Source organism: Flavobacterium acetivorans (genome assembly GCF_020911885.1).
GTDB lineage: Bacteria > Bacteroidota > Bacteroidia > Flavobacteriales > Flavobacteriaceae > Flavobacterium > Flavobacterium acetivorans.
The window spans coordinates 3,287,277-3,344,947 of sequence record NZ_CP087132.1 but is presented as its reverse complement, the minus strand read 5'-3'; the positions used below and the strand labels follow the sequence as shown (position 1 = coordinate 3,344,947).

Sequence of the window (57,671 nt, the reverse complement as noted above, 5' to 3'; positions counted from 1 at the left end):
AAGCCCAAGTAAAAATTCAATAAACAAAAAATTAGCAACCTATGCGGCTCATTTATTTGAAAATGAGCAAGTTGAGGTCTTGGATTTAAATGATTTTCAAATGCCTTTGTTTAGCGTAGATATCGAAAAGGAAATTGGGCATCATCCTTTAGCACAAGCTTTTTTGGATAAAATGGCCAGCGCCGATTTTTTGGTGGTTTCTTTGGCCGAAAACAACAGCAATTATTCAGCGGCTTTCAAGAATGTTTTTGACTGGTGTTCCAGAATTACGGTAAAGGTTTTTCAGCAAAAACCAATGCTGCTTATGGCAACTTCTGATGGGAAAAGAGGAGGAGCCAATGTTCTTGAAATTGCCAAAAATGCCTTTCCGCGCTATGGTGCAGACGTAAAAGCTACTTTCTCTCTTCCGAGTTTTTATGATAATTTTGATAGTGAAAAAGGAGCAATTTCTAATCCTGAATTCGATAATCAGTTAAGAGATATAGTAAAAAATATTGGGCTGTAAATATGGGGATGTTATCCTAAATTCGTGGTTTTTAATCTCAAATGGGGTTGTCAATATCATTTTTGATAACTTTGAAGGCTTCTCCTTTTAAAATAAATCGAGATATCCTATATTAGCACAAAATCCACAAAATTTAAAATGTCAGATCAAAATAAATATACCGAGGATAATATTCGGTCGCTCGATTGGAAAGAACACATTCGTATGCGTCCCGGTATGTACATTGGGAAACTAGGTGATGGTTCTTCACCTGATGATGGTATTTATATTCTTCTAAAAGAGGTATTAGACAACTGTATCGATGAATTCGTTATGGGTGCAGGTAAAACAATCGAGGTAACGATTAAGGACAAAACGGTGGCTGTAAGGGATTACGGCCGTGGAATTCCGCTTGGAAAAGTGGTCGATGTTGTTTCGAAAATGAATACAGGAGGAAAGTATGATTCTAAAGCTTTCCAGAAATCGGTAGGTTTGAATGGTGTGGGAACCAAGGCGGTGAATGCACTTTCGAATTATTTTCGTGTAGAATCGGTTCGTGACGAAAAACAAAAAGCAGCTGAGTTCTCGGCAGGAAATTTAGTTCTGGAAGAAGATATAGTTGATACCACAAAGAGAAAAGGAACCAAGGTAACTTTTATTCCGGACGAAGCGATTTTTAAAAATTACAAGTTCCGCTACGAGTATGTCATAAAAATGGTTAAAAATTATTGTTACCTAAACAATGGTTTGACAATTATTTTCAATGGCGAAAAATACATTTCTGAGAATGGTCTTAGGGATTTATTGGAAGAAACCATCAGTGCTGAAGATTTAGAATATCCAATTATTCATTTGAAGGAAAAGGATATCGAGATTGCTTTAACGCACAGTAAAACACAATACAGCGAGGAATATCACTCTTTTGTCAATGGTCAAAATACGACCCAAGGAGGAACGCACTTAGCGGCTTATAGAGAAGCGATCGTAAAAACCATTCGTGAGTTTTACAATAAAAGTTTTGAAGCCTCTGATGTGCGTAAATCGATTGTGAGTGCCATTAGTATCAAAGTGATGGAACCCGTATTTGAGTCGCAAACCAAAACTAAATTGGGCTCAACAGATATGGGCTCTGATGATGGAACGCCGCCAATTTCGGTTCGTACTTTTGTAAACGACTTTATTAAAACCAAATTAGATAATTATTTACATAAAAACCCTCCCACTGCAGAAGCCTTATTGCGTAAAATTTTGCAGGCTGAAAGAGAACGTAAAGAATTGTCCGGAATTCGAAAATTAGCTACAGATCGTGCTAAAAAAGCCAATCTTCACAATAAAAAATTGAGAGATTGTCGGGCGCACCTTCCAGATACCAAAAATCCTAGAAACTTAGAAAGTACGCTTTTTATTACCGAGGGAGATTCGGCTTCTGGGTCGATTACTAAATCGCGCGATGTAAATACACAAGCTGTTTTTAGTTTGCGTGGTAAGCCTTTAAATTCATACGGAATGAGCAAGAAAATTGTGTATGAAAACGAAGAGTTCAATTTGCTTCAAGCGGCTTTGGATATCGAAGATGGCTTAGAGAAATTGCGTTACAATAACATTGTGATCGCTACCGATGCCGATGTCGATGGAATGCACATCCGATTGTTATTGATTACTTTTTTTCTGCAATTTTTCCCCGAGCTGATCAAAGAAGGACATTTGTATATTTTGCAAACGCCACTTTTCAGGGTGAGAAACAAGAAAGAAACGATTTATTGCTATTCTGACGAAGAAAGAAAAGAGGCGATTGAAAAATTAAAACCAAAACCGGAAATCACCCGATTTAAAGGTTTAGGAGAAATTTCGCCTGATGAGTTCAAGAATTTTATTGGCGATACCATTCGTCTGGATCCTATTATGATGGACAAAAACACTTCGATTGAGCAATTGTTGTCTTTTTATATGGGGAAAAACACACCCGATCGACAGGAATTTATCATCAAGAATCTGAAGGTAGAATTGGATGTAGTTGAAGAAGAAGTATAATAACATAAGTTGATAATCATAGTTCTTATAGAATTCAAAGAAAATAAATGGACGAAGAAGAAAATATAAATCCCGAAGCGCAACAAGAAGTACAAAAGCACGAAGGAGAGCATTTTTACGATCATCAGGAAGACGGAAATGATACCATTACCAAAGTTACAGGAATGTACAAGGACTGGTTTCTAGATTATGCTTCTTATGTAATTCTGGAACGTGCGGTTCCTGCTATTGAAGACGGTTTTAAACCAGTACAGCGCAGAATCATGCATTCCCTGAAAGAGTTGGATGACGGACGTTACAATAAAGTGGCTAATGTTGTAGGACATACCATGCAGTACCACCCACATGGTGATGCAAGCATTGGTGATGCGATGGTACAAATTGGACAAAAGGAATTGTTGATTGACTGTCAGGGAAACTGGGGAAATATCCTAACTGGTGATGGTGCGGCAGCTTCCCGTTACATCGAGGCACGTTTGTCTAAATTTGCTTTAGAAGTTTTGTATTCGCCAAAGATTACTGATTGGGGCGTTTCTTATGACGGAAGAAGGGCTGAACCTAATAATCTTCCGGTTAAGTTTCCATTGCTTTTGGCTCAAGGAGCTGAAGGTATTGCCGTGGGACTTTCTACTAAAGTATTGCCTCATAATTTTAATGAGTTAATTGATGCATCGATAAAGATCCTGAAAGGGAAGCCTTTTACGCTATATCCTGATTTTATGACTCAAGGTATTGCCGATGTGACTAATTATAATGACGGTCTGCGTGGTGGGCGTGTACGTGTACGTGCTAAAATTGCCCAGCTGGATAAAAACACCTTGGTAATTACCCAAATTCCGTTTTCGACTAATACTACGTCTCTTATTGATAGTATTTTGAAAGCCAATGATAAAGGGAAAATCAAAATCAAGAAAATTGAAGACAATACCGCTGCCGAAGTGGAGATTTTGATTCACTTATTTCCGGGTGTTTCTCCAGACAAAACCATCGATGCCTTGTTTGCCTTTACAGCTTGCGAAACATCTGTGGCTCCGCTGGGTTGTGTAATTGAAGATAACAAACCTTTGTTTATAGGCGTTTCTGAGATGTTGAAAATTTCGACAGAAAGAACGGTTGATTTGCTTCGACAAGAACTGGAAATTCAGTTAGAAGAATTAAAAAACAAATGGCATTTTTCTACTTTGGAGAAAATATTCATTCGGGAAGAAATGTACATTGATTTCAAATTGTATTCTGATAAAGAGTCATTGTACAAATACATGTACGACCAATTTGAACCTTTCAAGAAAGCATTTGTCAGAGAAATTAATGATGACGATTTGCATCGTTTAACGCAAATCCCAATGATTCGTATTACTCGTTTTGACTCTGATAAAGCGGATGATTTTATCGCTAAGTTAGAGGATGAAATGAAAGAAGTAGAGCACCATTTAGCACATATCGTCGATTTTGCTATTGCCTATTTTACAAAACTAAAAGAGAAATACGGAAAAGGAAGAGAACGCCAAACCGAACTGCGTATTTTTGACGATATCGAGGCTACGAAGGTAGTTTTACGAAACACCAAATTATATGTCAATCGTGAAGAAGGATTTGTAGGAACGAGCTTGAAAAAAGACGAGTATGTGACAGATTGTTCTGATATTGATGATGTGATTGTTTTTCTTCGTGATGGAAGCATGATGGTCACTAAGGTCGATGCTAAGACTTTTGCAGGGAAAGATATTATTCATGTGGCTATTTTTGACAAAAGTGACAAACGTACTATTTATAATGTGATTTATCGCGATGGAAAATCGGGGCCTTCTTATATCAAAAGATTTAATGTTTCAGGGGTTACCAGAGATAAATTGTATGATTTGACTAATGGTACCAAAGGCTCACAGATTCTCTATTTTACTTGTAATCCAAACGGAGAAGCCGAAGTGGTGACAATAATTTTACGCCAAATAGGAAGTATTAAAAAACTTAAATTTGACATTGATTTTGCCAGTTTAGCGATTAAAGGTCGAGCTTCTAAAGGGAATTTGGTCTCCAAATACCCAATCAAGAAAATTGAAATTAAGGAAAAAGGAATCTCAACTTTATTGCCAAGGAAAGTTTGGTATGATGAGACGGTTCAAAGATTAAATGTAGATGCAAGAGGAGAATTATTGGGCGAATTCAGGCCAAGTGATAAAATTTTGATTATCCATCAATCGGGTAAATTAAAAGTTATTACACCAGAATTGTCCACGCATTTTGATCCTGACATGGTAGTTTTGGAAAAATGGATTCCTAAAAAACCAATCTCGGCTATTTATTACGATGGTGAAAAAGAACGTTACTATGTAAAACGATTCTTGGTCGAAACCGAAAACAAAGAAGAAAGCTTTATAACCGAACATCCAAATTCACAATTGGAAATTGTATCTACGGATTATCGTCCAGTGGTTGAATTAGTTTTTCCAAAAGTAAAAGGTGTTCAAAAAGAAAGTGTAACTGTTGATATAGAGGATTTTATTGCCGTAAAAGGATTTAAAGCACTTGGGAATCAGTTGACAACGGAAAAATTGAAGCAAATAAATATGTTAGAACCTTTGGCTTATGAAATTCCAGAAGAAGTTATTCCGGAAGAAGCAAAAGGAGAAACCAATACTGATGAAGGAGATGTACATCTCGATGAGGATGGACAAGTAATCTTGTTTTAAAAATAAAAAAGCTCCTAAATTTTAGGAGCTTTTTTTATAGAAAAACTATTTCTTTTTTCTCATTTTCATGTTCAGAAATTCTACTGCCAGTGAAAATGCAATGGCAAAGTACAGATAAGCTTTAGGAACAGCACCTACATGTTCTCCTACCAAAGCGGCATTGGATAAATGCATACTTTCAGTGATTAACATAAATCCGATAAGGATTAAGAAGGCCAAACCTAAAATTTGAATCGAAGGGTTTGCATTTACAAAATTCCCAACAGGAACAGCAAAAAGCATCATGACTCCCACAGAAATTACAACGGCAGTTATCATAATGTATAAAGCGCCTTCTACACCATTGGTCATACCAACAGCAGTTAAGATACTGTCAACAGAGAAAATAAGGTCAATCAGTAAAATTTGGAATATAACATTCCCAAAAGACTTTGTAGCCGCTGTTTTTAAATCAAGCTCTTCTTCCCCTTTGTGATCTACTTTTTCGTGAATTTCTTTCGTACTCTTATAAATCAAGAAGATTCCTCCCAATAGTAAAATGATTGCTTGACCGGTAAAATCAGCACTAAACCAGCGCCAGTTAACACTAAAGAAAGGTTCTTTCATGGCAATTAATAACGTGATTCCAAAAAGTAAAGCGATACGCATAAACATCGCTAGAAACAAACCGATTTTAGTAGCTTTTTTTCGTTTCTCTTCGGGTAGTTTTCCCGTTACGATTGAAATAAAAATTATGTTGTCTATTCCCAGAATAATTTCCAGAAAGGTCAACGTTAACAAGGCAATCCAAGCATCAGGATTTAAAAATACTTCCATTTTTTTTAGTTATTAAGTTTTAATTTAGTCTTTTTTGAATGATTAGTCTTTAGTCTTCAAGTTTTGTTACGGTCCCTTTTTGCTTTTGTCCCGTACCAACCATTCCGAATTCAAAGGTATAAGTATTTCCTGATGTTGTCAAAATTTTCATTGCAATTGATTGTGCTTCATTTTTATTTTTAGGGTGCAATTTTGTCAAAACATACTCACAGTCGTTAATCCATCGAATTGAAGCGGTATCTGTCTTTCCTTCAAAAGTCTCTATTTCGATGCTGTCATTTCGCTCAAAAAGAGTTGTTTTCTTTACACCGTCTACTTCGTAATCAAAACGGAATTTGCCGGTTTTAAAATCTTTGCAATTGCGTTCCACATTGTAACAAGAACACATCAAAAGTAGTACAGGAATTAGTAATAATTTGTTCATTTCTAAGTTTTTATTTTTTATTTAGTTTTTTTAATTCGGCATCAGTAAAGTGTTTGATTTCTTTTTCTTGGGCAAATTTATCGTTATTGTAACTATTGGATTTATTTTTGGGAATGGAAAGGCTTTCCCAGGCGTTATTTTTTAATTGTTTGGCATAAAATACAATTTGTCCTATGTGATAAGGATAATGCGCCAATTGTCTGTTTATGGCGTCCAATGCAGTTTGTCCTTCGTTTCGGATATAGATAATTTGCAAAAGATCTTCCGGTTTTAGCGATTCAATTGCTTGAAAAAAACAGTCCCAACCTTTATTCCATGTTGCCAACAATTCTTCTTTGGATGTGATATTGGTTTCAAATTCAGCATCGCGTTCTCTCCACTCTTTTTCCCCGTCAGAGGTCAAAAAATCAGTCCAGCGAGACAGCATGTTCCCTGACAGATGTTTTACAATTGCCGAAATGCTGTTAGAATCATCGTTTGTGACAATAAAAAGCTGTTCCGGTTCCAATTGATCTATCGCTTTTTCGCCAATTGTTTTGTAATAGCGCATTTGCTTTTTTACGCTTGCGAGATAGTGGTTATTGCAATCCATTTCTATTGAATTTTGATATCATATTTATCTAAAAGTCCAGGAATTCCCTGAACGGAGAACTTGGCTTTTTTCATCGGATTGAATTCTGGATCAATTTTATAGTTGTACGCTGTCAAGAAATTGACTTCCTTCAATTGGGTGTCATTAAAAATGGCGTTATCTAAATTGCAATTATCAAAAACCGAAACAGAAAGGTCGCAATTTGTAAAATTAGCCTCTTTTAGCGAACATGAATTAAATTTTGTCTTGGGCATTTTCTTATTAGCAAAAGAAGAATAATCCAAAATACAGTCCTGAAAATGAACCGAAAACATAAAATCAGCGCAAGTACTAAACTGGATTCCCAACAGCTTACAATTTCTAAAACTGACCGTTTTTAGACTAGTTCCAAGTAGTTCAGTCATAGAAAGGTTGCAATCTATAAATTCACAGTCCATGAAAGTGTTATTCGAGAAATTGCTGTTTGAGAAATCGCAATTCTTGAAAACACAATCTTCAAATTCTCTATTGCTGACTTTTTTATCAATAAAGATAACTTTCTCAAATGTTTTTTGGATGTGAATAAGCTCTTCCATTAGTCGTTAAATATTGCTTTTGTAATTGTTTTTAATCCCATAAAAAGTAAATACACGCCGCCAAGACATGTAACAATGCCAACTCCTAAAACCAGATAGTGCCATACGTTTTGTTTGTTTATAAACGCATTGTGAATCACAGACGGACCAACAAATAGTAAAGGCAATGCCCAGGCTAAATATTTAATTCCTTTGGATAATAATTCTTTATTCATTGCTGTTTTATGAGTTTAAAAATAATAGTATTACTTTCGATTATAGTAGTCAATTGCTTTTCTGACACTGCCGTGTTTTTTTAGCAATTCAGAGGCTTCTTCATAGCTTACAGCAATTTCTCCTACGATCATTTTTATACCACGATCGACCAGTTTGTTGTTGCTGAGTTGCATGTCGACCATTTTATTTCCTTTTACCTTTCCCAGCTGAATCATGGTTGCGGTTGTAATCATGTTCAGTACTAATTTTTGTGCAGTTCCAGCTTTCATTCTTGAGCTTCCGGTAACAAATTCCGGTCCTACAACCACTTCGATAGGGAATTGGGCCGTTTGCGAAAGCGGACTTTCGGCATTGCAAGAAATGCTTCCAGTTATAATGTTATTTTCATTGCATTTTTCTAAACCTCCAATAACATAGGGAGTAGTTCCCGAAGCGGCAATCCCAATCACGACATCATTCGTATTTATATTAAATTCCTGTAAATCTTTCCAAGCCTGTGTGGTATTATCTTCTGCATTTTCTACTGCTTTGCGAATTGCGGTGTCGCCCCCAGCAATGATTCCAACTACTAAGTCAAAAGGAACTCCAAAGGTTGGCGGGCATTCTGAAGCATCCAAAATCCCTAAGCGTCCCGAGGTTCCGGCACCGATATAAAAAAGTCTCCCGCCGAGTTTCATTTTAGGGACAATTTGCGCTATCAAAGCTTCAATTTGTGGAAGGGCTTTTTCTACGGCATCGGGTACTGTTTTGTCTTCCTGATTGATGTTGACAAGCAATTCCTGTACGGACATCGTTTCTAAGTGCTCGTATTTTGAGGATTGTTCGGTTGTTTTTGTGAAGGTCATTTTTTTAATATTCAAATTTTTTACGGATAACTATAGATAGAATTCGTATGTTGTGCATCAAAGAGGATTAAACAAAATAAGCCAATATAATTCCGAAAACAATCATCGAAACTTTGGCAATATTAAACTTATGTCCTTCGCTACTTTCAAAAATAATAGTTGAGGAAATATGGAATAATATCCCTATTACTACGGCTGTAATTTGGGTATGATAATCATTTAAAACAGGCAAATAATCAGACGCTAGTGTTCCTAGCGGAGTCATCAATGCAAAGGTAAACATAAAGGCAAAAATTGCTTTTTTATTTAGGTGGGAATTGATGAAAAAAGTAGTTAATATGATGGCAATAGGCAAATGATGAATGGCGATTCCTACAGCTAAATGATTGTGGTGTCCCACGGGGAATCCTTCCAGAAAAGCATGGATACAGAGGCTGATAAACAATAACCAAGGAATATGAGTCATGTTTGGATGTCCGTGTACGTGCCCGTGTTCAGCGCCTTTGGAGAAAAATTCGAGTAGGATTTGGAACAAAATTCCCAGCATGATGAAGATACCAATGCTATGGTTATGGCTTTCGTAAACTTCCGGTAATAAATGCATAACGGTCAGGGAAAGTAAAAAAGAACCACTAAAAGCCAATAATAACTTCAAATTGGTTTTGTTTTTTGGCTTTATAAGCAAGGCAGCAATATAACCAACTAGAACTGAGAGTAAGGGTAAAAGATAATTCATGTTTTTTGTTTAACTGTTTATTTATTTAACTGTTAATCTATCTGTTTAATGGTGTATTCATTTTTTCGATTAACCACATAAGCAATTAACCGAATCAACTATTTGAAAATAAGGATGAGTCTTTCGCTTTCGGTTTTATGAAACTTTTTTAGTTTATAATCCCCAAAGATATCCAGAAGATAAATGCCAGCTTCTTCCATCAGGCTTTCAAAATCTTCTAGTGTCAAGGCTTTCACTTTTTCGGTATAATGAAACTTTTGTCCTTTGTCTTCAAAGTCAATTTCTTTATAGATGTGCCCGTCTTTTAAATAGCGTTTTAGGTGAAAATCGATTCCATCCACAGTTTTTATTTCCTCTGGAACAAGGGTATCGAGCACTTGGTGGACATTCATAAAGTCAATCACGGCAAAACCATATTCCGAAAGGCTTTCTTTGATTGCTTTTAGTGTTTTAAGGTTGTCTTCGTCATTTTCGAAATAACCAAAACTGGTAAACAAATTGAAAATGGCATCATACTTTTCTTCAAAAGCTTCTCGCATGTCATGGACTTTAAAATGCAAGGCTTCGTTGGCATTCTTACTGGCTTCGGTAATGCTGTTTTCTGACAAATCAGCACCAATAACATCAAAGCCCAATTGGTTCAAATAGATTGCATGACGCCCTTTGCCACAGGCTAAATCTAATACTTTGGCCTTCTCAGGCAAATTGAGATAATGCGTTAAATTATCCATGAAAACCTGAGCTTCCCTGTAATTTCGGTCTTTATAAAGGATGTGATAATATGGAGTATCGAACCAAGAACTAAACCAAGTTTCGCTTGGTTGTTGTTGATTTATAGGTGTTGGTTTTTGTTCTTCAGACATTTATTCTTTTTCAATTAATTCAAGTCCCGCAAATTTAGTGTATTTTTGCTGAAAAATAACGAATCGGGGGAGATACAGGGTGATTCTCGGCGAGAATTGTCTAATTTTTCTCCCCGACAGAATATTAAACAGAAAAAGGTCTGTTTTAATTGATACACACAAATGGAAAATAATTTTAAGATGGTTGCCAAAACCTTTTTTGGTTTTGAAGAAATATTAGCAAAGGAATTACAAATGTTAGGCGCACAAGACGTTGAGCAAGGAGTAAGAATGGTAAGTTTTAAGGGAGATAAAGGATTTATGTACAAAGCCAATTTGTCGCTGCGTACGGCTTTGAAAATTTTGAAACCTATTTATTCTTTTAGAGCTAATAATGAACAAGCTTTATACAAAGGAATTTCAGGGGTAAACTGGTCCAGATACATCAATGCCAATCAAACTTTTGTAATTGACGCCACCGTACACTCTACTAATTTTAATCACTCTGAATTTGTTTCTCAAAAATGTAAAGATGCCATTGTGGATCAATTTAGAGAAAGAACCGGACAACGCCCGAGCATCGATAAAGTGCATCCGGATTTAAGAATCAACATTCATATTGATAAGGACCAAGTTTCGGTTGCGCTGGATACTTCCGGGAATTCATTGCACCAACGTGGCTATAGAACCGCAACTAATATTGCGCCTATTAATGAAGTTTTGGCTGCGGGCGTTTTATTGCTTTCGGGCTGGGACGGACAAGGAGATTTCTTGGACCCAATGTGTGGTTCCGGGACTTTCTTAGCAGAGGCAGCAATGATTGCCTGTAATATTCCGGCAAACATCAACCGTAAAGAATTTGCTTTCGAAAAATGGCACGATTGGGACAACAATTTGTTTGATCAAATTGTGGATAGTTTATTAAAAAAAGTAAGAGAATTTCATTACACGATAAAAGGGTATGATAAAGCGCCATCGGCGGTGAGTAAAGCCAAAGACAATATCAGAAATGCTAATTTGGATGAATACATTACAATTGAAGAAAGAAATTTCTTTGATACCGAAAAAACTACCCAAGGGAAATTGCACATGGTATTTAATCCGCCTTATGATGAGCGATTAGACATTCACATGGAAGAATTTTACAAAAATATTGGTGATACCTTGAAGAAGAATTATCCCGCAACAAATGCTTGGTTTATAACAGCAAATCTAGAAGCATTGAAATTTGTAGGTTTGAAACCTTCCAGAAAAATCAAACTTTTCAACGCCAGTTTGGAAGCTCGCTTGGTGAAATATGAAATGTATGAAGGAAGCAAGAGAACGAAATTTCAGGTTTCTGATAATCAGTAATCAGTTTGCAGAATGCAGTTTGGAGAGAGGATTAACACATAACTTATTAAGATGACAAGATTACAAGTACGCGCATTTTTATACCAATTAGGTTGTTTTGCAATATTATTTATTTCAGTTCGTTTTTTGGCGGAGAAGTATACTAATTTAACAGGAATATGGATTCCGGGAACAGCATTTGTTGTAGGAACACTTTTGTCTCCAAAGTTTCAAGCGGTAAAGACTAAAGACGGCGAGAAATTATTTATGAGATGGATTTTATTAAAAGGATTTAGAGAAATAAACTAAGTTTAGTTTAAAACGGTAATTAAAAACCGCAAATTCACTGATTATACAATCGATGAATTTGCGTTTTTTTATGTTTTCGAAAAAAAACTAAAAAGAATAATTTAGCAAGTTTATTTTTTGTTCCCAGTTGTTGCTTCTTCTGGTTTTAGTTTCTTTTTGTAGATAGGAATGAAATAGCTCACAGTGTAGTTGAATCCTACTCCAAAACTACCATTATAAGTACGGTTGAAACCCGGAATGTATAAGTTGTCAAAATTATCCGGTTTTTTATTGGAAATCAAGGTATTCAAGCGGAGGCTGAATCCCATGAATACATTATTGAATACTTTTGCTTTTACACCAGCGACTACTTCCAGCCAATGTGCCGATAAGCCGTTGAATTTTTCTCCGGAAACAATCGCAGCAGTTTCACCAAAATAAGGATTGGAATTGTAAATTTTATAGTTATTTAATTCCTGACTAAAAGTACTAAAGCCATATCGCAATCCTATAGAGATGATATTCTCCATATCTAGCCAGTTTTCATAAGCATTATAATCAAAACCTGCTTTTAGATAAGAACCTTTGGTAGTAAAATTCAATCGTTCATCATCGGTGGTTTTATTTTCATTTCCCAGTTCAGCGGCCAAATAATATTTTTTGGTCAAACGATAATCTCCTGTAAATTCGATCCCTTTATAATCTTTGTCATATAAAGCTCGGGTCAATTTGAATAAATCCACACCCACACGCAATCCGTATCGATTTGTTTTTACTGGGACAATAACACTGTCGGTCATTTTTGCTGCGGTTAATTTTACCATTTTTGAATTCCCGTTGTCAGGAATTACGCCTGCCGTTTTGGAGACATCAGATTCCTTTTTTGGGGTAGTCTCTTGGGCATTGGCAAAAAACAACGATAAAATTAGACAAATGCTAAAAATAGATTTCAAGGTGTGTTTCATTTTCGGTTTCTATGTTACTTTTTTTAACGGCTACATATTGCATCCATTTTCCATCTGCAACGGCAGCATCAGTATGGGTAAAAGGAGTAAGGGGATCTAAAGTAAAAAGTGTTTTAAATCCGCACGCTCTTGATACAAAAAAATCTTCTCTGGTATAGTCAAATTTGATAATGTCTTCATTGACTGCGGCAGGATTTGGGTTTCCAAAATTGGATATAAAACGAAATGTACTTGTGTTTGCATCTGTTTTTAGCGGAATAGAAACGGTAGTACCACTGATTAAGTCGCTCCCTTTAAAGATAATTCCATCGGTCATTCCTTCTCCAATTATTTTTAGATTTGTAACCGTTTTTGGAATAGAGGAATTATTGATATCATAAAATGAAATCACTAATCGTGGTGTAGTTGGCGTATTGGCATCGCAAATATCATCTTTCTCACAGCTGGAGAAAGCGAAAGCAAGTGCAAATAGAAATAAAAATGTTTTTTTCATATACTAATATTCAGTGTTCAGTGTTCAGTGTTCAGTTTGGCATTAGTGCTAACTGATACTGGCCACTGATTACTATTTTCTTCTTTCGAGAAGAACTACGTTTTCTACGTGATGTGTTTGCGGAAACATATCCACAGGACGTACACGAGTCACTTTGTATTTCTCGTCCATCAGGGCTAAGTCACGCGCTTGTGTAGCCGAATTACAGCTTACGTAAACCACTTTCTCAGGAGCGATTTTCATGATTTGTTCAATTACGTCTTTGTGCATTCCGTCTCTTGGCGGATCGGTGATAATCACATCAGGATGGCCGTGTTGTGCAATGAATTCATCGTTAAAAACCACTTTCATGTCTCCTACAAAGAATTCACAATTGCTAATTTCATTGCGTACCGCATTTGCTTTAGCATCTTTAATCGCATCAGGAACACTTTCTACTCCTATTACTTTTTTTGCTTTTTTAGAAACAAACTGAGCAATAGTTCCTGTTCCAGTGTATAAATCATAAACGATTTCGTTTCCGGTCAGGCCAGCGAAATCTCTTGTTATTTTGTATAATTCGTAGGCTTGATCTGAATTGGTTTGGTAGAAAGATTTTGCATTGATGCTAAACTTTAAACCTTCCATTTCTTCCAGAATGTAATCTCTACCTTTGTATAATTTAATATCGGTATCGTATAAAGTATCGTTGGCTTTATTGTTCACCACATATTGTAAGGAAGTGATTTGAGGAAATTTCGCATAAAGATGGTCTAGGATCAATTCTCTGTTGGCTTTGTCGTTTTCGAAAAATTGAATCAAAACCATGATTTCCCCGGTTGAAGCCGTTCTTAACATTAAAGTTCTTAATAAACCTTCGTGCGCTCTGGGGTTAAAGAAAGTCAAGCCATGCTCGTTAGCAAAAGCTCTTACTTCATTTCTAATCGCATTTGATGGATCTTCTTGTAAGTGACATTTATTAATGTCCAGGATTTTGTCCCACATTTTAGGAATATGGAAACCTAGTGCATTTCTGTTGCCTAAATCTTCGGTACTTCCTATTTCAGCTTCAGTCAACCAACGGCTGTTAGAAAAAGAAAATTCCATTTTATTTCTATAAAAGAACTTTTTCTCTGATCCTAATATAGGTTCAAATTCCGGAAGTTCGATTTTTCCGATGCGTTGTAAATGATTCAAGACTTCATTTTGCTTGTAATACAGCTGTTGACTGTACTTCATATTTTGCCATTTACAACCGCCACAAACACCAAAGTGCTCGCAAACAGGTTCTACACGATGCTCTGAGAATTCATGAAAATGAACAGCTTTCCCTTCGTAATAGGCCTTACGCTTCTTAAAAGTTTGCACGTCAACCACATCACCCGGAACGACATTCGGAATAAACACTACTTTACCATCGGGAGCCTTTGCTACCGAAACGCCTTTTGCACCTGCATCAAGGACTTTTATTTGATGAAAGACAACTTTGTCTGTATTTTTCTTTGCCATGGCGCAAAAATAAGCGTTTGTAAACTTTTATAAATTCAAATTAGCAAATATTTTTGAAAAGAGGGTGTTTTATTCGGGTTTAAACTTGAAAACACGCTTGTTATTTGAAATAATAACAGTTTTATATGAAGTTTGGGATTGTAATGAAATGATTTAATTTTATTTCTTTCAAAACTAAATTTTAAAATAGTCATTATTCTGAATACATTTACGATTCTATAATTAGCAATTATCTATATGAAAAAACTATTATTTATTGCGTTTTTGGTAATCACCACTGGCGTATTGGCACAAAACAGTCCAAGTAATGTTGGCGATACTTATACGAAGAAAGAGGTGCAAATAAAAATGCGCGACGGTGCCACCTTGTTTACCGCTATTTATGCGCCCAAAGACCAATCTAAAAAATATCCTATTATTATGCAGCGCACACCTTACAGCTGTGCGCCTTATGGAGCAACCGAATTTAAGAAGAGTATCGGCCCAAGCGAAACCATGATGAAAGAAGGTTATATTGTGGTTTACCAAGACGTACGCGGCCGCTGGATGAGCGATGGACTTTATGACAACATGCGTGCTTTTATTCCCAATAAAAAAGGAAAAACCCAAGTAGATGAAGCTTCGGATACTTATGACACGATTGATTGGCTGGTTAAAAACGTGGCCAACAACAATGGGAATGTGGGTGTTTGGGGAATTTCATATCCCGGATTTTATTCTACCTATTCTTTATTAAGTAATCATCCTGCTTTGAAGGCAGTTTCGCCACAGGCTTGCATCAGTGATTTCTTTTTTGATGATTTTCACCACAATGGAGCTTATTTACTGAGTTATTGGAAAGCAACCCCTTTATTTGGTATTCAAAAATCGGAAAAAACAACCAAGGCTTGGTATCAGTTTCCGGATTTAGGGACTAAGGATGATTATCAGTTTTTTCTGGATGCGGGACCCTTGTCTAATTTGGATAAATATTATGGTAAGGACAATGAATTTTGGCAACAGCTAAAAGACCACAGCAGCTATGATGATTTCTGGCAAAAACGCGGCATTCTCCAACATTTAAAAGATATTAAACCTGCTGTAATGACAGTAGGAGGATGGTTTGATGCCGAGGATTTATATGGTCCTTTGAATACCTATCAAGCCATTGAAAAAAGCAGCAAAAATTACAATACCCTAGTTATGGGACCTTGGAGTCACGGCGATTGGGCTAGGAATAGTGCAACAGCTACCATTGGAAACATAAAATTTGGCGATAGTATTTCTGCTTTTTATCAAAAAAATATTGAAGCTAATTTTTTCCGTCATTTCTTAAAAGACAATGCAAAAGGGGAGAATAAATTGCCGGAAGCTTATGTTTTTGATACGGGTGCTAAAGACTGGAAAACCTATGATGCCTGGCCACCAAAAAATGTGGTAAAAGAGCATTTTTATTTGGCAGAAGCCAAATTAACGACAGGGCTACAAAAGGAAGCTGAATTTCAGGAATTCGTCAGTGATCCTAAAAAGCCCGTTCCTTTTACCGAAGATATCAATCAAAAAGGGATTACACCAAGAAAATACATGACCGATGACCAGCGTTTTGCGGCGAGACGTCCTGATGTTTTGGTTTTTGAAACGGAACGATTATCGGATGATGTGACTTTGGCGGGAGATATTTTGGCACAATTACAGGTTTCCACCTCCGGAACGGATGCGGATTGGATTGTAAAAGTGGTTGATGTATTTCCAAATGACGAACCAGAAACAGCTGAAATTGCCCCTTATTTAAAAATGAGCAATTACCATATGATGGTGCGTAGTGAAGTGATACGAGGTCGTTTCAGAAATAGTTTTGTTCATCCGGAACCTTTTGTGGCCAATGAGAAAACGGCTGTAAATATCAAATTGCAGGATGTGATGCATACTTTTAAGAAGGGACATAAAATCCAAATCCAAATTCAGAGTACCTGGTTTCCTTTGATCGATTTGAATCCGCAAACATTTGTAGACAATATTTTTTATGCAAAACCAGAAGATTTTAAAAAGCAAACGCATCGCGTGTATGCTGATTCTAAAATAGTGTTTTCTGTTTTAAAATAATAGCAGTTAATTTTTATGCAAAACCCAATCCTAGAGATAGAGATTGGGTTTTTGTTTTGTGGAATTATGTTTTACTAAGGCTGAGTTCAATTGTTTTTTCAATTAAAGGAGCCATGATTTCGTATCCTTTTTGGTTTGGATGTACACCATCATCTGTATAGCCTACTTTTAGTCCTTTATCTTCATTTACCATTTGCGAGTAATAGTCGACAAATAAGATACTATTTGTCTCAGCATAATGGCGTAGAGTTTTGTTTAGAGCAATAATCGTGTCGGCTGGTTTTTCCTTTGGTTTCCAATAGAAATGATTGGCAGGTAAAACTGAACAAAGAATAGGCTTGATGTGGTGTAGTTGAGCCAGTTCAATCATTGAAAAGATATTGTTTTGAATCATTTCCAACGTTGAAGGGCCGGTATTTCCGGCAATATCATTACCTCCTGCCAGAAGTACGACTAGTTTCGGTTTTAAAATTATGACATCGGCTCTAAATCGCAATAGCATTTGCGGGGTGGTTTGTCCGCTAATTCCACGATTGATGTAGTTTTTTCCTAGAAAGAAATCCGGTTGAACACTGCTCCAAAATTCAGTTATGGAATCTCCCATAAATACAATTCTGTTTTCATCGGGTTTAGGAAGCGGGAGTTGGGTGTTTTCTTGTCGGTATTTGTTCAAGTAAGGCCAGTCTTCATTCATAGCAGATGCTCTTGATAATTGAAATTTTTAAAACTTTTCTATTGTTTTTGCTTTAGAAACAAAACTAGCAAAATAATTAATAAGTCACAGTTGGTAGCAATCTTGATTTGAGAGAGCGCTTCTTTTTTTTAGAGGAACTTTTTTTTTTATTGTTATTCAAGTTATTATAATTATATTCGTAAGTAAAAAGAGACTAATTTAATAACAATAATAAATTATGAATATAGATTTGTATCGAAGGTTGTCTAAGGTTGGATTTCTTAAAAAGAGCTATGTTTTTAAATTTCTTTTTGTTGCATTTATTGGCATTCATATTCCTTTAATCGGGTTGTTGTTCTTTATTCTTTTTGGAAATATTACATTTTCAACTACGACTATTCTTGTTTTTACACTCGTTATGACTTTAATGGCAACCGCTTTTACTTTGTTGGTTTTACGGAAACTGGTTGTTCCAATTGAATTGGCTTCAAAAACCTTGCATAATTATAAAACTGACAGAACCTTGTCTCAATTGCCGACAAATTTTAATGACGAAGCGGGTTTGCTGATGCAGGATATTCATGAGTTGATATTAGACAGTGAAAATTTTATTAATGAAAAGAAAGATTTGATTTACCTGCTTTCGCATGATTTGAAAAATTTTGCCGGAAATCCACAAGCTTTAGCTAAGCTTATTTTAGAAGCTGATCCCCCAGAAGAGATTAGAGAATTTGCAGAAATGATTCATCATTCGACCAGCCAGCAATTTAAATATTTGGAAAAATTTTTAATGCTTTTAAAAGAACAGGACGAAGCCATAAAAAGCAATTTACTGCCAAAGAGGATAGAGTTTCAATCTGTTTTTTTAGCTGTTGAAGATCAGGTCAGGCAGCTGATGACGATCAAGAATATCTTATTGCTGACGTCGATTGAGGTTAAAGAAGCGGATCTAAGAATTGACAAGGAATTATTAATTAGGGTAATGGTTAATTTAATAGATAATGCAATTAAGTTTTCGTTTCCTGACAGTGAAATCCAACTGCGAATTTATTCAAAAAATAAAGAACTGTATATTACGGTTTCTGATAACGGAATGGGGTTTGATCCAGCCTATAGTGAACAGTTATTTGATAAATTTACCAAGATGAGTAAGCTTGGAACTTCAAAAGAAGCTTCTACAGGAATAGGATTGTATTTATGCAAGAAGATTGTCGAAAAAAATCAAGGAAAACTCACCGCCTTTAGCGAAGGAGATAATAAAGGAGCTACTTTTTCTATTGTTTTTGCATGATTTTTTTCAAGAAACAAGTTTGGCTGTTATAATTGATAAAAATGAAAGAAACTTAAAATCAGATTAACCATTATTTTTTAATGAGGAAGGACAAGCTAGTTGAAAAAGAACTAAATTAGAGGGAACTAAAAAAATATAAAATTATGAAAAGAAAAGCCACTGCAATTTGGAAAGGTTCTCTTAAAGAAGGAGGAGGAACGCTTACTACACAAAGCAAGGTTCTTGACACTACTCAGTATTCATTTCATTCCCGTTTTGAAGAAGGAATTGGTACAAATCCGGAGGAACTAATAGCTGCAGCTCATTCCGGCTGTTTTACAATGCAACTTTCGGCTTATATAACTGAAGCTGGTTTTGAGATTGAAAGTATCGAAACTCAAGCTGTCATTAATTTGGTCGAAGGAACCATTATAGGTTCTCATCTAACGGTAAAGGCTACAATAAAAGGAATTTCGGATGCCGTTTTTCAAGAATTAGTAACGAAGGCCGAAAAAAATTGTCCTGTTTCTAAAGTACTAAATGCGGAAATTACTTCGGTAGCAAGCTTAGAACAATAATTGCCATAGTATTATTTATCAAAAGAAAGGCTCATTTTTAAAAATAAGCCTTTCTTTTTATGTTATAAATGACTCTAATCAAATAAATCCGAAGACAAGTAACGATCTCCGCGATCACAAATGATAGCTACAATTACGCCAGATTCTATTTCTTCGGCAATTTTCAAGGCGGCTGCTACAGAACCACCGGAACTCATTCCTGCAAATACGCCTTCTTCGAGCGCTAATCGCTTTGTCATGGCTCGAGCTTCCTTTTCACTCACTTCTATTATTCGATCTACTTTTGAGGCATCAAAAATTTTAGGCAAATATTCCTCAGGCCATTTTCTGATTCCCGGAATTTGGGATCCGTCGCTAGGTTGTGCGCCAATGATTTGAATATTGGCGTTTTTCTCCTTCAAATAAGTAGAGGTTCCCATGATAGTTCCTGTCGTTCCCATTGCTGAGACAAAATGGGTTACGCTACCATTAGTGTCATTCCAAATTTCGGGTCCCGTAGTTTTATAATGTGCTTTCCAATTATCCTCATTGGCAAACTGATTTAACATGATGTAACCGCCTTCGGCTACTTTTTTATCGGCATAATCTCTGGAACCAAGAATTCCTTCTTTGGCAGGGGTCAAAGTTACTGTGGCTCCATAAGCACGCATGGTTTGGGTACGCTCTTTGGTAGAATCTTCAGGTAGGACTAATTCTATTTCGATATTGAATAATTGAGCAATCATGGCCAAGGCAATTCCGGTGTTGCCGCTAGTGGCTTCAATAAGTTTGTCCCCTTTCTGGATAACTCCTCTTTCTAATGCTGCTGCAATCATATTGTAGGCGGCGCGGTCTTTTACGCTACCTCCAGGATTATTTCCTTCAAGCTTCAATAAAAGTTTTACGTTTTTATTTTTAATCAAATTCACCGTTTCCATCAGCGGAGTGTTTCCAATCAGGTTTAATAATTTTTGTGGCTCCATATTATTTTAGCTCTTTTATTTTCACTTCTGTAGTTGTGGTATTAGTTACCATTGATTTGGCTGGAATTGATTTGGTTACCCATGTGTTTCCTCCAATGATGCTGTTTTTTCCTATAATGGTTTCTCCTCCTAAAATAGTAGCATTAGCATAAATGCAAGTGTTTTTCTCGACTGTTGGATGTCTTTTGGTGTTTTTCATGTCTTTGCTAACGCTTAAAGCTCCTAAAGTAACCCCTTGGTAAATTTTTACATTTTTTTCAATGACGGCGGTTTCTCCTATCACAATTCCAGTTGCGTGGTCGATAAAGAATGGCGAAGCTATGGTTGCTCCAGCGTGAATGTCTGTTCCGGTGATTCGATGGGCGTATTCGCTCATTAATCTGGAAAATAATAACAAGTCTAAAAGATATAATTCATGGCTCAATCTGTAGATGGCAATGGCGTAAAATCCGGGATAGGCAAGATATACTTCTTCGATGCTGTTTGAAGCGGGATCATTTTCTAAGATGTATAAAGCATCTTGATTTAGATTTTCAAGTACGGCGGGTAACTTTTCCAGATATTGCTCCCAAATGGAATCGCATGTTCCTTTGGGTTTTTTACAAGCGATTACAGAAATCTCTTTGAATAGCTGTTTTAGCTCTTCTATGCTTTCGTTTAAGGGCGCATTAGAGTCAAACAAGGTGTAGAACAGTTTTTCGGTAAAAGCTTCTGTTTTTGTCTTGATTCCGTAATTGATAGTCGTGTGACTCTTTAAAGAATCGATATTTTCGATAATCAGATCTTTTGTCATGATTATAAGGTTGAATTGTTAGTAGAAAATGCGAGATGTAAGGAATGCTTAATGACAGCAACAACAGCTGTAAATTTTAGTAAAAGCAGGCAGTTTTGAAAAAAATAGATTGCTGTAAGGGTGTTTAAGCATGATTATTTGTTTTCTGATGAAAAAACGAAACAAATATATTGAACAATTTTGGATTATTCGGTAACAACGGCAATTGTCTCACTGGGAATCAAGCGATTTTGGATGTATGCCGATTTTGAATTAAATAATTAATAAATCCGTAAATTAGCATAGAAAAATAAAATGAAATGAAAAAAAAATCAACTTTTATAAGTGATCTTTCTCGGAAGCAATTTCCATTAATAGATAAGGTTTCGGCCAAAATAATTCGAACACCTATTCTGACTTTGATAAAAGAGGACTTTCCGGATTTTACTTCAGAAAAGTTTTTGTCTGTAACGGAGTTGAATTTATATCGGGACAAATACATTTCGAATTATCTGTCTCAGGAAGTAGATGTTCTTTCGGAAATTGAAACCCAAGTTGCAGCAGAACTCAAAGATTATGATTCTACGGTAATCAAAATTGAGGAAGAAGTCGAAACCAGAACCTTTGGGCAATATGTCGCGGATAAGGTGGCTGATTTTGGAGGGAGTTGGCGGTTTATAATCCTGTTTGGTGTTTTTATTCTTTTATGGATTCTGGCTAATATTTATATTTTGCTCAATAAGGGATTCGATCCCTATCCATTTATTTTATTGAATTTAATCCTGTCCTGTTTAGCAGCCCTTCAGGCTCCGGTTATTATGATGAGTCAAAATCGTCAAGAGGAGAAAGACCGGGAACGAGCAAGAAAGGATTATATTATCAATCTGAAATCAGAACTGGAAATCCGAATGCTTCATGAAAAACTGGATAATTTAATCAAGCACCAACAGGAAGAATTAATAGAAATTCAAAAGATACAAATCGAGATGATGAATGATATTTTGAAGAGAGTCGAAAAGTGAGGTATTTTTTAAAAAAGGCAATTAATAGTGTTTGTAAATGTAACCCGCAATCATAAAAATTACATTTAACATGCCTATGAAGAAAATTGTTTTTTGAGAAAAAACACCTTTGTAAATAAAATGAAAACCTATAAAAGCCAAGAATAATAACGAAGTGAAAATGGCTGGATACATTTGAAAAGAGGCAGCAAATTCTCCTTTCAAAAGTAACAATAATGCTCTCTGAAAACCGCAACCTAAACACTCTATTCCGAAGAGGGTTTTACTCAAACAAGGGAGCATGTATTTTTCTAAATTCAATGGATTTATTTTTTGACAATTTACAAAAAAAAGAATAAACCTTTTTTATAAAAAAGCAGGGCTATTTTTAATTTGTTACTTTTGGAACCTGATAAAAAATGAAATGAAAAAAATAGTAATTCTGATAATGCTTTTGGCAATTCTTATCGCTTTTTTTGAGCAGGTGAGTGCCGAGAAAAATGTGTATGTAACGGTGGTAGCGATAGTCGTTTTTATGTTTGGGATGATGCGACTGAGTGCTAAAACGCCAAGTAAAAATCAAGAAAAAGAAGAGAAAGATGTTTAGTAAAGGAGATAGGGTTTCAGTACTTGATGAAGCGATCAATGGAGTGGTCTTGTCAGTAAAAGATAAAGAGGTAACAATAGAAACGGAGGAAGGATTTGTGATGACATTTTTTGTCAATGAATTAATTAAAGTAAACGTTTCCAGTAACTTAATGGACTCCATTAAAAGAATTAATATAGATAAGGTTTCGAAGGAAAAAGAGATCCCAAAACCTCGGAGTTTTGTGAAAGAACGCAAAGATAAAAATGAAATATCAGCTCCGGAGTTTGATTTACACATCGAAAAATTGGTTCCCAATAAACGTGGAATGTCTAATTATGATATTCTGACTTTACAATCGGAAACAGCCAAAAGACATATCGAATTTGCCATTCGCAACCGCATCCCTAAGATCGTTTTTATACACGGAGTTGGTGAAGGAATCTTAAAAGCAGAGCTTGATTTTTTGTTAGGGCGTTATGATAATATTGCTTTTCAGGATGCCAATTATCAAAAATATGGTCTAGGTGCAACCGAAGTTTTTATCAAACAAAACAGCAAATAAAAGGTTGGTTACTGAGCAAAAAAAGTCCCGTTTTACAATTGTAAAACGGGACTTTTTTTGGCTTCTTTTAAAAGAAAATTAACGCTTTAATTCGTTGTTAAAAGATCGCCATAAAGATAATTATCACCCAATAAAAAATCGCTGTTACCTTTCTTTAAGGTCACTTTTTTGAGTACAATAGTATGCTTAAAAGTGTTAGGTCCATCAGTGGTTGTGGTGACTTCTATGATTCCGTTTATACCGCTTATTCCGGCTACGGCATCCCATTGTTGACTTATTGTTGGGGTAGCAGGTGTCGTGGTTGCACAAAAATAATCTGAGGTCAGGAGGCCTGAAAATAAGCGATATTTCAGGATGTTTTTGCTAGTGCCAATGACTCCTGTACGAGGTGTATTTACTGCGGTCACTTCGTTAACAATTAGATTTGGGTCTATATCCAGAGTCAAAGCTTCGCTGGTGGTATAATTATAAATCAGGTTAGACGAGCTGCATTTTTCAATCGTTTTGTCAAAAAGGAAAGGCAAAGGAGTCGCTGGTGTAACATAATTTCCAAAAGGGAAGGTTTCGTATACCTGAGTTCCGTTGCTTTTGGCAAAAGTGATATTTTTAAATACAATACTATGATTGTAGCCTGAAATTTTAGTACTATTCTCAGTGGTGTTGACAGTTTTGATTGCGGTGGTAAAAATCTCTATTTTCCCGGCAGTAGCATTCCATTGGTCCGTTACAATAGGGTTAGCAGGAGGGATGGTTTCGCAAATATTGTCAGTGGCAACGTTTCCATTGTAAAAACGGTAAACAACACGATTTGTGTTATTAATGTCTATTGACAGTGGCGTATTGGTCAAAGAGGGTTCACTAGGGAAGGAGGTTTTAGGGATCTCAAGAAGCAAAGCTTCTTTCTCTTTTAGTTTGTAGATGATGTCATTTGTGCTGCAGTTCTGCGTATCGACATCTTCAAAATTGATGTCTTCCTGAATTAAATTTCCATCATCACAGCTGTTTAATAACAGGGCAAAAAACATTAGGCTTACTACTCTTTTCATTTTTATCATATTTGAAACAAAAATAGAATTTTTAATTTGTTTCAAATGCATTCCATTCAAAAACATAGAATTTAACTGTGCCATTAGGTGTTAAATTCGATATAAGGTCTTAATGGTAGTGATGTGGCTTTGTGGTAAAGCAATACTGTTAATGATTTTAAGCGAATAGAAATCATTATCTTTGCGCCAATTTAATACAGGTGATGAGACTTAATAAATATTATTCTGCCGCATTTTTGGCTTTTTTTATCTGGGGTTTTTTTAGTTTAGCTTTAAAGCCCTTATACAATTATTCTTCTTTGGATATTTTGTTTTACCGTGTTTTCTTCAGTGTGATTACAATGGTACTGATTAATCTGGTTTTTCGTAAGAAAGTGATCCAGAAAGATTGGAATTATTTTAGAAATATGAGTGCTAAACAGAAACGAAATGTCGTTTTATTGACCGTGGGCGGGGGGGTATTTCTCTCTTTAAACTGGTTTGTATTTATTTACGTAATGAATAATGTGAGTGTAAAAGCCGCTTCATTAGCCTATTTGATTTGTCCAATTTTGACGACTGTTTTGGCCTTTTTTATCTTAAATGAAAGGCTCAGTAAATGGCAATGGTTAGCCGTTTTGATAAGTGTGCTGAGTTGTGTGTTACTGTCCATAAACTATTTTGAGTCTATTTTTTATAGTTTGATTGTCGCAGCAACCTATGCCATGTATTTAGTGAGTCAGCGAAAAAACAGTCAAATGGATAAATTTTTGGTATTGACAGTGCAATTGATTTTTATCGCACTGGTTCTTTTACCGTTTTATCCGGTACTTAGCGGACCAGTTCCTACTGAACCGCTATTTTATGTTTGTCTGTTTGCTATAGTGCTCTTTTTTACAATTATCCCTTTGTTTTTAAATCTCTATGCACTCAAAGGAATTAATTCTTCGGCAGTGGGTATTATGATCTATATCAACCCTATTATTGGGTTTTTATTGGCAATATTTTTTTACAATGAAGAGGTAAGTTTTCTGCAGGGGTTTTCTTATTTTCTAATTTTTGTTTCGGTATTAATTTTTAATGAAAGAGTGCTTTTTACTAGAAAAATAAAAATAGCACCATCAGAAATAGAAGGATTTTAAATAATTTGAATCATCAAAAAATGAAAAAAGTATACCTCGATAATGCCTCTACAACCGCTATTCGTCCCGAAGTTATCAGGGAAATGACAAAAGTAATGGCCGATGATTACGGAAATCCTTCATCTACACATAGTTTTGGACGCAATGCCAAAAGTATTTTGGAGCTTTCCAGAAAATCAATTGCCAAGGCGATCAATGCTTCTGCTCAAGAGATTATTTTTACCTCCTGCGGGACGGAAGCCAATAATTGGATTCTTCGTTCGGCGGTGTCAGATTTGAAGGTAAAACGCATTATTACCAGTAAAATAGAGCATCATGCGGTTTTGTTTACTATTCAAGCTTTGCAAAAAGAATTTGATATTCAAGTGGATTATGTGAACCTTAAGCCAAATGGTGAAATTGACCTCACAAATCTAGTAGAGTTGCTTTCTCAGGAGCATAAAACATTAGTGAGTTTGATGCAGGTAAATAACGAAATTGGAACCGTTCTGGATCTAGCTCGAGTAGGGCAGATATGCCAGCAATACAAGGCTTTATTTCATTCGGATACCGTTCAATCTATTGGAAAAGCAGTATTGGATTTGCAGGTTTTAGCTGTTGATTTTCTGGTTGCCAGTGCTCATAAATTTCATGGACCAAAGGGTGTTGGTTTTGCTTTTGTTCGAAAAAACTCAGGTTTACAGCCTTTATTTTACGGTGGAGAACAGGAAAAAGGATTGCGTGCGGGAACCGAAGCCGTGCATCAGCTAGCGGGAATGGCAAAAGCGCTGGAACTTGCTTATGCTAATTTAGAGACCGAAAGAAAGTATATTTCTGATTTGAGAAGTTATTTGATTGAAAGTCTTGAAGTTGAATTCCCAGGCTTTTCTATCAATGGAAATCCAGATGGATTTTACAACATAGTGAATGTTCTGTTGCCTTTATCAGCCGAAAAAACAGCTATGATTCTATTTCATTTGGATATGAAAGGAATTGCGGTTTCCCGAGGGAGTGCCTGTCAAAGCGGGAGCATCAAGCCTTCTCATGTTTTGGCTGAGATGCTTTCTGCTGAGGATTTAAAAAAACCGAGTCTGCGAATTTCTTTTAGCCATTACAACTCAAAAGAAGATGTTGATTTATTGGTTGAAGCTTTGAAAAGCATTTAAAATACAACTTATTCGCTATTGAGGATGAGTACAAGGAACATTTTGAGCTTTACACAATACTTATTTTTTCTGTTCTTTTAATTTTTCTTTTTCTTGTTTTCTGAAATAGCCTCTAAAAAAGAAGTTGTGTTTTAAGGCTTCCATATTTTCGTTTAGTCGTTTGCTGGCTTGATTTATGTTAGTCATTGTAGAGTCTATATTTTGAACTAAATTTGGGTCATTCGAAAGATAATTGAGGGCACCTTTGCCGTCTTTAATATTCAAAACAGTTTTGTTAAGATTCCCAATCACTTTATCAATTTCGGTACTTGATTGATTTAGATTGAAAATGATATTTTTGATTTTAGCAGCTACTGCGGTATCTTTTACAACACCAATTACGTTATTCTTATTATCCAAAGAAGAGATGAGTTTGTTTAAATTTGATACTGATAAAGAGGTCTCTTTCCCTGATATTTTTAAATAATGTATGGTCTCTTTTAAATCTCGAGCCATTTCGATATCACTTATCAAAAGACCTACAGTTCCTTTTCCTTGATTGATATCGTTTGTTATTTTAAGTAAATTTTCGGTAAGAATAGCCGCATTTTGATTGGTTTTACCAAGTGTATTTAAAATATCATCAGTTCTTATGCGGTTTTGTGAATGAATTACATCGCCTAGCTCAACGTTCGGTTTTAGTCCTTTTCCGGGTATAATGTTTATGATCATACTCCCTACTAATCCATCAGAACCTATGGTCGCTACGGCATCTTTTTTTATGTGTTTAAAGATGTTTTTATCAATGATCATATCCACTTTTATGTTTGTGTCATTGATCATTTCAATGCCACGAACAGTTCCCACGTTTACCCCGGAGTAACGCACATTGTTACCTATTTGCAAGCCGTTTACATTGTTAAAAACGGTTTCCAAGCGATTTGTTTTGCCAAACATTTTTTGTTTATCACCAATAAAATAAATGGCAAGAATGAAAATGATAAGGCCAATAATAACAAAAAGACCCAATTTTATTTTTTGCGATGTTGTTTTTTCCATGTCTGTGTTTATTTAAAGAAAGCCTGTATTTTAGGATCTGTTGAAGAGGATAGCTCTTTAAAAGTGCCTTCGGCATAATTAATTCCATCGACAAGTAGAATCATTCTGTTCGAAATCACTCTGGCACAATCTACATCATGGGTAATAATTAGAGATGAGGTATTGTATTTTTGCTGGATTGATTTCATTAAGATTAATATTTCTTTGGCGGTTATAGGATCTAGTCCAGTAGTAGGTTCGTCATAGAGGATAATTTTTGGTTGCAGAATTAGCGTTCTGGCAAGGGCAATCCTGCGTTTCATTCCTCCGGATAATTCTTCGGGCATCAGGTTAATGGTATCGGCTAGGCCTACGTTCTCCAGTGCTTCCATCACTAGCGGAGTGGTGTCTTTTAATACACCAAATTTTTTGGTGTGACGGCGCAATGGAAATTCCAGATTCTCTCGGACGGTCATCGAATCATAAAGCGCACTTCCTTGAAAAAGAAAGCCAATTTCAGTTCGAAGTTCGTCCAATGCGGATCGGTTGAGTTCGTTGATATTCTCGCCCATTACTTCTATCGAGCCACTATCCGGCTGTTCGAGTCCTACCAGACATTTGATCATAACGGATTTACCGGAACCGGATTTACCCATAATAACCAAGTTTTCCCCTTCATTTAGAACCATATTAAAACCATTCAAAACATGATGGTCTCCATAGCTCTTTTTTAGCTCTTTGATTGTTATGATAGCTTTTGTATTTGGAGTTTCGGTAGTCATAAATCATAAAATATATCAGTCACAAAAACGGCAATGAAATCAATAATAAAAAGCAGCATCGAAGTGAATACAACAGCTGAATTAGCAGCAAGCCCCACACCGGCGGTGCCTTTTTTACAATAATAGCCTTTAAAACACCCCACTAAGCCTATGGCGAATCCAAAAAAGAAGGTTTTAATTGTTGCAGGAATTAAATCACCAAATTCCAACGCATTGAAAACCTTATTGAAATACAACAAAAATGAAACATTTCCTTTGACATTTTCGACCAAATAAGAGCCAAAAAGAGCAATAGCATCTCCAAAAAAAACCAATATAGGAAGCATAAATGTGGTTGCTAAAATTCGGGTAACCACTAAATATTTGAAAGGATTTGTACCAGAGACTTCCATAGCATCAATTTGCTCAGTAACTCGCATGGAACCTAGCTCAGCACCAATTCCAGAACCAATACGGCCCGCACAAATTAGGGCAGTAATAATGGGGCCTATTTCTCGAATGATAGAAATACTAACCATAGAAGGCATCCAAGAAACTGCTCCAAATTCCAACAGTGTGGGACGCGATTGTAAAGTAAAAACCAGACCAATAATGAAACCAGTTACAGCTACAAGTAATAAAGAACGATTTCCCATATTGTAACATTGTCTTAGGAATTCTCTAAACTCCATCGGACTTCTGAAAGCCTCTCTAAAAAAACGGCTCGCGAAAAATGAAAGTTCGCCAATTTCTAATAAGAAAGATTTGGATATTTCTATTATTTTAAAATTAGTATTCATAGGTTAATGAATTAATTTTCAGCAAGAAAAGGCTACTCAAATATACGATTATTCTTCTTATTATCATTTTTTTTTATGGGGTAGCTTTGGTTTTTGATAGCTTTAGCTAAAAAAAGAGAGTGCCTGATTAATATCAATTGCTTTTATTACAATGACGCTTTGTTAACGGATTTTAAAATGATTAAATAAGATATTTTTAGTTCAAGTTTTCGTAGTGAGGATTTTAGAGATTTCCAAAATAGATTGTTTATTTTAATTATTGGATTAATAAATCGCTGATATCAATACGATTGCTTTCATGCGGAATAGTATTGCAACTGATGATTTCTTTGACACCGGAATTTTTTATTTCTTGAAAAGAATTTCCGCTAAAAATTGCGTGAACACCTATGCAAACAGCAGGTTTCATCCCGGCCATTTTCAATTGGTTGATTGTCTCAATCATAGTGTGTCCTGTTGAGATAATGTCATCTACCAGAACTGGAGTAAATTCTTTGTATTGCTCCACTGCAGGAACAGAAACGGATACGTCACTATCGCCATGGCGTATTTTTGTTAAAATGATGTAAGAGGCATTGGCATTTTTTGCGACTTCTGAAACCCATTGTTCACTTTCGATATCGGGACCAATCAATAAGGGTTTGTCAATGTTTTTTTTAATCCAAGCGGAAATGTGATTGGCGGCATGTCCTAATCTGGTAGGAATACTATAAATTTCCGATAAGCTAGTTCTCCGATGCAAATGCGGATCGATTGTGATTAAAGTATCTATAAAGCTCGAAATCAATTGGGCAAAATAGGTTGAGGTTACTGCCTCTCCGGGATTGAAAACTTTATCCTGACGCATATAGGCCAGATAAGGAGCCACTAGAGTAACTTTTTTAACACCTAGTTCTTTAGCCGTTTTGGCCAAAAAATAGATTGGCAATAGCTTAGAATCGGGTTGATTTAGTGTACAGATTATGACTACTTCTTTGTCCTTAACATTCGAAAGTATTCGGATATAAGTTTCTCCATCTGGAAATTGGTGTGTTTCAGCATTTCCTTTTTCCCCGTCTTCTTTTTGGATAAGCAAATCCGCAAGTTTTTCATTTCCGGGCAAAGTAAAAAATATCTTTTTCATGCTAGTTTATTGGATTAGAATGATGTCCTGTTCCTTTTTTAGATATTCTGTGGCATAATTCAATTCGCCTTTTGTTTCGGCATAAATGCAAAATAAAAGGTCTCCCTTTTTTACTCTTGTTTTCAAAGGCGTATGAAGCAGTACACCAGCTTTTGAATCATGAGGAGCACCGGCAAGCTTAGCAATTTTAGCAATTCTGCGATTGTCGATTTCGACAACAATTCCTGATTTTTCGGCATGAATATCTGTTTTGAAAGCGCCCAAAACGGGTTCTTTAAAACCTCCTTGTGCTTTACAAATAGCCATGAATTTCTCATAAGCTCTACCCGAAGAAAGAATCCTTTCGGCCGATAGGTAGCCGTTTCCACTTTTTTGATTGTTGGCCAAGTCGATGATGCTGCCAGCAATGAGGAGGGATTTATTTCTTAAATCTTGTGGTGCCTCTTTTTCGTTTCGCAGTACACTTAAAACATCCATAGCTTCCAATGCTGGACCAATTCCTCTGCCAATAGGTTGTGAACCATCAGTGAAGAGTACTTTTACTTCCAGTGAAAGTGCTTTTCCCACTACTGTGAAATAGTATTTCAATTTCTCGGCATCTTCTTCGGTTCTTACTTTTGCAGTTTTTCCAATAGGAATATCGATAACGACATGGGTGGAGCCGGCTGCTGATTTCTTAGACAATACCGATGCGATCATTTGCCCTTCGCCATCGATATCGAGTGCTCTTTCGATCCGAATTAAAATATCGTCGGCAGGACTTAGTTTTATAGAGCCTCCCCATACAAAGCAGCCGTTTTCTTTTTCGACTACTTTTTTAATTTTTTGAATATCCAGATTGACCGAAGTCATGGTTTCGAGCGTATCTGCAGTTCCAGCGGGAGATGTTATGGCGCGAGAAGATGTTTTTGGGATGGTAAGCCCGGCTTCGGCTACGATAGCTACTATGATAGGGGTGGTGCGGTTTCCCGGAAGTCCGCCTACGCAATGTTTGTCTACTACAATCTTATTAATCCAGTTTAGTTTTTGTCCTGAATCTATCATTGCTTCTGTAAGTGCAATGATTTCTGACATATTGAGATTATCACCGGCACAGGCAGTAATAAAAGAGGCGATTTCGATATTTGAATACTGTCCTTTTACAATGTCATCTATAATTTTTTGAAAAGCCATTTTATCTAATTGCTTGCCATACATTTTTGACCGGACAAGCCCCATTGATGCTACGGGTTGTACATGAGCAAAGCTGATTTTGTCTCCTTCGATGGCATTTAATTGCTTCCAGGCGCTATTTGATAATCCTGCTTTACCTTCTTTTAAAATACCGTCGGTAATGATATATAAAGTGGCAATAATGGATTTTTCTTTTACGGTAACCAAAACTCTGTTGTGTGCTTCAAAACCTTCTGATTTACAGATGTGGCAGTCTTTTCGCATGAAAACTACAAATTCTTTTTGGGTATCAATGCCAAGCTGAACCAGTTTTAAAGTATTAAATTCATTAGTCATTCTCATTTCATTTAAAGGATTAGATAGAAAAGAAGCTGCTTTTTAATCGTTTTTAAAATAAGATTTTGAGTGACTTACTTTGTAGATAAAAATTCTCAAAAAGATTTTCTGATTTTAATTTTCGTAAAACCGCAATCTGTTTCGAACTAAAAGTAACTCCGTTTGCAAGGCGTCTATTTTTTGGAGTAAATTAAACACCACATCAATACCTTCTATATTGACGTCTAATTCCTGATGCAGTCTAATTATTTTTTCAATTTCATAGATAGCATCTTGATGGACATATTGTGTTTGATCAATAGTCTGAATCTCGATTAATCCTATTTCGTTTAGGTTATCAAAGAAAGTGAGTTCCACTTTATAATGGGTAGATAAGGTGCTTAGGGTAATGAAGTTTTCTGTACTCATGATGTTCTTAACTTAGAAAGTTCAGTAAATAATTCTTTTTCTTTTTCAGTAAGATTTTTGGGAATTTTTATTTGATATGTGATGTATAAATCACCAAATTGTCCTTCTTTTTTATAAACAGGAAAGCCTTTGTCTTTCAGTTTTACTTTGGTGCCATTTTGAGTTCCTGGGGCGACTTTGAGTTTTACTTTTCCGTCAAAAGTATTCACAGTAATCTCGCCTCCTAAAATGGCGGTGTACAAATCTAAATCTACATTTTCGTATAAATTGTCTTTGTCCCGTTTAAAATCGGTGTGGTTTTCTATGGAAAATGTAATGTACAAATCTCCTTTTGGTCCGCCTCCAGCTCCTTCGCCACCATGACCGGTTATTTTGATGATTTGTCCATTTTCTACTCCGGCAGGAATGGTAAGTCGGATATTTTTTCCGTTAATGGTTAAGGTTCGTTTGTGTGTGGTGTAGACCTCTTTGAGGTCAAGATGCAATTCGGCATTGAAGTCTTGGCCTTTGTATGGAGTGCTTCTGCCTGGGCCACCTCTTGAAGCTCGCCCGCCAAACATAGATTCAAAAAAATCAGAATAATCACCACCGCCTCCAAAACCTCCAAAACCACCTTGTTGGCCACCAGTTTGGTATTGCTGTTGTTGTCTTTTTGATTTTTCAAATTCTTCAGCATGTTGCCAATTTTCGCCATATTCATCGTATTTTTTGCGATTTTCGGCATGGCTCAATACTTCATTGGCTTCATTGATTTCCTTGAATTTTTTTTCGGCTTCCTTGTTGTTGGGATTTAGGTCGGGATGGTATTTACGAGCCAGTTTTCGGTATGCTTTTTTTATTTCGGCTTCCGTTGCTTTTTTATCCACTTCTAGTATTTTGTAATAGTCTATAAATGCCATTTTGTTTTTTTATCTAATTTTTGAATATTAAATTTGAGAAAACTGATTTTTTGACTGCAAGCTGAGTGTCGTACGAATTGATTAGTACCTAGTTAGACTATCAAATTTAATCAATTTTTAGCTGATAAATAGCAATAAAATGGTTTATTTCAGTTGATTATTAATTGTTTATAACAAGCTGTATTTGGAATAAAATATTCTTGGGTTAATATTCAAAGTATATAAAAGGGGTTTTAAGAGTAAGTTGATTGTGGTATAGTTTATTAAGAAATTTCCCGATTTGCTTTTCTAAAATCGACAGGTCTTATTTTTACTAAATTATAAAAGGTGTTGCTAAAAGTGGCCGGACTGTTATAACCGGACTCATAAGCGATTTCACTGATAGACATCTCTGTTTGAAGTAGTTTTTCCATACTGTGAATGATTCGGGTGAGTTTTACATATTGCAGGAAGGATATGTCTAAATCAGTTCTAAATAAACGGGAAAGACTGCGGCTACTAGAGCCAAAAAGGCGGGCTACATTTTTTAACAACAACGGTTGATTTACATGGAGATGGATGTAGGCCAAAATTGGGCTTAATCTTTCATTGGTGGTAGTAGGAAGCACAACAGGTAAGGGGTTTTTACTCATTTCAGCAATGATATTACCGAGTGTTTTAATATATAGATATTTAGTTTTTTCCTTTTCAAAAATATTACCGCTCCAGTTTTCAGTAAATAAAATCATTTCAAGAATTAAATTAGGAGCAGGATATATTCCCATTTTCGAAAAGAAATCATCATTATTTAAAATTGATGGCGGAATATAAATATTGCGTATCATGCTTATGGAGGTTTTTAACTCGATTAAATGCTCCATTCCTGCTGGAATCCAGACAAAATGCCTAGCCGGTAAGAAATAAGAATTGTCTTTTGTTTTTAAATAAACCGCTCCACCTTCTACATAAGTTAATTGATGTTTGTTATGATTGTGCATTAAAAGCCGCTCTTCAATCTTGGTGTGAAATATATAAGTTGTCTTTGGATATTGGTTTACTTTTTCTAAGAAGTGAAGCGTTTTTGTAGTTGGCATAAGACAATTTTTAAGTTGGCTCAAATTAACAAATAAATGGCTTAATTGACAAAATAAGACTAAAAAATATGCCGCAATTTTGCATTTTAATTTAATACATCAATATGTGTTCTAGTTTGTGTAAAATAATACTGTCTTTATTCTTGTTTACGCTGGTATCAGTCAATGCCCAAGTCACTATTCAGGATAGTATTTCTATTTCTTTGGAAAAAGTTTGGCAAAAAGCCGCAGTTAATAGTAAAGAAATTAAAATGAGTCAGTTGCATGCTGAGTCAGGTTTGGAAGCTGTCAAATATGCCAAAAACAAGCAGCTTCCTGAAATAGGTTTTAATGCAAATTATGGGAAATTAGCCAATATTCCCATATTCAATAATGGAATTTTGAACCAAGCCGATTATATTCCACTAGAGGATCATTCGATTTATGGTGCGACAATTGACGCTTATTTTGATATTTATAATGGACATAAACTCAAAATGAATATTCAAAAAGAGTCCGTAAAGCAAGAGTTGTCAAGATACTTAGAAAAAGAGACTACGGAATCAATTCATTATCAAGTAGCTGAAACCTATTTGAAATTACAACTTTTTTTGGAATTTGAAAAATTAGTAAAGCAGAATATTTATCAGAATGAAGCTCGTTTAAAATTGATTGAGAAATTGCATACAGGAGGTGTAGTGTTGAAAAGTGATTTACTTCGTGCGCAGTTACAATTATCAAAACAAAAAACAACGTTAACCACAATCCGACATGATGCACAGTTAGCCATGCAAGAACTAAATATTTTTATGGGTGAAGCCGATGATCAGAAATTAAAACCTATTGACCCTATTGGTTTTCAACAAGAAAATAGAATACTGAATTACACGGATTATATTGACAAGGCTATCGACAAATCACCCTTGCAAAGAATTGCCCAGCAAAAAGTAGAGCTGAGTAGGTTAAATTTGGCAGCCTTAAAAGCAGATAAACTCCCAAGAATAGGGTTGTTTGGCGATTATAGTTATTCCTATCCACAGATCAAATTATATCCATATGAGAATGCACCTTATTTATTAGGGGTTGTAGGTATAAAACTATCTTATTCTATCTCTTCTCTTTATCATGATTTCCATAAAGAGGAGGAAGCTAAAATTTTGTATGAAGAACAAAAGATGGCTAGGGAAAATGTTCAGGATAATTTGCGTAAAACTATAAATATAGCCTATAAACGCTATGTGGAGGATCAAGAAAAAATAGAAGAACTAGAATTGAACATTAAACAGGCTAAAGAAAATTACCGTATTCTCAATCAAACGTATTTTAATCAATTGTCTTTGATAACGGATTTACTCGATGCAGATACCCAATTATTACAAGCTCAATTTGAACTTATTTCGGCTAAGACCGCTGAACAATTGCATTATTACCAACTTTTAAAAAACACAGGAGATTTATAATTATGGCTACAGTAACTGAAAAACATGAACGTATTGATAGAATTACTGTCAAGATAACCTATACTATCGCTTTTATAGTATTAATTATCCTGTTAGTGTATGGAATTTATGCACTTATAAAAATGTATCGATTTGAAGAAACAAATGACGCACAGGTTGAAGAATATATTAACCCTATTCTTAGTCGTACTACAGGTTTTGTACAAGAAATTAAGTATCGAGATCATCAAAAAGTTCACAGAGGAGATACTTTGATTGTAATTGATAGAAATGAAACATTGATGCAGCTACAAGAAGCTCAGGCGACTTTGAATGCTGCTGAAGCATCCTTGTTAGCGTTAGAAAGTAATTTTGTAACTACGACTAACAGTGCTTCAGTTAGTCAAGCCAGTATTGCTGCCGCTAAAGCAAAATTGTGGCAACAAGAACAGGAATATAATAGGTATAAAAAACTACTTGAGGGAGAAGCTGTTACACAACAACATTTTGAAGCAGTCAAAACTAGTTTTGAAATTGCAAAAGCTGAATATAAGGCTATGCAAAATACCTATACAACGGCAAAAGGAAAAATAAACGATGCAGATTCACAACTAGCCATAGCTCGTGCTAATGTAAAGCAAAGAGAAGCAATAGTTGATAACATAAAACTCAACTTGACCTATTCCGTTATTACAGCTCCTTCTGATGGGATTATGGGTGATAAAACCTTACAAGTGGGTCAATTGATACAAAAAGGACAAACTCTTGGTTTTATAGTAGACCAAGATCAGGGGAAATGGATAGTGGCTAATTTTAAAGAAACCCAAATTGCAAACATGCAGGAAGGTCAAGAGGTAGAAATCAAAGTAGATGCTTATTCGAATGAAACTTTTCATGGTAAGATTCAATCTCTTGCTCCAGCAACAGGATCTAGATTCTCGCTTTTACCTCCAGACAATGCCACGGGCAATTTTGTCAAAATAGTACAAAGGTTTCCGGTTCGAATACTGTTGACCGATACAGCAGAAAAAATAAAAATGCTCCGTGCAGGAATGAATGCTGAGGTATTGATTCCTAAATTATAATATTTTATGGATCAATCATCAACCATATTAAAAAGTTGGGTTCCCAAATGGTTTATTAGAATCATTATTTTTTTGGTAATCCTACCAGCAGTGTCCATGTTATCGGGATACAGTGGAGGTATTAATAGTGCTGCAAGTTATTATGGTTTAGATCCTACAGATATTCAATTTTCAATAGTGGTGTACTACGCTGGTATTGCCAGTTTTTATTCTTTAGAAAAAAGATTTTTTAGTTATTTTGCTTCAAAGACCTATTCTTTAATGAGTATGTTGCTATTTACAGTAATTAATTTGTTATTGTATCTTACTCAAGATGCAACACTCTTTTTTGTTTTGCGTTTTTTAGGAGGAGCAGTTACAGTAGCACTAATTGGAGTAACACTTAGTTTACTGTTTTCACAATTTCATTCTGAAAGATCAAGTATATTAGGTTATACTGTTTTTTATGGTACTTTACTTACTTCTAATTCATTTTCGTATTTGTTAGATGCGTATATTTTTCAAAATTTTGACTATAACGCCTTGTATTTGGCTATTATTTACCTTCAAATTCCCGGAGTAGTATTAATGCTTTTTTGTATCAAAACAAATTTGCGTTTGCACGTCAAAAGGTTTCCGTTGCTGCATTTAGATTGGAAAAGTTTCATAATATACAGCTCGCTTTTGTCTTTAGTAGGTTATGTTATCTTGTATGGACAATACTACAATTGGTTTGAAAGCATTCGTATTTGGGTTTGTGTAGGGATAATAATAATATTACTGACTACTTTTATATTGACACAATTAAAAAGTAAGCGTCCATTTATTGATTTAGGGATATACAAATACCGAAATTTTAGAAGAGGAGCTTTACTTTTGATCTTGTATTATATATGTAAAGGAGATATTAGTGTAGCCAATACCTTTATTTTTAATGAGATGAATTTAGATTCCTATCATTATGCTTATGTCATGTTTTTTAATGCTTTAGGAATTGTTGTAGGAATAGGGATAACGGCAAGGTTTCTTTTGGGAAAACGCAATATGCGATTAATTTGGCTTGCTGGATTTGCTTTTCTCTTGGTGTATCACATACAAATGTTTTATGTTTTTGGTTCTCAGGCTAATGAAGAAAGTCTTTATGTTCCTCTTTTTTTTCAAGGAATGGGTAATGGAGTATTAATGCTTTCGATAATAATGTTTATGCTAATGGCTGTACCCAAATCAAAAAATCTTTCCGCCTCATCAAGTGGTATTTCTTTCCGGTTTTTTGCTTTTACCCTAAGTTTAGCATTGGTTTCATTTATGAATTTACGACAAGCAAGTGTGCATTATCATGAATTAGGAAGTACAGTTACCACCTTAAATCCAGAATCGAGTAAACGTTTGCAATTTTATGAAAATGCGGCTCTTGCTAAAGGAACTTCAGCAACGCAAGCTAAACTTATAGCCAAGAAATTATTAGCTAAAGAGATTACAAACCATACTAATATATTGTTTGCGAGGGATTACTATTATTATATGGGCGTTTTTATCTTTTTTATTATGCTAGGAATAGCTTTAATACCTCATTTGCATTTTCATTTTAAAAAAATTGGAACTAAGCTGATTCCTATTTGAGAAAGCTATTATTTTTTTAATAAAAATTTTTGAATCGTTTATAAGGGAAATAAGTAACTATACTTAAAATTATTCTTGCCGTCCAATAGGAGAGCCAATTCATTGTATAAAAGGAGATATTGTTTCTTTTTTTTAGGATTGCAGCTGTTATTGGGTCACATTCGGCAATTATTTTGTTAAGGTGTGATACATAAGTATGTGAAAAGCTATTTGATTTGATTTCTGCATTGATTTCAAGACTTCCGTAGGAACTCAAATTATTGAGGTTGAAAGAGCCAATTGTGGCCCAACAACCATCTACTACTGCAGCTTTTCCGTGTAAAACAGTTTTATTCCATTCGTATAATTCAATATTATTCTTAAGAAGGGAGGAGTAAATATGATAGGTTGCTCTTCTAGAAAGGGGAATATCTGAAATTCCGGATAATATTAATTTGACCTTCACTTTATTTTTAGCGGCTTTTTTTAGCGCATTTTTTAACTTTCGCCCTGGAAAAAAATAACTTCCTACGACAATTATTTCTTTTTCGGCATTAGTAAAAGCGTTGATATAAGCTTTATAAATTTCATTTTTTCGTTTTAACCAATCGTTTTGAATAATACTGATGGTGGTATCTTCTTGGGTTAGAAAAACAGATTTGATTTTTTTTCGGAACAGCTGTCTTTTTTTAAAGAATAAATCCCTGCAAAGCAATTGAAGTGTCTTAGCAATATTAGAATCGTTAATTTGTATCGAATAATCCAGCCAAGGAGCTTTTGTGGTTGTTCCTAAGTAATTTTCGGAAATATTAATCCCGCCAATCAAGGTCAAACGAGCATCGCAAACAACCAGTTTGTGGTGTAATCTTCGACCAATATAGAATGAGTTTGCAGAAAAAAAAGGAGAAAAAAAACGAAAATGAATTCCCAGTTGCGTTAAATGGTGTATTTCCTCTTTTGGAAATGTAAACGATCCAAAACCATCTAACAAAATGTAGATTTTTACATGACGGGCTGCCGCTTTTTTTAGTTCTTCCAGGATTTTTTTTCCTGCAGAATCATTTTTAAAAACATAGAATTGCAGGTGAATTTCATATTTTGAGTTTTGAATGATTTCTTCTAATCGAGAAAAATAATCCGTTCCGCTGTATACCAGCTCTAGGCTTTCTTCAACTTCAGAGATGCAATTACTCGTTAGCATACGTTTTTTGGGTTTTAACCTCTTTGATTAATAAAAATTCTAAAAGATTCTCGGTATCCAGAGTGCCTATGAATTGATTGTTTTCCATGACAAGCATTAAATTGGATTTATTGCTGAAAACCATTTCAAAAATGTCTTCCAAAAGTGTTTCTACGTCAAGGAAAATTAGGTTTTTATTCATGGCGGTATGTATAGGGGTATTTTCTCCTTTTTGGGAAAGCGCCATTATCATTTGATCCCGGTTTAAGGTTCCAACGGGTTCGCCATTTTCGGTGATTAGAAACGTTTTGGATTGGCTATCAAGTAACAGAGCAACGGCTGTTTTTATGGGTTCATTGACATCAATAGATTGGTATTGCTTCATTAACACATCACGTACTTTATAGCCTTTTAGAATGTATTTAGATTCGGTATATTCGGTTTCCATTTGTGCGCCCATAATGACAAATAAGCCTATGAAAATGAGGAAGGGATTCGAAAAAAAACCTAAAATAATAAAACCTACTGCTAAAAGTTGTCCAATACGCGCCGCTATTTTTGTTGCCACATGTCTTTTAAATTTGAAGGCAAGTAATGCTCTTAGAACCCTTCCGCCATCCATGGGGAAAGCCGGAATCAAATTAAAAACAGCCAGCGCAATATTTACAATAAAGAAGTTAAGAAAGAAATTATGAGCATTTATTCCCCCTGATAGTTGTGTAGTCATTAATTCAGGATTTTCTGGTAGTGTAATAAAAAAGCCCGTTATTAGAGCTAAACCAAGGTTTACCATTGGTCCGGCAAAGGCTACAATTAATTCCTCTGAAGGTTTTTCGGGTAGTCTTTCCAGTCGGGCTAATCCGCCTATGGGAAGCAAAGTAATGTCCTTGGTTGTGATGCCAAAGTTTTTTGCCGCCAAAGCATGCCCTAATTCGTGTAAAACAACAGTGATAAAAATACTCACAATGAATCCCACAGACCACAGCATCTGAATTGTATTATAACCCGATCGATAATTAATAAAAATGATGAAGGCAATCAGTAATGAAAAGGTCCAATGAATAAACAAGCCAATTCCTGAAATTTTCCCGAGTTTGAATGTTCCTTTCATTTTTTTAAATTTAATACTATTCGTTATAGTAGAATTACATGAAATAAGCTTAAATCATTTAAAAAATAGTAGGTTGTATTGTTTTTAAGAAAATGGAAAAACATCTAGGGCTGTACTAATTTACGATATTTTTTTAAGAATCTAAAGAATTTGAAATTAGAATAATGCTGTCTAAAATTGCTCGGTTGTCTTAATGAACTACTAAATAAGCTACTTCTCAATTGACAGAGAAAACAATCGATTAGTAATAAGAAAATGGAATTGTACTATTCGTTTAATTCATTTACTGAAATGCCATTGTAGGCCCAAGCATTCAAATTAGCAATGGTACTAACGGCAATTCCCTGTAAAGCTTCATTGGTCAAAAAGCCCTGATGTCCTGTGATCAATACATGTGGATGGGAGCGAAGGATGGTAAATATATTGTCCTCTATTTTTTTATTGATAAGGTTGTGAAAGAAGATTGTTTTCTCTTTCTCATATACATCCAGGCCAGCAGCTGCAACAGTTCCGGTGTTTAATGCTTCTATTAAGTCTTCGGTATTTACAATCATACCGCGGGCTGTATTGATAAAGAAAACACCTTTTTTCATTAGTTTGAAAAGACTTCCGTTCAACATAAATTTTGTTTCAGGATTAAGCGGACAATGAATCGAAATCACATCTGAATTTTGACATAGTTCTTCTATGGTTGTATAAGTAATATTGGTTTCCTGAATCAGTTTTTTATTTTCCTTAGGGTCACAAGCCAATAATTTGCAACCAAATCCATGCATTATTTTTGCAAAAGCAGAACCTATTTTTCCGGTTCCAACAATTCCAACTGTTTTTCCATGTAAATCAAAACCAATTAGATTATCCAAACGATAATCTCCCATTTGCATCAATTTTTGTCCCAGAATAATTTTGCGATTTAGTGCCATTAATAAAGCTACCGCATGCTCTGCCACCGCATAGGGAGAATAATCAGGAATATTAGCTACTTTAATCCCTAATGATCGTGCCTTTTTTAGATCAATATTGTCGTAGCCCGCAGATCGTAAAGCAATATATTTTATGCCATAGGTATATAGTTTCTCTAAGATTGACGCTGTTGCGTAATCGGATGTGAAAAGTGAAATCGCATCAAATCCTTTGGCAAGATTTATAGTGTTTTCATTTAATTGCAGGTCTGTATAGACCAATTCCAGTTTGCCATGGGTAGCTTTTTCCAAGAAAAATTTATCATAATCATGGGTGCTGTATACTAATATTTTCATTATTTCTGTTTTTATTTGCTAAAGCCTATGCTGTAGTTTTTTGAATGATTACAAAGACGATTTTTGGGAGTATCTTTTTTTGCGGCTGAAAGTAAAATAATGGCAAATCTTGGGCTAGCTAAAATCGCTACTGTAAATTTAATCAATTTATTTTTTTTATTGTTGAAAAGTCTTTGTTTAAATGCTTGATATACAGTTTTTTGTACGTGTATTGCTTGTTTGTTTTAGGTTTAAGGTTTTTTGACCTAAATTTTAAGTCAATTACATCTATGTAGTTTTTCTTGATCTCCTATTTTCTAATTGAACATCTGTTAAAAAGATTTACATTTGCCATTTCTTTGAAAAGAATATTAATCCAGCTTTTAAGGTTTTTTAGCTTTGAATGAGGTATTACTCCATTTTCACCTCAAAAATTGTTGGTTTTATTATTCCTATTCGGAATTATAAATTTTCCATCTGCTTATCATTTTATAAATTTTATAAAAAGAATGAAACAATATTTTAATTTATTTGACTTTGCTCAAAAAGTAAATTACAAAACAGAAATATTAGCTGGCTTAACAGTGGCTATGACCATGATTCCAGAATCATTGTCGTTTGCAATCTTAGCAGGTTTTCCTCCGTTGGTAGGCTTGTATGCGGCATTTATTATGGGTTTAGTCACAGCAATTTTTGGTGGAAGACCGGGTTTAATATCGGGTGGTGCGGGAGCAACGGTCATTGTACTGATTGCTTTGATGAAATCTCATGGTTTAGAATATGTGTTTGCTGCAGTGGCTTTGGCCGGTGTGCTCCAAATTATGGTTGGACTTTTTAAATTAGGGAAATTTATACGCTTGGTACCACAGCCGGTGATGTTTGGTTTTGTGAACGGCTTGGCAATCATTATTTTTATGTCCCAAATAGAACAGTTCAAAACAATGATAAATGGGGAGTCAGTCTGGCTTTCTGGTAGTCCTATGTTTATTATGTTAGCTCTGGTGGCATTAACTATTGCTATTGTGATTTTTTTTCCAAAAATAACCAAGGCTGTTCCAGCTTCATTAGTGGCTATTATTGTCGTTTTTATCGTGGTTTTAGGTTTGGGAATTCAGACTAAAACAGTGGCTGATATTGCATCGATAAGTGGTGGTTTTCCTCCATTTCACATTCCTGAAATTCCTTTGAATTTTGAAACTTTGCAACTTATTTTTCCTTACGCTTTAATTATGGCCTCGGTAGGCTTAACCGAAGGCTTATTGACTTTAAACTTAGTGGATGAGATCACGGGGACAAAAGGCAGTGGTAATCGCGAATGTATTGCTCAGGGAAGTGCAAATATTTTGAATGGTTTTTTCTTTGGTATGGGTGGCTGTCCTATGATTGCCCAAACTTTAGTAAATCTTTCAGCTGGTTCCAGAGCTCGTTTATCAGGGATTGTTGCTGCATTAACGATTTTGGTAATTATTTTGTTTGCGGCGCCCGTAATCGAAAAATTACCAATTGCAGCTTTGGTGGGCGTGATGATTATGGTTGCCATAGGGACCTTTGAATGGGTTAGTTTTCGAATCATCAATAAAATGCCAAAACACGATATTTTTGTTTTAATCTTAGTGGCCGGAATAACGGTAGTACTTCATAATTTGGCTTTAGCCGTTTTAATTGGAGTGATCATCTCTGCCTTAGTTTTTGCTTGGGAAAGTGCCAAACGCATTCGTGCCAGAAAATATATTGATGATAAAGGGATAAAACACTATGAGATATACGGTCCACTATTCTTTGGATCTACAGCAGTATTTACAGAAAAATTTGATGTTTTTAATGATCCGCAGGAAGTGATTATTGATTTTAAGGAAAGTAAAATTTCCGATATGAGCGCTATTGATGCCGTAAATAAAATAACGGAACGCTATGCCAAAGTGGGTAAGAAAATCCATCTTCTTCATTTGAGCGCTGATTGCCGTCAGCTGTTGCAAAACGCTGAAGGAGTTATTGAAATTAACATCATGGAAGATCCAACCTATAAAGTGGCTGTGGATTGATTTTTTTTAGCTTGCTCTAATAATAAATATCCAAAATGATATTTTTTTTAGAATTGTCAATTAGTTTTTCAATTCTTTTGTAGTAGGTTTCATTAACCATCGGACATCCTAAACTGTGACATATTTGGCTTTGTTGCTCTTCATAAGGGACACTTTCAAATTTATGAAGTACAATATTTCTCATAAAGGCATTATTGTTTGTGTTTTCTAATCCATACAGTTTATAAGCTTTGCCAAACTTACCTTGATAACTTTTTCCAATAGAATATTTTCCCAGAGCGGTACAGAAAGAACTATTTTCATTACTGAATCTTTGAGAACCATCCACTTTTATTTTTGAACCCAAACCATGTGCTACTAATCCTTGATCAATTATGCTGTCATTTTTTAAATCATAAATAAAAAATCTGTTTTTCCCTGACATGATTTTCATATCGATAAAAAAGGCAATTTCTTCATTGTAATTGGGATTATTACGGACTAATTTCTTTATTGAATTTACTTGTTGCAGAAGTTTTTCGACTGTTGAATTATCAGACTCTACATGAGTAAAAGAGCTAGTTGCAAAATCTCTAGAGAAAATTTTGACACTTAAAAACAATAACCCGATGGAGATTAATATAAAAGTTATTCTTCTCATTATTTGATGTATGTATCAATGATTTCTATTTGATTTTGAGAATTGATAAAAACGCTTTTTTATTAATTCCTTATTTTTTGAGGCAGTTTATTTTTAAAATGCAAAGGTAATAAAATAAATTAGTGTCATGCAAACAGCTGAAAGTTAAATGTTTGTGTTCTTTTTTGTCTATAAATGGAATAAAGTGTTAACGGACGCTTAAAATTAATAATGACAGACATTGTAAAAGATTATTATGACTATAGAATTTTGATTCGATTTTTTTGTAAAACGAAACACAACTTGAATTTGATAATAATAACTTAATTTTTTTTCAAAACTTTTTTTGGCGTTTAAATGTACCAATGCGGTCGTATTAACGTAGCTAATATTATTAAGGAGCTACTTATCATAAGTTGTAATAAAATACAGTATTTTTGTAGATAAAAAGAGTTTACAATTACAGATTTATTACAAATGAACCAGAGCTTATCCGGTATGAAACAGCTACAAGAGGTATTCCTCTCAGTGCTTCCACCTTATTAGAGGATAAACAAAATTTTTTATATTTAAACTAATACTCAATTAGCTAGAAAGAGCTTATGAAATTCAATTATATTTTAGTCTTAGTATTTACTTTTTCTTTTGTCACTATCAATGCACAACAAGATGTACAGTTTTCAGACTATAAACTTAACATGTCGAGTTTTAACCCTGCATTTGCCGGTTTTTTTGATGGAAGTGTATTACTAATACACCGATCACAGTTTGTAGGACTGGATGGAGCTCCGGAAAGTAAGAACCTCAATGTGAATATTCCTCTTACGTTAAACATGGGAACCGGTTTTAATGTCATTAGTGATAAGCTTGGAATAACAGAGGAATTAATTGTCACGGCGGACTATTCCTATACCATTTTTATTGATGATTTAAACATGTTTACTTTTGGTCTTAAAGGAGGTTTTAATGTGTTAAATGTTGATTACTCACTTCTTGATATCAAAGATATGGGCGATTATAGTTTTGAAAATAATATTGAGAATAAGATATCTCCTCGTGTAGGAGTTGGTTTTTTATTCAATACCCCAAGTTGGTTTATAAGTTTATCCACTCCTAATTTTATTAAAGAGAACTATAATCCAACAGTTAAAGTAGCCACGGTTACTACAAGGCCGCATATTTATTTTTCGACAGGATACCAAATGCCATTGAATGATGAATTGCTGTTTAAGCCATCGATATTGGCTAAGGCAGTTACAGGAGCGCCTTTGGCTATAGATTTAGCTTTTAATTTTGAATTTCAGGAAAAATTCCGTTTTGGAGCTTCTTATCGTTGGGATTCAGCGATTACCGGAATTATAGGGATGAACATGCTTAAAGATTTTCAGGCTGGTTACGCTTACGATCATACGATAACTAACTTAGGAAAATTTGCTCCATCATCGCATCAATTTTATCTCAAGTATACATTCAGACAGTCAAAAGATATGCGTAGAGAGTGTGCCAGTTGTAGTTTTATCAATTCGGCTGATAACATAGGGTTTTAGCCTTTGTCTAAAGTTTGAAAAAAATAAAAAACCCTTGTAAATTAGTTGATTACAAGGTTTTTTTGTGGAGAATAGGAGAATATTAGATTGGAATCGAACAACTTCATTTAAATAATATAGGGAATACATTATGCAAATGATTGTGACAGAACTATAAATTTTTGATACACCATATCATTCAATACAGTGTAAATTATCAATAAAAAAGTTTTCTGGATGATAGGTCTTATTGTCTAATTCTGATTTTAATTCTCTTCTAAGGATATAATCTTCAGTTCCGGTTAAATATTGGATGCGCATCATAGATACCGGAGATTTTTTTAATTCTTCGATACTCCCTTTCATAAACATAAAATTGCCGGTATTGACACGATTGTCAAAACCTTTGTCGTCACGAATCATTGTTCCGCAATTTTCTTGATCGATATGCAGCATCGTAATTATGGTTCCGTTATTTAGTTGTAAAATTAATTTAGAATTTTTATCGAAACAGTTTGCCTTCAAAAAGTCTTTGCTTTTTTGAAGAAGCTGCACATTTAAAGTAGGCATGCCGTCTGTAGAAGCCAAGGAATAAAAGATATAATTTGAATTTCCACCAAAAATTTTCTCATGTACAATGTACTCTCTGGTTGATTTGTAAGTACCAATGGAATCATTGACATTTACGCTGTAGTCACAAGGTTTTTGGGCTAATAGGTTTGCTGTTATAAAGAATAATACGATTGTAATTAGCTGTTTCATATAGGTGAACTTATTTATAGGTTTTTGCTTAGCAAATTGGTTACTAATGGCGATTTTATGTTTATTTTATTTTGGTGCAAATTAAAACTATTTTATTGTTTTCTTCGTCTGTTGTAAAAAAACAATAAAGATTTCCCCCTTCTTTTATTTTCCATTTTTTGCGAATCGTTTCTACTGACTCAGGAAAATTTCGAGTAGTAACATTTGCTTTCTTTTGTTCTAAATGGGTTTTTATTTCGTTTTTTTGATAGGAAATACATTTTTCTATTGTAAAAATTCTTCCGGGAAACGGTATTAAATCTGCTGAAGTGTACAAATGAGAATGTTTTTGTAGCTTATTGAGTTTAAAAAATAATCCTACTTCATCAAATCCGCCCGATTTCATTATGGCACTATTGGGCTCGTATAGGTATTTTTGAGGTAGGCTGTAATGGGCTGTTTTGGATTGTTGATTTACGACAAAGTCAAAACTTTCTGTTTCTTCTTTTAAAAGGTTGACTGTTTTGATTTCTACTTCGCCCGAATAGTCTTGATGTATTTCCCATAATAATTCTTTGACTTCATTCTCCAAAGCAACAATATGAATCGCTTTTACATTTTGAAGTTCTGATAAACCAGCAGATAAATCCAATAAAGGAGCCGTTTTTATCAGAATTTTATTTGAATGTTTAAAGTAAAAATCAAGATGATCAGGAACATTGGGCAAACAATCTTTGAGCAGGAATACTTTTCCTTTGGCGTCATTTCGCCTGGATGGATCGATATAGATCCAATCCCATTTTTTATTTAAAGAGGCCAAAGTAGCTAAACTGTCGCCTGAATGACAGCTGATATTTTTTACTTCTAATTGGTTGAAATTATGTTGTACAAGATTCGATAATTCAGGATTGATTTCGCAATGGACAACGGTTTTTATTCTTTTTGCAAAATAATAATCGTCTACACCAAAACCACCTGTTAAATCGATCAAGCTATCGCCAGAAACAATTGCAGATTTGTAAAGAGCTGTTTTTTCCGAAGAAGTTTGCTCTACCGAAATTTTAGCGGGATAGAGGATGTCTTTGGCAGCATACCAAGTGGGCAGCTTGTCCTTGGCTTTTGTTTTGGCTTCAATTTGGTTCAAAATAGTAATCCAAGCCACTTCTGGAAAAGGATTTTTTTGCAAAGCCAGTTTTGAAATTGATGTGCCGATATTTGTATTTATAAATCCCTGAATTTCAGGATTTAGTAGTTGTAAATCCAAGATTATAGATTTTTGGTTAAAAGTTGGACTACTATGTTCTCTGGGAAAAATTCCTTACCAATTACTTTTAGAATGGTGTAAAGAGGAACGGCAACAATCATTCCTAAGATTCCAAAAAGAAAACCAGCAATTAAAATGACTAAAAATATTTCTAATGGATGAGAGCTGACGCTTTTGGAGAAAATGATGGGCTGAGATAAGTTATTATCAATAATTTGAACAATCCAAAAACCAATTAGTACATAGATTGTTGTTGGTAGTGTTTCTGTTTGAAAGTCACTTCCTAGATGACTAATCATTGTTAGAATTGCGGCTAAAATGGAGGCGATTAGCGGGCCAATATAGGGAACGATATTCAATACGGCACATAAAAAAGCAATGACTATAGGGTTTGGAACTCCAAATAGAAGTAAAACAATAAGATACAATAGAAAAACAATAAACAATTGGATCAATAAACCAATGAAGTAGCGAGATAAGAGAAAATTAATTTTCTCCAAAGAATTTAAAATTTGGTCTTCGTGACTATCGGGAATCAGTTTTTTAGCGCTTCTAATAAATAATGCTCTGTCTTTAAGGAAGAAAAAAGCAATAAACAAAACCGAAGCTAATCCCATTCCAAAACTACTAATAGTTCCAAGAACGGCGTTTAAAAAATTGGGAATAAGATTAAAATTGATTTTAGAAGTGATATTGGCTTCTTTTAATATTTTTAAAGAATCAATATGATGGCCTTCTAGGAAAAGATGAATCTGATCGAATAATTGAATGGTGTTTTTTTCGATTTCAGCTGTATTTAAAAGTGATAAATTTTGGCTTTGGGACCAAACCAGAGGGATAAACATCATTATGAATCCAGAAATGATAAGAATAAAGATAAATAATGTCCCAATGGTAGCAAAAAGATGATTGAATTTCATTCGCTTCTTAAAAAAATCTAGAATAGGGTTTCCTATTAGAGTTAGGATTAAAGCTACAATAAGATAAATGAGTACAGATTGAATTTGATATAAAAAATAAACTAATAAAGTTACTAGGACTATTGCTAAAATTGCCTTTAAAATCCCATTTGCTATAATTCTGGATGTAATCATGTATCTTTTTTTAGGAGCTAAAGATAAAAAAAACTCGCTAACAAGTAGCGAGTTTTAAAATCTAAAATAGCAAAAAGTTAGATGCCGAAAGAAGCTCTTGCTCCGCCAGCAACGAATATCGCTTCCATTCTTGATTTTTGTCCGTTAGAGAACATGTACATTCCTCTATCGTCTGTATAATCCATATAATTCATAGTCATTTCTACAGGAGTTCCTGTGCAAGTGCTATAATGAGGATAAGCTGGAACACCATAATTAGCCGTGTTGTGAGTAGGAGTGTCAGCAACTTGATCGCTTCCACAAGTGGCATCACCCCAAATGTGGCGTAAGTTCATCCAGTGACCTACTTCATGCGTAGCAGTTCTTCCTAAATTGTACGGATAGCTTCCAGAACCGGCTAATCCAAAATATTTTGAATCAATTACCACTCCATCTGTAGCGCTACTTCCACCAGGAAATTGAGCATAACCTAAAATTCCTCCACCAATAGTACAAGCCCATATGTTTAATTTTGTTGTAGGTGAAGTAGGATCTAGACCTCCTTGTTTTGTCTTTTTCATGGCGTCTCTAGTTCCCCAAGAAGTTTTGGTCGTAGCTTTTCTTTTTATGGTTTCTAAGACAAATGTAATACCTACATTTGCTTTTACTCCTGAAAATAAAGTTGGTACATCATTGAAATCAGAGTTTGTTGCATTGAAATCTTGGTTTAAAACATCAATTTGAGATTGGATTTGTGAATCCGAGATGTTTTCGGCAGCTGTTTTATAAAGAACATTTACTACAACTGGAATTTCAATCTTTCCATTAACTAAACGACCGCTTAGGATTGCTTTTTGTGTGAAGGCCTCAATTTCATTCATTCTAATTGCCAGTGTAGGATCGGCGGCTAATTGGGCTTCCAGTACTTCTTGAGAGGCGCAACCTCTGTGAGCAATTGCATTTGTTTGTGCATCAGTGGTCTCTTTTGGGTCATTTTGACAAGAAAAAAGCAACATCAATGCTACTGCCGATAAAAGTAATTTTTTCATAATAAATAATTGGTTTTGTTAAAAAAAATGTGATTTGGTTGTTAATGACGCAATTTTATAACAAAATTATTAAATATGAAAAATATTTTACTAAAATATTTTAACAAAAAATTAAGAAGGCCTATTTTGCTGGCTTTTTGAGATGTTTGTGAAAAAGATTATTGGTTTGTTTGAAAATTAATTCTTACGAAGAAATAGTTGGCGTGTGGCTATTAGGATACTTTCTTGACTTAAGTAGCTCATGCAACTCGTTGATTAAATATAACCAGAGTATAGAGTACTGTTTTAGTTATTGAACACGTAATTCAAAATATTAGCGCCCATTTTTAGCGCTTTTTCACGGATAGAAATTGGGTCATTATGAACTTCTGGATCTTCCCAACCATCGCCCAGATCACATTCGAAGGTATACAATAAAACAAGTCGGTTTTCTACGAAAATCCCAAAAGCTTGTGGTCGCTTTCCATCATGTTCATGAATTTTTGGTAATCCATTGGAAAAGAGAAAAGGTTTTTGGAAAAGGGGATGATTGGCGGGAATTTCGATTAAATTAGTATTGGGGAATATTTTTTTTATTTCTTTTCGGATGTATTGATCCATTCCGTAATTATCATCAATATGCAAAAAACCACCTGAGTTTAGGTAGTTTTTCAGATTGTTGACATCAGAATCAGTAAAGGCTACATTGCCATGCCCAGTCAGGTGTATAAAAGGGTAGGAGAACAAATCAGGACTGCTAGGTTCTACCGTGGCGGCTTTTGTGTTTATTTTGGTATTGATATTAGCATTACAATATTTGACTAAATTGGGCAAAGCGGTAGGGTTAGCATACCAATCACCACCTCCGCTGTATTTAACCAAGGCAATTTCTTGGGAATAAGTCCCAATTGAAATTAAAAGCAAAACCAAATACATCCTTTGCATATTTTTAAAAAGTATTAGTGTTCATTAACAAAAACAACACTATGACAGGCTACAACGGCCGCAGTTTCAGTTCTTAGGCGTGTATTTCCTAATGAAACGGGAGTAAATTGATTTTCTAGGGCCAATGCAATTTCATTTTCGGAGAAATCGCCTTCTGGACCAATTAATATAGTAATATTTTCATGTGGTTTTAAAACGGATTTCAGTGTTTTTTTGTCGGTCTCTTCACAATGGGCGATCAATTTCAATCCCCCTATTTCCAGTTTTACAAACTCTTTATAGGTAATGGCTTCGTTCAATTTAGGAAGAAACAACTCATTAGATTGCTTCATTGCCGATAAAATGATTTTTTCAAAACGGTCTTTATTGATGACTTTTCGTTCAGAATGGTCACAAATAATGGGTGTTATTTCATGAATACCAATTTCAGTCGCTTTTTCTAAAAACCATTCATAGCGGTCGTTCATTTTTGTGGGAGCGACAGCAAGATGCAGATGATAATTAGAAGAATCCTTTTTTTCGAAAGAAATAATCTGAACAGTACACTTATTGTCTGAAGCTAAGGTAATTTCTGTTTTGAATAAATAACCAAGACCATTGGTGACAAATAAAATATCGGAATCTTTTTTGCGCAGTACTTTTATGATGTGTCTGCTTTCTTCTTTGTCAAAAGAAAAGCTATCCGTGGTTTCGTTTATGTCAGGGTTGTAAAATAATTGCATAGTTTAAAATTGTATTCTTGCTTTTGAAACCACTGCTGCGGTTTCGAAATTTTGGGATAAATATTTTTGATAACCTACAATTCCTATCATTGCAGCATTATCGGTAGTGTATTCAAATTTTGGAACAAATGTTTTCCAGCCGTATTTTTGTTCGGCTTCTTTTAGCGTTTTTCTTATTCCGGAATTGGCAGAAACGCCTCCGCCAATGGCGATTTGTTTGATTCCAGTTTCTTTTACGGCCAGCTTTAGCTTATCCATTAAGATTTCGATAATCGTATATTGAATAGAAGCGCAAATGTCATTTATGTTTTCGTCAATGAAATTAGGGTTTTCTATTTTTTTCTTTTGAATAAAATATAAAATAGCCGTTTTTAAACCCGAAAAGCTAAAATCCAATCCGGGAACTTTTGGTTTGGTAAAAACAAAAGCCTTAGGATTTCCTAGTTGGGCGTTTTTATCCACTAAAGGTCCGCCGGGATAGGGAAGTCCGAGTATTTTGGCACTTTTATCGAAGGCTTCGCCCACCGCATCATCGGTTGTTTCTCCAATGATGGTCATGTCAAAAAAGTTATTCACTTTTACAATTTGAGTATGTCCGCCGCTAATGGTTAGTGCCAAAAAAGGGAAATCAGGCTTTTCAAAACCTTCTTCATCTATAAAATGGGCCAAAATATGAGCATGCATGTGGTTGACAGCAATTAATGGGATTCCAAGTGCCAAAGCCATTGACTTAGCAAAAGAACTTCCTACAAGAAGCGAGCCCATCAGTCCGGGACCTTGGGTAAATGCGATTGCGGACAATTGCTCTTTATTGATATTTGCTTTACGAAGCGCGGCATCAATAACCGGCACTATGTTTTGCTGATGGGCGCGCGAAGCAAGCTCCGGAACTACACCTCCATATTGGGTATGAATTAACTGATTTGCAACAACATTTGACAGCACTTTGTCGTTATGTAAAACCGCTGCTGCTGTGTCATCACAAGAACTTTCGATTGCAAGAATAAAAACCTCTGGATTTTGCATAAAAAGGCACTAATTTTGAATTATATTTGACAGACCGAAATTTTAATTTGTTTAAATTTGCGGTGCAGCCAAAATTAAAGAATTTTTAGCAAAGGTGCCGCTCTTTCCTTGGGCAAAATAGTATTTTAGGAAAAAATAAAACAAGAATAGGTATCAAAAATATCAAAAAAATAGCTTTTCGTTCAGTAATCGGGATAATCCTCTTTTTATTGGTGCTCGGTATTATTTTATCTTTGCCTTTTGTCCAGACAAAAGTAGCGCAGTATTTTACCAATAGCCTCAATAAGGACTTTGGAGTTAATATTTCTGTTGAAGGCGCCAGAGTTTCCGTTTTTGGTGGTGTCAAATTAAAAAAAGTACTGATTTTAGACCATCACAAAGATACTTTGATTTATTCGAATCTGGTTAAGACCAATATTTTAGATGTTAAGAAAGTACTGGATGGAGATTTAATTTTTAGCGATATTGAACTAAATGGATTGCTGTTTAGTATAAAAACGTATAAGAATGAAAAATTGACCAATATTGATGTATTTATTAATGCTTTTGATAGTGGTAAGCCATCCTCGGGCAAACCTTTTTTACTGACGGCAGATAAGGCATTTATAAAAAACAGCCATTTTATTTTGGTCGATGAAAATCGTGAAATCCCAAAAGATGTCGACTTTACTAAGCTTAAAGTAACTTTGAGTAAATTTAAGCTTCACGGGCCTGATGTATCTACTAAAATTGATAAGATGTCTTTTCTGGATCATCGTGGAGTGTATGTTGCTAAATTGAGTTCTAATTTTAGTTATACAAAAAAGAGTATAAGACTGGAAAATCTTGATTTAGAAACCAAAGAATCAAAATTAAAAGGAAATGTTTTTTTAAATTATAAAATTGAGGATTTTTTAGATTTTAACAATAAAGTTCAGTTTGATGTAAATCTACAATCGGCTTCGCTGGCTTCCAATGATATTCGATATTTTTATAAGGAACTAGGCAGGAACTTGCATTTTGATATCAAATCAAATATAAAAGGGACGCTAAACGATTTAAGATTATCCGATTTAAAATTAGTTGATTCTAATAATTCCCAAATTAAGGGTACGATAAAATTTAAAAATCTTTTTGGAAAAAAAGATCAATATTTTTTCATGGACGGAAATTTTAATAAAATAGTGTCCAGTTATGATAATCTCGCTTCAATACTACCTAATGTTTTAGGGAAAAAGTTACCCGCTGAGCTCAAAAAATTAGGCGTGTTTACCATTATGGGGAACTCTCAGGTGAGTGCCACTTCGCTAGATGCAGATTTCTCTATCTTAACTGATTTGGGTAATGCGCAATCAATTTTGAGCATGAGAAACATTGATTTTATTGACAAAGCTTCTTATGTAGGGAATGTTGTCATGGAGGATTTTGACCTTGGAACTTTATTGGATCGCAAGGATTTGGGTAAAATAAGTCTGAATGTTGATGTAGACGGAAAAGGGTTTACAGAAAAGTATCTTAATACGGCTTTAAAAGGAGCGGTTTCTAAAATAAATTATAATAATTATACTTATAATAATATAACGGTTGACGGTAATTTTAAAGCACCAAACTATAAAGGACAAATTGCTGTAAAAGATCCTAATCTTACGATGAATTTTGACGGTTTAGTAGATTTAAACAGGAAAGATAACAAGTATGATTTTCACATCAATGTTGAGAATGCCGATTTACATAAGCTGAATTTTATTAAGGATAGTGTTTCCCTTTTTAAAGGAGATATTATCGTGCAGGTTGCCGGAAAAACAATTGAAGATCTTCAAGGGAATATTTACATTCAGAAAACTTCCTATCAAAATAAGAAAGATACCTACAGTTTTGATGATTTCAATATCAATTCTAGCTTTGATAAGGAGAAAGTACGGACCATTACGATAAATTCTCCTGATATTATTGAAGGCGAAATAGTGGGAAAATATCAGTTTAATCAGTTGGTCAAATTAACAAAGAACTCTTTGGGAAGTTTATATACCAATTTTAAACCGGAAAAGGTAAATAAAGGACAGTTTTTGAAGTTCAATTTTACAATTTACAGTAAAATAATAGAGCTTTTTTATCCTGAGATTTCCATTGGGTCCAATACTGTTGTCAAGGGGAATATCAAATCGGATATCCAGGAGTTTAAGCTTAATTTTAACTCTCCACAAATCGTGGCAGCTAAAAATATTTTTGATAATATAAGGGTTGCAATAGACAATAAAAACCCACTTTACAATGCTTATGTAGAATTGGACAGCATTAAAACTAAATATTATAAGGTTCGGGATTTTAGTTTGATAAACGTGACAATGAAGGATACTTTGTTTTTTAGGTCTGAATTTAAAGGCGGTTCTAAAGGACAAGATTATTTCAATCTGAATTTATACCACACCATTAATAAGGATAATAATAATGTTGTGGGGATTAGTAAATCTGAGATGAAATTCAAGGATTATTTGTGGTTTTTGAATGAAAAAGATACGCCCAATAACCAAATTGTTTTTGATAAATCATTTAAGAATTTTAAAATTGATGATATAATATTATCTCATGAAAACCAAGCGATTACCCTTAAAGGCGATATAAAAGATATTTCTAATAAGGATTTGAAATTGAGTTTTAAAGATGTGGATCTGTTTAAAATTACACCGGCTGACGATCAATTTGTCTTCCGTGGAAACATAAATGGAGAAGTCAATTTTAAACAAAATAACGCGGTTTATAAACCAACAGCTTCATTGACAATTGATCAATTGAACATTAATAAAACGGATCTTGGTGTGCTTAAATTTGGAATTGAGGGCGATCAAAATCTTGAAAAATTCACCATTAACTCTTTATTGGAAAATGAAAATCTGGAATCCTTCAGAGCTGACGGAAACTTTGAAATCGTCAATAGGGAAGCAGTTCTTGATATGAATTTAAAATTTGATAAGTTCAATTTGGGAGTTTTGGGTTCTTTAGGAGGAGATGTGCTTTCCAATATTAGAGGCTATGTTTCAGGAAATGCCAGCGTAGGCGGAAATGTAAAGAAACCTAAGATTAATGGGCGACTTTACTTGGAAAAAACAGGAATGACTATTCCGTATTTGAATGTGGATTATGAATTAAATGATCGATCTGTTGTTGATTTGACCGAGCAGAAGTTTTTATTTAGAAACAATGTCCTGACAGATACTAAGTTCAATACCAAAGGTTCTTTGGAAGGAAGTATTGAACATGATGTTTTTTCGGACTGGAAGTTGGATTTAACCATAAATTCAAAGAAATTACTTGCTTTGAATACACAAGATCATGAAGATGCGGCCTATTATGGTACCGCATTTATAAACGGAGAGGCATCTATAAAAGGGCCAACCAATGGTTTGTTTATTAAAGTTGAAGCGCAATCAGAAAAAGGTACCACTCTCAAAATTCCTATAAATGACGCCGAAAGTGTGAGTGAGAATAGTTTTATTCATTTTTTGACTGCAAAAGAAAAGTATAATATTGAAAAAGGAATTGTTGAAAATTCCCGAAAATATAAAGGACTTGAGTTGGAATTTGATTTGGATATTACTCCTGATGCCGAAGTGGAAGTGATTTTTGACCGCAGTTCAGGGCATGGATTGAAAGGTAAAGGATATGGTACTTTGTTGTTTAAGATCAATACCTTGGGAAGATTTAACATGTGGGGGAATTTTCAGGCTTATGAAGGTTCTTATAATTTTAAATATGGAGGATTAATTGATAAGAAGTTCTTGGTAGAAAAAGGCGGTTCAATTGAATGGTTTGGCGATCCTATGAAAGCGGTTTTGAATCTTAAAGCAGTATATAAAACGATTGCAAATCCATCTGTATTGTTGGAAAATTCTTCTTTTAACAGAAAAGTTCCGGTTGATGTTGTGATTGGTATTCGAGGGGATTTAGCGAGTCCTGAACCCGATTTTAACATTGAATTCCCAACGGTGAGTAATGTATTGAAATCAGAGATTCAATATAAATTGAATGATAAGGACGTGAGACAAACTCAGGCTTTGTATCTATTGTCGTCAGGTGGTTTCTTGAGTCCGGAAGGAGTGAGTCAATCTGATTTTTCAGGAAGTTTATTTGAAACTGCATCCAGTTTGTTGGGAGGGATCATAAAATCTGAAGATGAAAAATTCAAAGTCGGACTAAATTATATATCGGCCGATAGAAGAATTGGAAAAGAAACTGACGGTAGATTTGTAGCGACCATTTCTTCAAAAGTGAATGAAAGAATTACCATAAACGGAAAAGTGGGGGTTCCATTTGGAGGAATCAATGAATCTGCTATTGTTGGAGATTTAGAAGTGCTGTATAGAGTAAATGAGGATGGGACAATGAATTTGCGCTTGTTTAATAGGGAGAATGATATTAATTATGTGGGACAAGGTATTGGCTATACACAAGGGGTAGGAGTCTCTTATGAGGTCGATTTTGATACTTTCAAAGAATTGATCAATAAAATTTTCAAGAAACATCAGCTAGGCAAAGAAAATATAATTACGGATCAATTTCAAGATTCTAATTTGGCTCCTGAATATATCAATTTTACCAAGCCAAAGAGTCCTAAAAAAGAAAAAAAAATAGAGAATAAAGAGGCTGTAATTAGGAAAGAGGATTGATATTAGTTTCCTTCTTTTTAATGTAATTTGGTTTCTGGATTTTACTTTAATTGACCTGAATAGTTAGTCTTTTTGGGGCTACAAATTATTTTAAAATCATTATAAGTGGTGACTTTGAATGTTTTTCTTTCTTTATGTAATTCCTGGTAATTCGTTTTTCAAAATAGTTTATTGTTGCTAGTCAAAAAGCGGGTTTTTAACTTTATAAGATCTAAAATGTGGAC

General features: G+C 34.8%; 54 protein-coding genes (1 of these 54 only partly in view). 19 read left to right on the top strand and 35 right to left on the bottom strand.

The annotated features are described in order from the left end of the window. From LNP19_RS14500 to LNP19_RS14490, 3 genes are all read left to right on the top strand, one after another. Positions 1 to 505: the 3' portion of an NADPH-dependent FMN reductase gene (locus LNP19_RS14500; RefSeq protein ID WP_230062611.1), read on the top strand. Its footprint begins 23 nt before the window's first position; only the last 505 of its 528 coding nucleotides appear in the window; its start codon lies off the left edge, out of view; the stop codon is at positions 503 to 505. 138 nt (positions 506 to 643) lie between these two features. Then, positions 644 to 2,515 carry a DNA topoisomerase IV subunit B gene (locus LNP19_RS14495; protein ID WP_230062610.1) on the top strand — a complete coding sequence of 624 codons (1,872 nt, stop codon included), beginning with the start codon at positions 644 to 646 and terminating at the stop codon, positions 2,513 to 2,515. Between the two features lie 47 nt (positions 2,516 to 2,562). Then, entirely contained in the window at positions 2,563 to 5,205 is a 2,643-nt protein-coding gene (locus LNP19_RS14490; RefSeq protein ID WP_230062609.1) for a DNA gyrase/topoisomerase IV subunit A, read from the top strand. A 45-nt stretch (positions 5,206 to 5,250) separates the two neighbouring features. On the opposite strand, the gene LNP19_RS14485 is transcribed toward LNP19_RS14490, so the two are convergent. The 8 genes from LNP19_RS14485 to LNP19_RS14450 all read right to left on the bottom strand — a co-directional run bounded on the left by LNP19_RS14485 (position 5,251) and on the right by LNP19_RS14450 (position 10,272). Continuing rightward, the gene (locus LNP19_RS14485) at positions 5,251 to 6,021 is read right to left on the bottom strand and encodes a TerC family protein (RefSeq protein ID WP_230062608.1); all 771 of its coding nucleotides are present in this window, start codon (positions 6,019 to 6,021) and stop codon (positions 5,251 to 5,253) included. A gap of 49 nt (positions 6,022 to 6,070) precedes the next feature. Further along, entirely contained in the window at positions 6,071 to 6,445 is a 375-nt protein-coding gene (locus LNP19_RS14480) for a DNA topoisomerase IV (RefSeq protein WP_230062607.1), read from the bottom strand. A 10-nt stretch (positions 6,446 to 6,455) separates the two neighbouring features. Continuing rightward, positions 6,456 to 7,037, bottom strand: coding sequence for a DUF1572 family protein (locus tag LNP19_RS14475; protein WP_230062606.1), 582 nt, complete (start codon positions 7,035 to 7,037; stop codon positions 6,456 to 6,458). 2 nt (positions 7,038 to 7,039) lie between these two features. After that, complete coding sequence (locus LNP19_RS14470) at positions 7,040 to 7,612, bottom strand: pentapeptide repeat-containing protein (RefSeq protein WP_230062605.1); 573 nt, start codon at positions 7,610 to 7,612, stop codon at positions 7,040 to 7,042. Then, positions 7,612 to 7,827, bottom strand: a complete 216-nt coding sequence (locus LNP19_RS14465; RefSeq protein WP_230062604.1) for a DUF6095 family protein — start codon at positions 7,825 to 7,827, stop codon at positions 7,612 to 7,614. Before LNP19_RS14465 ends, LNP19_RS14470 begins: the two co-directional genes overlap by 1 nt. A gap of 30 nt (positions 7,828 to 7,857) precedes the next feature. Further along, positions 7,858 to 8,673, bottom strand: a complete 816-nt coding sequence (murQ, locus tag LNP19_RS14460; RefSeq protein WP_230062603.1) for an N-acetylmuramic acid 6-phosphate etherase — start codon at positions 8,671 to 8,673, stop codon at positions 7,858 to 7,860. A gap of 67 nt (positions 8,674 to 8,740) precedes the next feature. Beyond that, the gene (locus tag LNP19_RS14455) at positions 8,741 to 9,409 is read right to left on the bottom strand and encodes a ZIP family metal transporter (protein ID WP_230062602.1); all 669 of its coding nucleotides are present in this window, start codon (positions 9,407 to 9,409) and stop codon (positions 8,741 to 8,743) included. Between the two features lie 98 nt (positions 9,410 to 9,507). Next, a complete protein-coding gene (locus tag LNP19_RS14450) occupies positions 9,508 to 10,272 on the bottom strand; it encodes a class I SAM-dependent methyltransferase (RefSeq protein ID WP_230062601.1) in 765 nt (254 codons plus the stop codon). A 162-nt stretch (positions 10,273 to 10,434) separates the two neighbouring features. Between LNP19_RS14450 and LNP19_RS14445 the strand changes: the two genes are divergently transcribed. Next, positions 10,435 to 11,604 (top strand): THUMP domain-containing class I SAM-dependent RNA methyltransferase, encoded by a 1,170-nt coding sequence (locus LNP19_RS14445; protein ID WP_230062600.1) that lies wholly within the window; start codon positions 10,435 to 10,437, stop codon positions 11,602 to 11,604. A 51-nt stretch (positions 11,605 to 11,655) separates the two neighbouring features. After that, the gene (locus tag LNP19_RS14440) at positions 11,656 to 11,892 is read left to right on the top strand and encodes a hypothetical protein (protein WP_230062599.1); all 237 of its coding nucleotides are present in this window, start codon (positions 11,656 to 11,658) and stop codon (positions 11,890 to 11,892) included. A gap of 110 nt (positions 11,893 to 12,002) precedes the next feature. Here the strand turns inward: LNP19_RS14440 and LNP19_RS14435 are convergent, their stop codons facing one another. The 3 genes from LNP19_RS14435 to rlmD all read right to left on the bottom strand — a co-directional run bounded on the left by LNP19_RS14435 (position 12,003) and on the right by rlmD (position 14,817). Then, positions 12,003 to 12,836, bottom strand: a complete 834-nt coding sequence (locus LNP19_RS14435) for a DUF6048 family protein (protein ID WP_230062598.1) — start codon at positions 12,834 to 12,836, stop codon at positions 12,003 to 12,005. Then, positions 12,808 to 13,329: a DUF6452 family protein gene (locus tag LNP19_RS14430; protein WP_072938150.1), complete on the bottom strand. Its 522-nt coding sequence runs from the start codon at positions 13,327 to 13,329 to the stop codon at positions 12,808 to 12,810. The genes LNP19_RS14435 and LNP19_RS14430 overlap by 29 nt, the downstream gene beginning before the upstream one ends. A 72-nt stretch (positions 13,330 to 13,401) precedes the next feature. Beyond that, positions 13,402 to 14,817 carry a 23S rRNA (uracil(1939)-C(5))-methyltransferase RlmD gene (gene rlmD / locus LNP19_RS14425; RefSeq protein WP_230062597.1) on the bottom strand — a complete coding sequence of 472 codons (1,416 nt, stop codon included), beginning with the start codon at positions 14,815 to 14,817 and terminating at the stop codon, positions 13,402 to 13,404. 237 nt (positions 14,818 to 15,054) lie between these two features. On the opposite strand from rlmD, the gene LNP19_RS14420 reads away from it, so the two are divergent. Then, positions 15,055 to 16,899: a CocE/NonD family hydrolase gene (locus tag LNP19_RS14420; RefSeq protein WP_230062596.1), complete on the top strand. Its 1,845-nt coding sequence runs from the start codon at positions 15,055 to 15,057 to the stop codon at positions 16,897 to 16,899. Between the two features lie 64 nt (positions 16,900 to 16,963). Here the strand turns inward: LNP19_RS14420 and LNP19_RS14415 are convergent, their stop codons facing one another. Beyond that, positions 16,964 to 17,593: an SGNH/GDSL hydrolase family protein gene (locus tag LNP19_RS14415; RefSeq protein ID WP_230062595.1), complete on the bottom strand. Its 630-nt coding sequence runs from the start codon at positions 17,591 to 17,593 to the stop codon at positions 16,964 to 16,966. A 217-nt stretch (positions 17,594 to 17,810) separates the two neighbouring features. Here LNP19_RS14415 and LNP19_RS14410 point away from each other — a divergent pair, with 217 nt between their 5' ends. Then, positions 17,811 to 18,863, top strand: a complete 1,053-nt coding sequence (locus LNP19_RS14410) for a sensor histidine kinase (RefSeq protein ID WP_230062594.1) — start codon at positions 17,811 to 17,813, stop codon at positions 18,861 to 18,863. Positions 18,864 to 19,006: 143 nt separating this feature from the next. Continuing rightward, positions 19,007 to 19,420, top strand: coding sequence for an OsmC family protein (locus LNP19_RS14405; protein ID WP_230062593.1), 414 nt, complete (start codon positions 19,007 to 19,009; stop codon positions 19,418 to 19,420). A 74-nt stretch (positions 19,421 to 19,494) separates the two neighbouring features. On the opposite strand, the gene cysM is transcribed toward LNP19_RS14405, so the two are convergent. Together cysM and epsC are read right to left on the bottom strand one after the other, a co-directional pair. Further along, positions 19,495 to 20,382 (bottom strand): cysteine synthase CysM, encoded by an 888-nt coding sequence (gene cysM, locus LNP19_RS14400; protein WP_230062592.1) that lies wholly within the window; start codon positions 20,380 to 20,382, stop codon positions 19,495 to 19,497. Between the two features lies 1 nt (position 20,383). After that, on the bottom strand, positions 20,384 to 21,175 hold the full coding sequence (gene epsC, locus LNP19_RS14395) for a serine O-acetyltransferase EpsC (protein WP_230062591.1): 792 nt from the start codon (positions 21,173 to 21,175) through the stop codon (positions 20,384 to 20,386). A 299-nt stretch (positions 21,176 to 21,474) separates the two neighbouring features. Between epsC and LNP19_RS14390 the strand changes: the two genes are divergently transcribed. Next, a complete protein-coding gene (locus tag LNP19_RS14390; RefSeq protein ID WP_230062590.1) occupies positions 21,475 to 22,176 on the top strand; it encodes a DUF1003 domain-containing protein in 702 nt (233 codons plus the stop codon). A gap of 21 nt (positions 22,177 to 22,197) precedes the next feature. Here the strand turns inward: LNP19_RS14390 and LNP19_RS14385 are convergent, their stop codons facing one another. Further along, a complete protein-coding gene (locus tag LNP19_RS14385; RefSeq protein ID WP_230062589.1) occupies positions 22,198 to 22,476 on the bottom strand; it encodes a DUF2752 domain-containing protein in 279 nt (92 codons plus the stop codon). Positions 22,477 to 22,579: 103 nt separating this feature from the next. Here LNP19_RS14385 and LNP19_RS14380 point away from each other — a divergent pair, with 103 nt between their 5' ends. Together LNP19_RS14380 and LNP19_RS14375 are read left to right on the top strand one after the other, a co-directional pair. Continuing rightward, entirely contained in the window at positions 22,580 to 22,762 is a 183-nt protein-coding gene (locus LNP19_RS14380) for a hypothetical protein (protein WP_230062588.1), read from the top strand. Continuing rightward, entirely contained in the window at positions 22,755 to 23,306 is a 552-nt protein-coding gene (locus tag LNP19_RS14375; protein WP_230062587.1) for a Smr/MutS family protein, read from the top strand. The genes LNP19_RS14380 and LNP19_RS14375 overlap by 8 nt, the downstream gene beginning before the upstream one ends. 86 nt (positions 23,307 to 23,392) lie before the next feature. On the opposite strand, the gene LNP19_RS14370 is transcribed toward LNP19_RS14375, so the two are convergent. Further along, positions 23,393 to 24,352 (bottom strand): hypothetical protein, encoded by a 960-nt coding sequence (locus LNP19_RS14370; protein WP_230062586.1) that lies wholly within the window; start codon positions 24,350 to 24,352, stop codon positions 23,393 to 23,395. A gap of 203 nt (positions 24,353 to 24,555) precedes the next feature. On the opposite strand from LNP19_RS14370, the gene LNP19_RS14365 reads away from it, so the two are divergent. Together LNP19_RS14365 and LNP19_RS14360 are read left to right on the top strand one after the other, a co-directional pair. Next, the gene (locus LNP19_RS14365; protein WP_230062585.1) at positions 24,556 to 25,473 is read left to right on the top strand and encodes an EamA family transporter; all 918 of its coding nucleotides are present in this window, start codon (positions 24,556 to 24,558) and stop codon (positions 25,471 to 25,473) included. A 20-nt stretch (positions 25,474 to 25,493) separates the two neighbouring features. Beyond that, positions 25,494 to 26,618, top strand: a complete 1,125-nt coding sequence (locus LNP19_RS14360) for a cysteine desulfurase family protein (RefSeq protein WP_230062584.1) — start codon at positions 25,494 to 25,496, stop codon at positions 26,616 to 26,618. Positions 26,619 to 26,678: 60 nt separating this feature from the next. On the opposite strand, the gene LNP19_RS14355 is transcribed toward LNP19_RS14360, so the two are convergent. The 8 genes from LNP19_RS14355 to LNP19_RS14320 all read right to left on the bottom strand — a co-directional run bounded on the left by LNP19_RS14355 (position 26,679) and on the right by LNP19_RS14320 (position 34,208). After that, complete coding sequence (locus LNP19_RS14355) at positions 26,679 to 27,656, bottom strand: MlaD family protein (RefSeq protein WP_230062583.1); 978 nt, start codon at positions 27,654 to 27,656, stop codon at positions 26,679 to 26,681. A gap of 8 nt (positions 27,657 to 27,664) precedes the next feature. Next, complete coding sequence (locus LNP19_RS14350; protein WP_230062582.1) at positions 27,665 to 28,417, bottom strand: ABC transporter ATP-binding protein; 753 nt, start codon at positions 28,415 to 28,417, stop codon at positions 27,665 to 27,667. After that, positions 28,414 to 29,196 carry an MlaE family ABC transporter permease gene (locus tag LNP19_RS14345; protein WP_230062581.1) on the bottom strand — a complete coding sequence of 261 codons (783 nt, stop codon included), beginning with the start codon at positions 29,194 to 29,196 and terminating at the stop codon, positions 28,414 to 28,416. The genes LNP19_RS14350 and LNP19_RS14345 overlap by 4 nt, the downstream gene beginning before the upstream one ends. A 256-nt stretch (positions 29,197 to 29,452) precedes the next feature. Beyond that, positions 29,453 to 30,319, bottom strand: coding sequence for a ribose-phosphate pyrophosphokinase (locus LNP19_RS14340; RefSeq protein ID WP_230062580.1), 867 nt, complete (start codon positions 30,317 to 30,319; stop codon positions 29,453 to 29,455). Positions 30,320 to 30,325: 6 nt separating this feature from the next. Continuing rightward, complete coding sequence (locus tag LNP19_RS14335) at positions 30,326 to 31,828, bottom strand: thymidine phosphorylase family protein (protein WP_230062579.1); 1,503 nt, start codon at positions 31,826 to 31,828, stop codon at positions 30,326 to 30,328. 114 nt (positions 31,829 to 31,942) lie between these two features. Then, positions 31,943 to 32,236 carry a chaperone modulator CbpM gene (locus tag LNP19_RS14330; RefSeq protein WP_230062578.1) on the bottom strand — a complete coding sequence of 98 codons (294 nt, stop codon included), beginning with the start codon at positions 32,234 to 32,236 and terminating at the stop codon, positions 31,943 to 31,945. Continuing rightward, a complete protein-coding gene (locus LNP19_RS14325) occupies positions 32,233 to 33,135 on the bottom strand; it encodes a DnaJ C-terminal domain-containing protein (RefSeq protein ID WP_230062577.1) in 903 nt (300 codons plus the stop codon). The genes LNP19_RS14330 and LNP19_RS14325 overlap by 4 nt, the downstream gene beginning before the upstream one ends. A 263-nt stretch (positions 33,136 to 33,398) precedes the next feature. After that, complete coding sequence (locus LNP19_RS14320) at positions 33,399 to 34,208, bottom strand: AraC family transcriptional regulator (RefSeq protein WP_230062576.1); 810 nt, start codon at positions 34,206 to 34,208, stop codon at positions 33,399 to 33,401. Positions 34,209 to 34,312: 104 nt separating this feature from the next. Between LNP19_RS14320 and LNP19_RS14315 the strand changes: the two genes are divergently transcribed. The 3 genes from LNP19_RS14315 to LNP19_RS14305 are packed head-to-tail and all read left to right on the top strand — an operon-like array spanning position 34,313 to position 38,310. After that, positions 34,313 to 35,647, top strand: coding sequence for a TolC family protein (locus LNP19_RS14315; protein ID WP_230062575.1), 1,335 nt, complete (start codon positions 34,313 to 34,315; stop codon positions 35,645 to 35,647). Between the two features lie 2 nt (positions 35,648 to 35,649). Then, the gene (locus tag LNP19_RS14310; protein ID WP_230062574.1) at positions 35,650 to 36,711 is read left to right on the top strand and encodes an HlyD family secretion protein; all 1,062 of its coding nucleotides are present in this window, start codon (positions 35,650 to 35,652) and stop codon (positions 36,709 to 36,711) included. A 6-nt stretch (positions 36,712 to 36,717) separates the two neighbouring features. Further along, positions 36,718 to 38,310: an efflux MFS transporter permease gene (locus LNP19_RS14305; RefSeq protein ID WP_230062573.1), complete on the top strand. Its 1,593-nt coding sequence runs from the start codon at positions 36,718 to 36,720 to the stop codon at positions 38,308 to 38,310. 16 nt (positions 38,311 to 38,326) lie between these two features. Here the strand turns inward: LNP19_RS14305 and LNP19_RS14300 are convergent, their stop codons facing one another. The 3 genes from LNP19_RS14300 to LNP19_RS14290 all read right to left on the bottom strand — a co-directional run bounded on the left by LNP19_RS14300 (position 38,327) and on the right by LNP19_RS14290 (position 41,839). Next, complete coding sequence (locus LNP19_RS14300; RefSeq protein ID WP_230062572.1) at positions 38,327 to 39,490, bottom strand: phospholipase D-like domain-containing protein; 1,164 nt, start codon at positions 39,488 to 39,490, stop codon at positions 38,327 to 38,329. Next, a complete protein-coding gene (locus LNP19_RS14295; RefSeq protein WP_230062571.1) occupies positions 39,477 to 40,580 on the bottom strand; it encodes a site-2 protease family protein in 1,104 nt (367 codons plus the stop codon). Before LNP19_RS14295 ends, LNP19_RS14300 begins: the two co-directional genes overlap by 14 nt. A 266-nt stretch (positions 40,581 to 40,846) precedes the next feature. Beyond that, positions 40,847 to 41,839, bottom strand: a complete 993-nt coding sequence (locus LNP19_RS14290; protein ID WP_230062570.1) for a 2-hydroxyacid dehydrogenase — start codon at positions 41,837 to 41,839, stop codon at positions 40,847 to 40,849. A gap of 488 nt (positions 41,840 to 42,327) precedes the next feature. Here LNP19_RS14290 and LNP19_RS14285 point away from each other — a divergent pair, with 488 nt between their 5' ends. Beyond that, the gene (locus LNP19_RS14285; protein ID WP_230062569.1) at positions 42,328 to 43,860 is read left to right on the top strand and encodes a SulP family inorganic anion transporter; all 1,533 of its coding nucleotides are present in this window, start codon (positions 42,328 to 42,330) and stop codon (positions 43,858 to 43,860) included. Between the two features lie 16 nt (positions 43,861 to 43,876). On the opposite strand, the gene LNP19_RS14280 is transcribed toward LNP19_RS14285, so the two are convergent. Further along, positions 43,877 to 44,500 (bottom strand): murein L,D-transpeptidase catalytic domain-containing protein, encoded by a 624-nt coding sequence (locus LNP19_RS14280; RefSeq protein ID WP_230062568.1) that lies wholly within the window; start codon positions 44,498 to 44,500, stop codon positions 43,877 to 43,879. Positions 44,501 to 45,081: 581 nt separating this feature from the next. Here LNP19_RS14280 and LNP19_RS14275 point away from each other — a divergent pair. After that, complete coding sequence (locus LNP19_RS14275) at positions 45,082 to 46,026, top strand: PorP/SprF family type IX secretion system membrane protein (protein WP_230062567.1); 945 nt, start codon at positions 45,082 to 45,084, stop codon at positions 46,024 to 46,026. Between the two features lie 174 nt (positions 46,027 to 46,200). Here LNP19_RS14275 and LNP19_RS14270 read toward each other — a convergent pair whose 3' ends face one another. From LNP19_RS14270 to tsaD, 7 genes are all read right to left on the bottom strand, one after another. Beyond that, the gene (locus LNP19_RS14270) at positions 46,201 to 46,767 is read right to left on the bottom strand and encodes a hypothetical protein (RefSeq protein ID WP_230062566.1); all 567 of its coding nucleotides are present in this window, start codon (positions 46,765 to 46,767) and stop codon (positions 46,201 to 46,203) included. Positions 46,768 to 46,828: 61 nt separating this feature from the next. After that, entirely contained in the window at positions 46,829 to 48,010 is a 1,182-nt protein-coding gene (locus LNP19_RS14265) for a class I SAM-dependent methyltransferase (protein WP_230062565.1), read from the bottom strand. A gap of 2 nt (positions 48,011 to 48,012) precedes the next feature. Beyond that, the gene (locus LNP19_RS14260; protein WP_230062564.1) at positions 48,013 to 49,104 is read right to left on the bottom strand and encodes an AI-2E family transporter; all 1,092 of its coding nucleotides are present in this window, start codon (positions 49,102 to 49,104) and stop codon (positions 48,013 to 48,015) included. Between the two features lie 77 nt (positions 49,105 to 49,181). Beyond that, positions 49,182 to 50,132 carry a zinc metalloprotease gene (locus tag LNP19_RS14255; RefSeq protein WP_230062563.1) on the bottom strand — a complete coding sequence of 317 codons (951 nt, stop codon included), beginning with the start codon at positions 50,130 to 50,132 and terminating at the stop codon, positions 49,182 to 49,184. 285 nt (positions 50,133 to 50,417) lie between these two features. After that, positions 50,418 to 51,056: a DUF4159 domain-containing protein gene (locus tag LNP19_RS14250; protein WP_230062562.1), complete on the bottom strand. Its 639-nt coding sequence runs from the start codon at positions 51,054 to 51,056 to the stop codon at positions 50,418 to 50,420. A 14-nt stretch (positions 51,057 to 51,070) separates the two neighbouring features. After that, positions 51,071 to 51,778 (bottom strand): 16S rRNA (uracil(1498)-N(3))-methyltransferase, encoded by a 708-nt coding sequence (locus LNP19_RS14245; RefSeq protein WP_230062561.1) that lies wholly within the window; start codon positions 51,776 to 51,778, stop codon positions 51,071 to 51,073. A 3-nt stretch (positions 51,779 to 51,781) separates the two neighbouring features. Next, the gene (tsaD, locus tag LNP19_RS14240) at positions 51,782 to 52,804 is read right to left on the bottom strand and encodes a tRNA (adenosine(37)-N6)-threonylcarbamoyltransferase complex transferase subunit TsaD (protein ID WP_230062560.1); all 1,023 of its coding nucleotides are present in this window, start codon (positions 52,802 to 52,804) and stop codon (positions 51,782 to 51,784) included. Between the two features lie 212 nt (positions 52,805 to 53,016). Here tsaD and LNP19_RS14235 point away from each other — a divergent pair, with 212 nt between their 5' ends. Next, positions 53,017 to 57,447, top strand: coding sequence for a translocation/assembly module TamB domain-containing protein (locus tag LNP19_RS14235; protein ID WP_230062559.1), 4,431 nt, complete (start codon positions 53,017 to 53,019; stop codon positions 57,445 to 57,447). Positions 57,448 to 57,671: the final 224 nt, after the last annotated feature.

Bases quoted from the DNA above. Each gene is read 5' to 3' on its own strand.
- LNP19_RS14495 (WP_230062610.1), top strand. From the start codon at position 644: ATGTCAGATCAAAATAAATATACCGAGGATAATATTCGGTCGCTCGAT.
- LNP19_RS14490 (WP_230062609.1), top strand. From the start codon at position 2,563: ATGGACGAAGAAGAAAATATAAATCCCGAAGCGCAACAAGAAGTACAA.
- LNP19_RS14485 (WP_230062608.1), bottom strand. From the start codon at position 6,021: ATGGAAGTATTTTTAAATCCTGATGCTTGGATTGCCTTGTTAACGTTG.
- LNP19_RS14480 (WP_230062607.1), bottom strand. From the start codon at position 6,445: ATGAACAAATTATTACTAATTCCTGTACTACTTTTGATGTGTTCTTGT.
- LNP19_RS14475 (WP_230062606.1), bottom strand. From the start codon at position 7,037: ATGGATTGCAATAACCACTATCTCGCAAGCGTAAAAAAGCAAATGCGC.
- LNP19_RS14470 (WP_230062605.1), bottom strand. From the start codon at position 7,612: ATGGAAGAGCTTATTCACATCCAAAAAACATTTGAGAAAGTTATCTTT.
- LNP19_RS14465 (WP_230062604.1), bottom strand. From the start codon at position 7,827: ATGAATAAAGAATTATTATCCAAAGGAATTAAATATTTAGCCTGGGCA.
- murQ (WP_230062603.1), bottom strand. From the start codon at position 8,673: ATGACCTTCACAAAAACAACCGAACAATCCTCAAAATACGAGCACTTA.
- LNP19_RS14455 (WP_230062602.1), bottom strand. From the start codon at position 9,409: ATGAATTATCTTTTACCCTTACTCTCAGTTCTAGTTGGTTATATTGCT.
- LNP19_RS14450 (WP_230062601.1), bottom strand. From the start codon at position 10,272: ATGTCTGAAGAACAAAAACCAACACCTATAAATCAACAACAACCAAGC.
- LNP19_RS14445 (WP_230062600.1), top strand. From the start codon at position 10,435: ATGGAAAATAATTTTAAGATGGTTGCCAAAACCTTTTTTGGTTTTGAA.
- LNP19_RS14440 (WP_230062599.1), top strand. From the start codon at position 11,656: ATGACAAGATTACAAGTACGCGCATTTTTATACCAATTAGGTTGTTTT.
- LNP19_RS14435 (WP_230062598.1), bottom strand. From the start codon at position 12,836: ATGAAACACACCTTGAAATCTATTTTTAGCATTTGTCTAATTTTATCG.
- LNP19_RS14430 (WP_072938150.1), bottom strand. From the start codon at position 13,329: ATGAAAAAAACATTTTTATTTCTATTTGCACTTGCTTTCGCTTTCTCC.
- rlmD (WP_230062597.1), bottom strand. From the start codon at position 14,817: ATGGCAAAGAAAAATACAGACAAAGTTGTCTTTCATCAAATAAAAGTC.
- LNP19_RS14420 (WP_230062596.1), top strand. From the start codon at position 15,055: ATGAAAAAACTATTATTTATTGCGTTTTTGGTAATCACCACTGGCGTA.
- LNP19_RS14415 (WP_230062595.1), bottom strand. From the start codon at position 17,593: ATGAATGAAGACTGGCCTTACTTGAACAAATACCGACAAGAAAACACC.
- LNP19_RS14410 (WP_230062594.1), top strand. From the start codon at position 17,811: ATGAATATAGATTTGTATCGAAGGTTGTCTAAGGTTGGATTTCTTAAA.
- LNP19_RS14405 (WP_230062593.1), top strand. From the start codon at position 19,007: ATGAAAAGAAAAGCCACTGCAATTTGGAAAGGTTCTCTTAAAGAAGGA.
- cysM (WP_230062592.1), bottom strand. From the start codon at position 20,382: ATGGAGCCACAAAAATTATTAAACCTGATTGGAAACACTCCGCTGATG.
- epsC (WP_230062591.1), bottom strand. From the start codon at position 21,175: ATGACAAAAGATCTGATTATCGAAAATATCGATTCTTTAAAGAGTCAC.
- LNP19_RS14390 (WP_230062590.1), top strand. From the start codon at position 21,475: ATGAAAAAAAAATCAACTTTTATAAGTGATCTTTCTCGGAAGCAATTT.
- LNP19_RS14380 (WP_230062588.1), top strand. From the start codon at position 22,580: ATGAAAAAAATAGTAATTCTGATAATGCTTTTGGCAATTCTTATCGCT.
- LNP19_RS14375 (WP_230062587.1), top strand. From the start codon at position 22,755: ATGTTTAGTAAAGGAGATAGGGTTTCAGTACTTGATGAAGCGATCAAT.
- LNP19_RS14370 (WP_230062586.1), bottom strand. From the start codon at position 24,352: ATGAAAAGAGTAGTAAGCCTAATGTTTTTTGCCCTGTTATTAAACAGC.
- LNP19_RS14365 (WP_230062585.1), top strand. From the start codon at position 24,556: ATGAGACTTAATAAATATTATTCTGCCGCATTTTTGGCTTTTTTTATC.
- LNP19_RS14360 (WP_230062584.1), top strand. From the start codon at position 25,494: ATGAAAAAAGTATACCTCGATAATGCCTCTACAACCGCTATTCGTCCC.
- LNP19_RS14355 (WP_230062583.1), bottom strand. From the start codon at position 27,656: ATGGAAAAAACAACATCGCAAAAAATAAAATTGGGTCTTTTTGTTATT.
- LNP19_RS14350 (WP_230062582.1), bottom strand. From the start codon at position 28,417: ATGACTACCGAAACTCCAAATACAAAAGCTATCATAACAATCAAAGAG.
- LNP19_RS14345 (WP_230062581.1), bottom strand. From the start codon at position 29,196: ATGAATACTAATTTTAAAATAATAGAAATATCCAAATCTTTCTTATTA.
- LNP19_RS14340 (WP_230062580.1), bottom strand. From the start codon at position 30,319: ATGAAAAAGATATTTTTTACTTTGCCCGGAAATGAAAAACTTGCGGAT.
- LNP19_RS14335 (WP_230062579.1), bottom strand. From the start codon at position 31,828: ATGACTAATGAATTTAATACTTTAAAACTGGTTCAGCTTGGCATTGAT.
- LNP19_RS14330 (WP_230062578.1), bottom strand. From the start codon at position 32,236: ATGAGTACAGAAAACTTCATTACCCTAAGCACCTTATCTACCCATTAT.
- LNP19_RS14325 (WP_230062577.1), bottom strand. From the start codon at position 33,135: ATGGCATTTATAGACTATTACAAAATACTAGAAGTGGATAAAAAAGCA.
- LNP19_RS14320 (WP_230062576.1), bottom strand. From the start codon at position 34,208: ATGCCAACTACAAAAACGCTTCACTTCTTAGAAAAAGTAAACCAATAT.
- LNP19_RS14315 (WP_230062575.1), top strand. From the start codon at position 34,313: ATGTGTTCTAGTTTGTGTAAAATAATACTGTCTTTATTCTTGTTTACG.
- LNP19_RS14310 (WP_230062574.1), top strand. From the start codon at position 35,650: ATGGCTACAGTAACTGAAAAACATGAACGTATTGATAGAATTACTGTC.
- LNP19_RS14305 (WP_230062573.1), top strand. From the start codon at position 36,718: ATGGATCAATCATCAACCATATTAAAAAGTTGGGTTCCCAAATGGTTT.
- LNP19_RS14300 (WP_230062572.1), bottom strand. From the start codon at position 39,490: ATGCTAACGAGTAATTGCATCTCTGAAGTTGAAGAAAGCCTAGAGCTG.
- LNP19_RS14295 (WP_230062571.1), bottom strand. From the start codon at position 40,580: ATGAAAGGAACATTCAAACTCGGGAAAATTTCAGGAATTGGCTTGTTT.
- LNP19_RS14290 (WP_230062570.1), bottom strand. From the start codon at position 41,839: ATGAAAATATTAGTATACAGCACCCATGATTATGATAAATTTTTCTTG.
- LNP19_RS14285 (WP_230062569.1), top strand. From the start codon at position 42,328: ATGAAACAATATTTTAATTTATTTGACTTTGCTCAAAAAGTAAATTAC.
- LNP19_RS14280 (WP_230062568.1), bottom strand. From the start codon at position 44,500: ATGAGAAGAATAACTTTTATATTAATCTCCATCGGGTTATTGTTTTTA.
- LNP19_RS14275 (WP_230062567.1), top strand. From the start codon at position 45,082: ATGAAATTCAATTATATTTTAGTCTTAGTATTTACTTTTTCTTTTGTC.
- LNP19_RS14270 (WP_230062566.1), bottom strand. From the start codon at position 46,767: ATGAAACAGCTAATTACAATCGTATTATTCTTTATAACAGCAAACCTA.
- LNP19_RS14260 (WP_230062564.1), bottom strand. From the start codon at position 49,104: ATGATTACATCCAGAATTATAGCAAATGGGATTTTAAAGGCAATTTTA.
- LNP19_RS14255 (WP_230062563.1), bottom strand. From the start codon at position 50,132: ATGAAAAAATTACTTTTATCGGCAGTAGCATTGATGTTGCTTTTTTCT.
- LNP19_RS14250 (WP_230062562.1), bottom strand. From the start codon at position 51,056: ATGCAAAGGATGTATTTGGTTTTGCTTTTAATTTCAATTGGGACTTAT.
- LNP19_RS14245 (WP_230062561.1), bottom strand. From the start codon at position 51,778: ATGCAATTATTTTACAACCCTGACATAAACGAAACCACGGATAGCTTT.
- tsaD (WP_230062560.1), bottom strand. From the start codon at position 52,804: ATGCAAAATCCAGAGGTTTTTATTCTTGCAATCGAAAGTTCTTGTGAT.